This is a genomic window from Nonomuraea antimicrobica, from assembly GCF_039536965.1.
Taxonomy (GTDB): Bacteria; Actinomycetota; Actinomycetes; order Streptosporangiales; family Streptosporangiaceae; genus Nonomuraea; species Nonomuraea antimicrobica.
This window is the reverse complement of sequence record NZ_BAAAZP010000080.1, coordinates 1-57,671: the sequence shown is the minus strand read 5'-3', so window position 1 is coordinate 57,671 and position 57,671 is coordinate 1. Positions and strand designations below refer to the sequence as shown.

Sequence of the window (57,671 nt, the reverse complement as noted above, 5' to 3'; positions counted from 1 at the left end):
ACCCACCGACACACCCGCGCGTGTGGCCCCGTGCTGTACGTCGCCGGGCTCGTCGAAGGTGAACGCCTCACCTGCGACAGCGACAGTAACAGCGGCGAATTCGGCGAGTGCCAGCGGTACGCCGTCACCGTCGCGCGGCCTACGACGCCGACGAGGCGGCCGCCACTGCTGAGCACCTGGTCCTCGACAGCGAAGCGCCTACGACCGGTTGATCGCTACGAGGTCGTGGCCAGTATTGTTGAGCACTGTCCGTCCTGCGAGCGGCTCGTGAAGCTGGAGTGGCACTCGGCGCACATAGGCGACGCTGAGCGTGTCGCCCTCCCAGGGCCAAGGGCTCGAACAGGTGTCATGCACCTGCACCCCGATGATTACCTGGGAGGGAGACTCGCGCACCTCGGTATCCGTCACCCGCTCGCATTCCCTGGGCCTGGTCTCAGGCGTCCCAAAGCTCACTTCCACGGTCAATGTGCGCTCGTCCGGTGATAATGTCGCCACCTGAATCTGTTGCCATTGAGCCTGGCTGCAAGCGGTCATGGTGAGGAGCGCCGTTGCCACGACCAGTGCCTTGCTGCTTGTTGCGATAAGGGCTGAGGACATTGAGGTGATCTATTCCTATCGGCGCTTCATGACGTCGCCGCCGTACGCGCGTCGGACATCGTCGATGTCGGTGAAAATTGTTTCACACAGGGGACCGACCGACTTCCCGCCGGAGTAGATGCCTTTCGCGATCACGTAGCCGTCGGGTTCGATGGTGTAGACCGGCCCTCCGGAGTCGCCCCCCGTTGAGCATGAACCTAGCCTGGACCCCTTCTGGCCCTTGTTGATGGTGCCAGCGAATGATCCGTCCGGATTGTTCAGCGGCCAGCTTTGCTCGGTGATCCCGACTTCGTAATTGCATATCTGTCCCGATGTCGCACCTCCGACACAGTACAGATCTCCAGGCACGGCACGCCGCGTCCAGCTTCGCCTGACCGGGCGCTTGCTGGCGGACGTTGCGCTGCCAACGAATATGGACGCTGTTGGCTTCTTCGGGTTGAGCATCGAAACTAGCGCGCTATCTCCATGGGTGGTGGACTTTCCGGGAAGCTTGACTGATCCCGTGCCATCCTTCCAGGTGCTGACCAAGCGGAGCCCGTACGGGATGCTACCGAGAGTGCCATCGTCGGGCAGACAGTGTCCCGCCGTGATTATGCGCCTTTCGCCTCCCTGATTCCAGGCAAACCCCATGGTGCATTGGAATCCTGCGTTGCTGACGAACCGTCCCCCACCGTTGACGTAGTCGTCGTTATCGCTATTGCGTGTGTCGTGAGTCGCGAGCCTGGTGGCGTCCGGGTTCAGCCAGATGACGATGCTGTTCGTGCCGTACCGCTGGGCCAGGGCCTGCCGCATCTCGGATGACACAGCGTTAGCAGTGATGAGGACCTGGTTTCGTTCGGGCCATGCCCCCGCGGCGACAATGGCGTCGGCGCCCGGCAATTGCGTGGTGTCCAGGGTCACGACTTCTTGTGTAATGGTGGATAGCGTGGTGTAGCTGTTGGTCACGTCGGAGATGCGCGGGGTGAACGTGTAATCCTCTGACGGGCCAGCAATCCCTTCGGCGTCTTCGTCGGAATCATCTCCGGTGTATTCTCCGGGAAGAGTCCAGTCCACGCCTCCGAGGCCCAGGTAAGCCGTGCCGGCCAGTGGGGCAGAGCCGATAGCGTGGCCGTCGGCGGTGGCGGCCGGAACGATGATTTGACCGCTGACCATGTCCACGTACGGATCCGCGAGCGCACTGCCGTTGGTCTCAACGCGATCATAGGCGTTACTGAGTGCGTGCGCCTGGGCTTCGGCCATTTGCAGGTGGCCAGTGCGCCAGTTCGCTGGTGCGGAGATCACCTCGACGCCGTCTGGTCCTGCGGGATACAGCGTCGTGGGCTGCCCAACCGGATCGAAGCTGGCGATGATCTTGGGCGGATCGTTGAAGTCGGCGTCCTCAGAGGAGGGGAAGATTCGGTAGTTGGCGCTAGCCTGTTCAGTGGGCGACATGAGAACCACACCGTAGTTGCCAGCGTCTGTTGCCCACTGGCGGGCCATGGCGGTGATGTCCCAATTCATCGCGGCGGGCTCACATGACCCGCCGATACTGTTCCTGTTGGTGACCGCGTTCTCGGTGGTGTTGCCCGGCTGGTTGGACCATGTCACGGTCGATGGACTCCAGATGCCCGTGACCCGGCGAACCTGGATTCCGGCACCAACCGCAGTACCGCAAGAGGGTCCACCGATATTAAGCAAGGACAATGTCACGTTGCTGATCTGCTGCCCGACCAAGGGAGACATGTCGAACTTCAGGTAGGCGCGCGACTTGCTACCGTCGGACTCTGTGCCTGCCTTGAGGAACGCGCCGTCACCGTTTGAATCGTCGGGACCGACACTCCACACGTCTGCGTCGGCTGTTGGCGTGAGGCTGAACGCGGCTTGGATGGTGACGGGGTACGAGGTGGCGCGATCAGCGAGAAATGCCTGATCAGGCTTGAGCCGAACAATTTGTTGACCGTCTGCGGTGACTACGCTCGTATCCACCGACCCTGTCTTCTCGCTGTGGTTCTTGATGCTCCCATTTCCGCGAAGGAGCGGTTTGGCTGCAAGGGCCACATCGCGGTTGTCCTTGTCGGCCACCCGAAGTCTTCCGTCGGTGGATTTGCGTACTTTGACACCCTCGCCCCGAACGGGGATCTCGAGTTCCAGTTCCTTGCTCGGCCGATCTCGTAAAACCACGTCGTAGCGGAATCCGGTCGCTAGAGCGGTGACCACCAGGTCTGCTCCCCGGCCGGCTGCGTCAGGGTAAGTGGCTCGATTGCCTTCCAGACGGGGAGCAGGCAGAGGCGTGGGCCACGACAGTTCGATGGACTGGCCGGGCGCGGGCGTAAAGGTGGTGGCTGCGTCCGCGCGGTCTCCGGGCAGAGACAGCTCCCCCTTGATGACCCTGGGCTTGACGACACCGTCCTGCTTCACCAGGGTGGTGTCTATCCATGCCCAGGTGCCGCTTTTCTTCACGCGTACGGGACGTGGCCAGATTTCTGTGCTTACGCGTCCGTCAGGGTATTTCCAGTAGCGGACGGTTTCGGTCGCCGCACCAAGTAACTCAACGGGACCCATCTGTGAGTCGGACTGGGAGTTTATCTGCTGGGTGGAGTCGTTGGTCGTGGCGCCTGCCGACGAGGGGAGGGTGAGAGATGTTGCGAGGAGGGGTACGGTCGCAAGGCCAATGATGATGCCACGTAAGCGAGTTCTGCTTCGGAAGGTGGGCGAATGGGCCACGTGTCTCCGATCTTTGACGAAGATCATCAATTACGCAGACATTAGCTGTGGGAGTGGCTCACGGTCAAGATGTTACTTTTGAGGTGATATGCGATATTTGGCTACTTTGGGTTGCCGTGTGCAGGAGTAGGCACTGGGTGCTGGAGTTCCGCTCCAACAAGCCGGCCGATGAGGACGACGAGAGCGGTGAGGACCTGCCGCAGGCAGCCTGATCCGACGCGCTGGCCCGAGTGCCGACCGCCCCACGCGCCGGCACTCGCTCACGTTCGAGCCCAGACACCAACCCGCCCCACCCGAAACCCGCTCTCCTCGACCGCTGGGCCATCGAGGGCCTGGACCGCGAACGAGGAGTTGCGGAGGCTCATGCCTGCACTGGTCCTGCCGGACGATATGCGCGGGTGAGAGCAGGGCCAATCTGCGCGCTCCGGCCGGGGCTCCCGAGTGCGCCTATTGCGGGTCCGACGCCGCGGCGAGCAGGCGGTGGGCGAAGGCGGCGCACGAGGCCCGGAAGTCCGCGGACTCGACGATGGTGAAGTCGGCGTCCAGGAACGCGAGATTGAGCACGAGCCACTCCCAGGAGTCGAGCCAGAGATCGACCCGGGTCTCCCGGTCGCCGACGCCCTCGATCTCGGCGTCCTGGTACTTCAGCGCGTCGGCGACCTCGCGCGGCCCCGCCCGTACGGCGAGCCGGACCCGCCGGCGGTCCGCGTTCATGCCCTGGCGCAGGTACGACAGGGCGGTGTCGGCCGGCAGCCGCCGGGCGTCGTGACGTACGCCGGTGCGTACGAGGTCGCCGACGCGGTCGATGCGGAACACCCGCCAGTCGCCCCTGTCCAGATCCCAGCCCAGCAGGTACCAGCGCAGATGCAGGTGGACCTGCCGGTGCGGCTCCACCCGCCGCCGGCTCGCCGCCCCGTGCCGGTCCACGTAGTCGAACGACACGTTCTCCCGGTCGCCGATCGCCTCGGCGAGGGCGGCCACGACCTCGGCGTTCACACCGGGTGAGCGCTGCTGCCCGGTCTCCAGCCCGGCGCGCAGCGCGGCCGCGCGCGGGCGGAGCCTGGCCGGGAGGAACTGGTCGAGCTTGCCGTAGGCGCGGGTGGCCGCGTCGTCGAGCGAGCCGTCCTCGTCGGAGCGGACGGCGGCGAGCGTGGCGAGACCGAGCAGCACCGCGATCGCCTCGTCGTCGTCGAGGACGAGCGGCGGCATCGTCCGGCCCGCCACCAGCCGGTAGAACCCGCCGGGGCCGGGCTGCGTCTCCACGGGATACCCGTAGCCCCGCAGCCGCTCGACGTCGCGGCGGACGGTACGCGGGCTCACGGCCAGCCGGGAGGCCAGCTCCTCCCCGCTGAAAGGGCGGCCCGTCTGCAAGGTCGACAGCAGGGCCAGCATGCGTTCGGTCACATCGGCCATGACTCCATCATGCGCCGAATTACGGTCAACATCCGGCCACATCTGCCCCTACGGTCAGGGACATGGTGCAGCGCAGTATCTCCATCAAGGGAGCCCGTACGAACAACCTCCGCTCTTTGGACGTGGAGATCCCCCGCAGCCGCCTCGTCGTCTTCGCCGGCCTGTCGGGGTCGGGAAAGTCGTCGCTGGTCTTCGACACGATCGCGGCGGAGGCCGGTTACCAGCTCAACGACACCTTCCCGCCGTTCGTCAGGAACCGGCTGCCGAAGTGGACGCGTCCGGACGTCGAGCACATCGAGGGGCTCTCCCCGGTCGTGGTGATCGACCAGCGGCGCATCGGCGGCAACGCGCGCTCGACGGTCGGCACGATCACCGACACCTGGAGCTACCTGAGATTGGTGTACTCGCGGCTCAGCGAACCCCTCGTGGGCGAATCCAACCACTTCTCCTTCAACGACCCGGCCGGGATGTGCCCGACGTGCTCGGGACTGGGCGAGGTCGTCGCCTCGGCCGTGGACCGGTTCCTCGACCTGGACAAGTCGCTGAAGCAGGGCGCGATCACCCTTCCCGGCTTCGGCAACGGCGGCTACTGGTACGCGCAGTACGCCGACATCGGCGTCTTCGACCCGGACACCCCGCTGCGCGACTGGAGCCAGGACGAGCGCGAGGCCCTGCTCCACGGCGGCGAGGCGGCGGCCCGGCTGGGGCGCAGACCGGCCCAGGAGTACGAGGGAGTCGTCCAGCGGTTCGAGCGCATCTATCTCCACACCGCCGACAACCTGTCGGAACGCAAGATGGAGGCCGTCCGCCGGTTCACCCGCTCCGAGGTCTGCCCCGACTGCGGCGGCGACCGGCTCAACGAGCGGTCCCGCTCCGCCACGGTGCTGGGGCACACGATCGGCGAGCTGTCCCGCCTGGAGGTCACCGAGCTGGCCGAACTCGTCCGGCGGATCGACTCGCCGCACGTCGCCCCCGCCGTGGCCGCGCTCGGCTCCAGGCTCGACGCCATGGACGCCATCGGCCTGGGCTACCTCACCCTGGCCCGCGCGACCACGACGCTCTCGGGCGGGGAGTCCCAGCGCGTCAAGATCGTGAAACACCTCGGCTCCAGCCTCACCGAGATGATCTATGTGTTCGACGAGCCCACGGTCGGGCTCCATCCCACCGACATCGAGTCCGTGACCCGGCTGCTCGGACGGCTGCGCGACAGCGGGAACAGCGTTCTCGTCGTCGAGCACGACCCCGCCGTGATGGCGGTCGCCGACCAGATCATCGAGATCGGCCCCGGCGCCGGATCCGACGGGGGCAGCCTCGTCTTCCAGGGCACCTTCGGGGACCTCGAACAGGCCGGCACCCACACCGGCCGCGCGCTCTCCCCGCGTCGGGCGGGCGTACGGACCCCGCGCCCGGCCAAGGGGGCGCTGCGGATCGAGGACGCGACCCGCAACAACCTGCGGGGCGTCACCGTGGACGTGCCCACCGGCGTGATGACCGTGCTCACCGGCGTCGCGGGCTCGGGGAAGTCCAGCCTCGCCGCCGAACTGGCCGAGCAGCACGACGTCACCGTGATCGACCAGCGGCCGGTCAGCACCAGCCGCCGGTCCACCCCCATCACCTACACGGGCATCGCACCGGCCATCCGCAAGCTGTTCGCCCGGCACAACGGCGTGCCCGCCGCCCTGTTCAGCGCGAACTCGGAGGGCGCCTGCCCCGAGTGCAAGGGCCTCGGGATCATCTACACCGACCTGGCCTTCATGGACGGCCAGGAGGTCGTCTGCGAGACCTGCCAGGGACGGCGCTTCACCCCCGCCGTGCTCGCCTACACCGTCGCGGGCCTGTCCATCGCCGACGTCGACGCCCTCTCCGTCGACCAGGCCATCGAGGTCCTGTCCGACCGGAGCATCGCCAAGGCACTGCGGCACCTGTCGCAGGTCGGCCTCGGATACCTCGGGCTGGGCCAGTCGCTCAGCACGCTCTCGGGAGGCGAGTGCCAGCGCGTGAAGATCGCCAAGGAGTTGCGCGACACCGAGCGGCCCACCACGTACCTGATGGACGAGCCCACGACCGGCCTGCACCCCAGCGACATCGGCACCCTGCTCCGCGTGCTGGACACGCTCTCCGAGCAGGGGCACACCGTGGTGGTGATCGAGCACAACCTGGACGTCATCCGGCACGCCGACTGGCTGATCGACCTGGGGCCCGGGCCCGGCAAGCACGGCGGGATCGTCCTGTACGAAGGCCACGTCCCCGGCTACGCGCCCGGCAGGGGCACGGCGACGGCGCGCGCCCTCGCCGCCGGCCCTGCCGGGCGGGTCTCGTAGCCGGGACCTACTCGGGGGAGGTGCGCGGGATTCCCGCGTCGGTCTGCGCCATGACGTACTGCATCGCGAGCGACACCGACCCGCCGGTCTCCAGCATGACGTTCATGAGCTTGGCCCGTTCCGGTGAGGTGACCACGGGCGTCCACTCGCTGATGAGGACCGACACGCTCACCGGGCGGGCGCCGGCCTGGATCATGCGGGTCTTCCCGTCCTCGTGGGCCTCGGGCGTGAGCCCGCCCGAGCACTCGCTGACGAAGAAGACCTCATATCCGTCCTTGAGCGCGCCCAGCACCGTCTGGGCGAGGCACACCTCGGTCGACAGACCCGCCATGACCAGCTTCCTGCGGCCGGTGGCTGCGACCGCGTCGCGCAGGTTCGGGTCGGACCACGCGGCCGTCGTCGTCCTGTCGATCGGGGTGATCTCTGGGAACACGTCGCTGATCTGCGTGAAGATGGGGTCTGCGAGCGGGCTGGTGCCCTTGGCCGCCACCGTGGTCAGGACGGTCGGCACGCCGACGGCCTTGGCGGCGCGGGCCAGGGTCGTGACGTTGTTGAGCATGAGGGTGTGGTCGATCTGCAGCATGAACGCGACCCACGGCTGATGGTCGATCAGCACGACGGCCGAGTTGTCGATCGAGATCTCGGTGGGATCGGCGGGCATTTCCGTCTCCTTTGCTGAGAGCAAGGTGTCTCGGTCGGACGAGACCGATCCTCACGTCGGCCGCAGGCGGTTCTCTAGCGTCAAATGACGCCGTACGCGCCGATGCATGCCGATCATCGGGCGGGGGGCGGCGGCTGGAGCCTGGCCAGGGCGCCGCTGAGCGCCGACCGGGTGGCGATGCCGAGCTTGGGGTAGAGCCGGTGCAGGTGCGAGCTGACCGTACGGTGCGACAGCTTGAGCCGCTCGCCGATCTGCTTGTTGGTCATCCCCTCGGCGGCCAGCGCGGCGATCTGGTGTTCCTGGGGGGTGAGCCGGGTCTGGGCGGACGTGGCGCCCCGGGCGAGGGTTCGCCCGGTGGCGCGCAGCTCGTTGCCCGCCCGCTGGGCCCACGGCTTCGCGCCGAGCCACTGGAACGCCTCCAGCGCCGCCGTGAGGTGCTCGCGCGCCCTGATCCTGGCGCGGGCCCGCCGCAGCCGGGCGCCGTAGGCGAGCCGTACGCGGGCCAGGTCGAACGGCCACCGGTCGACGCCGGGGAGCGCGAGCGCCGCCTCGAACAGCGCGCCGGCCTCGTCGTCCGGGGCGGCCATCGCGGCCGACGCCCCTGCCAGCAGCGCGAGCCGGGGTGACAGCGCGGCGATCCCGGTCTCGCGCATGGCGGCGACGTGCGCGGCGGCCTCGGCCCGGCGGTTGGTGTGCACGGCCGCCTCGACGAGGTCCATGGCCACCCAGAGCGCGTGCGGGACGCGGGGGGCGAACGTGCCGGGCGGGCTGACGGCGGTGGCGTGCAGGTAGGCGTCCTCGAAGTCGCCCTGCCCGAGTGCGGCGAGCGTACGGGCGTGGTGGGCGTACCAGCGGACCGCGTGCATCCCGCGCGGCTCGGCCCACCGGGACATCTCGCCGGTCAGCGCGGCGGCCGTGGCGAAATCACCGCGGGCGGCGGCCAGCAGGGCCTGCACGTGCTGGGCCGGCCACACCATTCCGTAGCCGAGCGTCCGGGAGAGCTGGAGCAGCTCGTCGAGGAGGACGTCGGCCTCCTCCCAGCGGCCCGTGAGGAAGTCGTCCATGGACAGCGCGATCAGGCCGGTGTGCGCGGAGGCGCTGCCGCCTCCCGCCCGGCCGTCGGCGACCACCCGGAGCAGGCTCTGCCGGCAGTCGCCCAGCCGGTCGAGGAAGAACGCCGACCCGGAGATCCGTACGAGGTCCGCAGGGACGGTCGCCTCGCCCAGGCCGGCGATGGCGGCGTCCAGCCGGGCCAGCTCGCGCGGCGTGACCCGCGCCGGATCGGCGTGGCAGGCGAGGGCCAGGGGCAGGGTCTCGGGCAGGCGCGGGCCGTGGCGGGCGACGGCAGCCTCAAGCGGTTTCCACAGCTCGGCCCGGCCCGCGAACCAGCACACCTGGAGGAGCATCTGGATCGCGTCCGCCACCTGCGCCTGGTCGCCGTGCCGCTCGACGGCCCCGGCCAGCAGGCGGTGGGCGGCGTCGATGTCACCGTCCTCGGTGAGCAGCAGGTAGGCCCTGGCGACCGCCGCCTCCAGCGTCGCGGCCGAGCCGGGATCGCTCCGTTCGGCCCCGGCCAGCAGCCGGCCGACCTCGCGCAGGTCGTCACGCTCCCGTCCGACGTAGGCGGCGCGTACCAGGCGGCGGGCCCGGTCGGCCGGACGGGGGCTCAGCTCGGCCGCCCGCAGCAGGGCCGCCGACGCGCCGAGCGCGTCCCCCTTCTCCGCCGTCGCGGCCGTCTCCAGGAGAGTCGCGACCTCCTCGTCCGGCCGCACGGCCGCCTTGGCGAGGTGCCAGGCCCGGCGCTGCGGCCGATCGGCCAGCGACCGCGCGAGCGCGAGGTGCGCCCGGCGGCGCTCGGGGGCGGTCGCCGTCGCGACCACCCCGGCCCTGATCAGCGGATGCCGGAACGCGATCCGCGCCGTCTGCTCGTCGACCCGCACCATGCCCGCCCGCTCCGCCGGGACGAGGCCGAGCAGCTCGGCGTCGCCGGACGCGGACCGCAGCACGGCAGGGTCGCCGGAACCGTCCAGCACGGCGAGCAGCAGCAGCTCCCTGGTCGCCGCCGGCAGCGCCGCCACCCCGGCCGCGAACGACGCCCGCACCCGCTCGGCCGACCGGGGCTGCCCGGGGACGGCCGTCACGGGACAGTCCGCCCGCCCGCCGACCTCGGCGGCCAGCTCCAGCAGGGCCAGCGGGTTCCCCTGCGCCTCGGCCAGCACGCGGGCCCGCGCCCTGGGGGCCAGCCTCGGGAACCGCGCTCGCAGCAGGTCGCTCGCCGCGGTGTCGTCCAGCCGCTCCAGCTCGTGCACGGGGAGCGAGCCGCGGTCGAAGACGTCCGCCGTGCCCGGCCGGGCGGCGGCCAGGAAGCCCGCCCCGGTGCCGGACAGGCGGCGGGCCACGAAGGCCAGCACCTCGGCGCTCGAACGGTCCAGCCGGTGCAGGTCGTCCACGAGCAGGAGGAGGGGACACGCCCGCGCGGCCCGCCGCAAGAGGGAGAGGGTCGCCGTGGCCACCTCCATCGGCCCCGCCGCCGGGGCCGGCCCGAGAGCCGGGAAGAGCGGCTCGGCGTCGGGAAGTTCGCCGAGCAGCGGCAGGAGGGTCTGGTTCAGGCCGGAGAAGGCGACGTCGGCCTCGAACTCGCCACCCGCCGACCGCAGCAGCCGGAACCCGGACGCCGTGGCGGCGTCGGCGGCCTCGTCCAGCAGCGTCGTCTTGCCGATCCCGGGCTCTCCGAGTAACAGCAGTGCGCCGCCGTCCGCCGCCGCCCGTTCGAGGAACGAGGCGATCAGCCGTGCCTCGTCCCCCCGCCCGAACACGTCCTTCGACACCGGCATCTCCGCCTCACCTGCAGTGGCTCGAAAACTCCGGACAAGGAAGCGGACCTTCCCCCGCCTGTATTCCCGCCTCAAAGTCAGAGCCGTGAACATGCATCCGCCGCCAGAGTTCCACTACGTCGGCTGAACCGGACAGGAGCCGGCTGGTCGGGCTTGGGAACCAACCTGCGAAGCCGATCATCACACCACGTATGAGGTCATTTCAGCGGGCAAGCGCGTGGCTGGCCGCGTTCGTCGCCGGACTGCCTGCGTTGGGCTTGGTCGCGGTGATCGTCGCGTTGCGGGGGCGGTCGTGGGGGTATTTCGCGGCGCCGTACCTGGTGCTGTTCGTGCTCGCCTTTCTCGTGGGCCTGGTCCTGCTCGCCCTGCTGCGCTTCCGGCCGGACTGGCTGCGCGCGCTGGTGGCGGCCGTGGCCGTGTACGCGATCGCGTTCGTCACGCCGGGGATAGGCACGATGACGCGCTATCCGTACCACGTGGTCAGGTGCGGCGCTCTGCCCGTCGTCGCCACCGGTCTGGCCGCCGCCATGAGCTACGACGTCCCCGGGGACGAGGGTTACGCGGTGACGCCGTTGCACGGGCCGTTCTTCTGCACGGAGAAGGAGGCCAGGGCCGCCGACTTCCACCATTTCGACTTCTGACCCGGATCCCGGCCTGCCGGGCGTCACATCTGGGGGCCGGATCTCGTCATAGAGGACAAACGGGACGCGTTCTCGAACCGGTGAGGTGAAAGCATGGCGACTTCCTTCTACACCGACCCCCGCTCGTGGCGGATCGCGCTGGACGCCACCGAGGTGACCCTGTCCGTGGACACCGGCAGGGGCCCGCGCGTCCTGTACGCGCCGCGCCGGATCAGCGGCGCCTTCTTCCTGCGTCCGAACGGCTCGCTGGCGGGATTCTCGCTGCGGCTGCCGCTGCCTTCGCGCGTAGCCAGGACACCGGTGCCCGTGTTGCGGTGGGAGTCGACGAGCCTGGAGACCGGCCCGACAGCGGCCCTGCGCCTCGGGCGGCAGGAGGTGCAGACCGCCGTGTCCGTCTTGTGCGCCGAGATCCCCGGCGATCCCGCGTACGTGAAGGTCGTGCTGGAGGGGACGTTCTGCTCCTGGGGCCTGCGCCTGCCCGCGCTGGCGTGGCGGCGGCCCCGCAGGGTGAGGCTCCGGCTGTTCACCGAAATACGCGTGGCGCATGCCGCCTGAGACAGGCCGTGCTCAGCCCTTGATCGCCCCCACCAGCCCGTTGACGAAGTACCGCTGCAGGAGCAGGAAGAGCGCGATCACCGGGAGCACGATGATCAGCGAGGCTGCCATCACCTCGTTGTAGTGCGGTACCTCGCTGGAGATGAGCGACTCCAGGCCCAGCGGCAACGTGAAGCGCGACCGGTCGGAGAGCGACACCCGCGTCAGCACGTACTCGTTCCACGTCGGCACCGCCGTCAGCACGGCGACGGTGACGTGCGCCGGTTTGGTGAGCGGCAGGTACACCGACCAGAAGATCCGCGCCTCGCCCGCGCCGTCCGACCTGGCGGCCTCCCGCAGCTCGCGCGGGATGGCGGCGTAGCTGCTGGTCAGCAGCAGCACCGTCAGCGGCGCGGTGCCGTTGACGAACGGCAGCACCAGGCCGAGATGGGTGCCCAGCAGCCCGAGGTTCTTCTCCAGGATCACCACCGGCAGCAGCATCGTGATGCCCGGCACGAACAGCAGCGCGACGAAGAACCAGTACAGGAACCTGCGGCCGGGGAAGTCCAGCATGGCGAAGGCGTAGGAGGCCAGGCTGTAGACCACCAGCACCCCGGCCACGGTCAGCGCCGTGACCTGGAGGCTGTTGAGGAAGTAGTCGAGGAAGTGCAGCCGGTTCCAGGTCGCGACGAGCGTGTCGAGGGTGGGCTCGCGCGGCAGCAGGTTGCCTTCGAGGATCTCGGCGGGGGTCTTGAAGGCCCCCGACACCATCCAGAGGAACGGGTACACGCTGATCAGCGCATAGGCGATCAGCCCCGCGTACGCGAAACGCCTCACTGGACCCTCCGGAGCAGGCGGGCGTTGGCCAGGGTCAGCAGGACGGCTCCGGCGAACAGCAGCCAGCCCAGCGCGCTCGCGTGCCCGAGCGACGGCGCCAGCCCCTTCATGAACGCCAGCCGGTACGCCATCAGCCCGAACACGTCGGTGTGCCCCCCGGGACCCCCGTTGGTGGCCACGAGGAAGATCTGGAACCCGTGCAGCGTGTCGCGGATCCCCAGCAGCACGATGGCCACCGTGATCGGCCGCAGCAGCGGCCAGATGATGTGCCGCAGCACGTGCCACGAACCGGCCCCGTCGATCCGCGCGGCCTCGATGAGGTTGCCGTTGATGGCCTGGAGCCCGCTGAGGTAGAGCAGAGTGGCGACCGGCACGCTCGACCACACCAGGACGACGATCAACGTCGGCAGCGCGGTGTCCGGATTGCCGAGGAACCCCTGGGGCTGCCGCAGGCTGCCCAGCCCCAGCGAGCCCAGCATCAGGTTGATCGCCCCGTCGGGCTCCAGCACGTAACGCCAGGCGTAGTAGACGGCGATGCCGGTGGTCACGTACGGCAGGAAGTACACCGAGCGCAGGACGGCGCGCAGACGCGTGACGGAGTTCAGCATCATCGCCAGCGGCAGCGACACCACCACGGTGAGCACCGGTACGGCGACCATGACCTGCACCGTGTTCCCCGCGGCCCGGCGCAGGTCGGCGGCGAGCGACGGGTCCGCGTAGAGCAGGTCGGCGTAGTTCCCGAGGCCGACCCAGCGCCAGTCGGGGGTGAAGCCGTTCCACTTGGCGAAGCTCAGCAGGAAACCGCTGGCGATCGTGTACCCGCCCATCAGCAGGAACAGCACGACCGCGGGCGCGACGAACGCCCATCCGATCCCCCAGCGCCGCCAGCGTTCCCCCCGCGCCCCGGCGGGCGGCCGCTCGCGCAGTCGCTCCGCGGGGCGTTCGACGGAGGTGGTGCTCACTGGGTGGCCTTCCACATCGAGGCCACCACCTTGTCCAGTTCCGTGCCCGCCTGCTGCGGGCTCAGCTCGTCCAGCGGCGTCAGGCGTACGGTCACGTCACCGGGCTTGACCTGGTCCCAGTCGGAGGGGAGGAAGGTGTCGTCGGCCGCCACGTACGCGCTCTCCGGCGGCCCGGTGAAATACTTCTGCAGCGCGGCCAGGTCCCTGCCGAGCAGCGACTCGGCCTGCGTGCCGAGGTCGGTGGACGGCAGGTCGAGCGACTCCTTGGCCACCAGGCCCGCGCCCTCGGCCGAGGTCACCCAGTCGATCCACTTGAGCGCGGCCTCGCGGTTCTTCGTCGTGGCCGTCACGCCGAGCCCGGTCAGCGCGAGCGGCGCCAGCGAGATCTGCTTGTGCGTGCCCTGCGCCGACGGCGGGACGGGGAAGGCGAGCACCTTGTCGGGGCTCAGCCCGTTCTGGGCGAGGAAGGCCAGCGTGAACGTGCCGCCCACGGCGAAGGCCGACTTGCCCTGCGCGAAGGCGATGTCGGCCTCGTCGATGCCGAGCGTCGTGGCGCCGGGCATCCAGTACGGCGTCAGCCCCGCGTACGCCTGCAGTGTCCTGACGCCGTCCGGCGACGCGAACCCCTGCGTGGTGCCCTTGCCGAACAGGGCGTGGTAGCGCTCCTCGCCGAGATGGGCGAAGGCGAGCGGCAGATAGACCCAGTTGAAGCCGGTCTGGGAGACCTTCAGCCCCAGCGACAGCCCGCCCTGGTTCTTGGCGGTCGTGGTCTCCAGCGCCTTCAGGAACTCCTCCCACGACGCGGGCGGGGTGTCGGGATCGAGCCCGGCGGCGCGGAGCTTGTCCTTGTTGGCGTAGACGATGCCGAAGGCGCCCGCCGTGAACGGCACGCTGAAGCGCTGCCCCGCCTTGCCGTTCTTGATCGGCGAGTCGATCGCCACCGAGTCGATCTTCCGCTGGGTCAGGACGCCGCTCTCCCGCGTGGTGGGCAGCAGGCGCTGTTTCCAGGGGTCGGTGACGTCCGCGGCGAGGTCCTGCAGCAGGCCCGACGTGCCCATCTCGAAGTCCTCGCCGGACGAGTGCACCTCCAGCACGTCCGGCAGCCCGCCGGTCTGCGCCGCGCTCTGCACCTTGCTGACGAACACGTCGTCGGGGGTGATCGCCTCGACCGTGACGGTGATGCCCGTCTTGGCGGTGAACTGCGCCGCCGCCTTGTTCAGCGCGTCGGCGTGCGACTTCTTGAACGTCCACATGCGTAACGACTGCCCGGACTGCTCCTGGCCGCCTCCGCCGCCCCCGCCACCTCCGCCGTCCGCGCCCGAGCAGGCGGCCAGTCCCAGCACCAGCGCCACGGCCAGGCCGAGCGCGCGCTTGCGCGTCGTTGTCATCGGACCTTCCCTTCCGTACGCCTAGCGCACGCTCTAGCGCACGCTCTCGAACTTCTGGACCCAGTGCCGCGTCCGGTCCAGGTAGGCCGTCTCGGCGGCCTTGCCCCGCTTGCCGTAGGCGCCCTGGAAGGTCTGGTAGCCGTGGCCCGCGGGCGGGGTGCCGTCGGCCGGCTCGATGACCGAGCCCTCGTGCCACTCGTTGAACGAGGTGACGGAGATCCAGGTCGGCGAGCCGCCGATGGCCGGGTCGAGGGCGTTGTTCCACTGCCGGTCGTAGGCGGCGCCGCCGTCGCGGGTGACCGTCGGGGTGGTGTTCCCCGGCACGGCGCGGTCGTCGATGTAGCCGGGGGCGACCGACGGCGCCCAGATCAGCCCGTTCGCCTTGGCGTACTCGCCGGCCTGCCGCCAGCCGGGAGCGGTGGCCCCGGCGATGCCGTCGTAGGTGTACATGCCGCCGAAGTGGGCGATCTTCGTGGTGTCGGTGGTCTGGGCGAGGATGACGTTGTCCTGGTTGACCGCGTCGAGCGCGGACCAGTCGGCGATCTGCAGGCTCCAGAACACGTAGAAGATGTTGGCGAAGGCCGGGTGGGAGCCGTACTCGCGGTGCAGGTAGCGGATGTCGTCGACGGTGGAGGCGGCGGTGCGGCCCGCGTACGGCTCCAGGTGCCAGGCGACCTTGACGCCTCTCGCGGCGGCGGCGTCCATGACCCGCCTGGCCAGGCCGTCCTCGAAACCGCCCTGGCCCCACCAGCTGTAGACGATCACTCCTGCGCCGGTTCGCGCGACCCACTTCATGTGCTGGGCCAGGACGCGGGCGTCGCCGGAGTCGTACGCGCCGAGGGCGGGGTGGAGGTCGGCGCCGATGTCGTCGGGCGGGGTGTGGCCGCCCTGCTGCCAATGGCGCCACTCGCCGGTGCCGGCGGGCGTGCCGTACCAGGGGTAGTAGAACAGGTGCACGTTGCCGGACAGCTTCGCGGCGGCGGCCGGGGTCGCCTGCGGCAGCCAGGCCAGGGCCACCAGGACGAGGATGAGGGCGAGATTCCGACGTTTTGCGATCATGGCGTCCTTCCGGGGCTCCATGGGGGGACGGCCCCACGCACTCCGCGGCTGGTTGGGGCCGATGCGCAAATCGTTAAGATGATTCCGAAATCTACACGCAACGTAAGCCGTGTCAAGGGTCCCGTCTCAGGCGGGCTCGCGACGCACGAAGCGCCTCAGGCGGACTCGCGGCGTACCAGGCGCGCGGGGACGATCAGCTCGGTCGACGGCTCGTCGATGGCGCCGCGCAGCCGTTCGAGCAGCCGCATGGCCGTGGCCTGGCCGATCTCGCGGGCCGGGTTGGCCATCGTGGTCAGGCCGGGGGAGACCAGACCGGCCGCGTCGATGTCGTCGAAGCCCATCACGGCCAGGTCCTCCGGGACGCGCAGGCCCAGCCGCGCCGCCACGTCGAGGGCGCCGATCGCCATGACGTCGTTCGCGCACAGCACCGCGTCGGGCGGCCGCGCGAGTTGCAGCAGCCGGGCCACGCCCTCCGCGCCGCCCGTACGGCTGAAGCCGGTGTGCGCCACGAGCGCCTCGCCGCCGGGCACGCCCGCGTCGGCGAGGGCCGCGCGGTAACCGGTGACGCGCTCGGCCGCGGGACCCTCGGCCTCCGGGCCGCACACGAACGCGATCCTGCGGTAGCCGCAGCCGAGCAGATAGCGGGTGGCCTCGGCCGCGCCGCCCTCGTCGTCGCTGTGGACCAGGTCGACGCCCTGCTGGACCAGCCTGCCGCCGAGCCGCACCACCGGGATGCCGGCCTCGATGACCGGCAGCAGGTCCTCGGCGTGGGTGTGGAACACGGCGAAGGCCAGCCCGTCGACCTGGCGGGCGATCATCTGCTCGATCGCGGTCTGCTCGATGCCGTGCACGCCGTCGGTGTTGCTGATGATCTGGTCGTAGCCGGCAGGGGCGAGCACGTCCTGAAGGCCGCGGGCGAGCGCCGGGTAGAACGGGTTGGTGATGTCGGGGATGATCAGCCCGACGGTCTGGCTGCGGCTGGTGCGCAGGCCGCGGGCGAGCACGTTGGGACGGTAGCCCAGCTCCTCGATGGCCCGCAGCACGCGCCGCCGCGTCTGCTCGGCCACGGGGCGGCGGCCGTTGAGCGTGTGGGAGACGGTCGTCGCGCTCACCCCGGCCAGGTCGGCGACCCGCCTGATGCTCGGCCGCTCGCCCCTGGCCGCGCGCGGCGGCTCGTCGAAGATCGGCGCCCCGCCGGGCCGGGCCGCGGCCCAGCACCCCTGGAGGAAACCGTCGAACGCGCCGCTCAGCACGGCGTACGCCTCCTCCAGCGTGCGCACCCCCCGCGCGACGGCCTCGGCGGGCGGCACCCGCTCGGCCGACTCCAGCAGGATCGACTCCCACACCTGCCGCAGCGGCCCGAGCGCCGCCGCGGCCAGGATGCGCGGACGCAGGCCGTCGGCTTCCTCCGCCTCCTCCGCCAGCGTCTCGGCCAGCGCGCGCTCGCGCGCCGCGAACAACTCGCGGCCGTGGGCGCGCAGGGTCTGGCTGCCGCGGTAGATCCGGCCGAAGAGCGCCAGGTCCCCGACGGGGTCGGCGCGCAGCAGGCGGCCCAGCGCGAGGGCCACCTGCCCGCCCGGCCTGCCCCGCACCGCCTCGGCGGGGTCGCCCGCCAGCAGCGGCTCGTGCTTGTAGAAGAGCTGCTCCTTGGCGGGGAAGTGGTTGAACACGGTCTTGGCCGACACGTCGGCCGCCTCGGCGACCTCGTTCACCGTCACCGCGTCGAACCCGCGCAACGCGAACAGGCGCAGCGCGGCGTCCGCGATGGCCCGCCGGGTCTCGGCCTTCTTCCGCTCGCGCCTGGCCGGTTGTTGTTCCGGCTGCTGGGCCGGTCGCTGTTCTGGTTGCTGGGCCGACTGGTGGGCGGGCTGGTGGGCCGACGGCTGGGCTGGCGGCTGAGCGGCCGGTGGCTGCGGGGTCGGCATGCCGAGATATTACATCGGCATAATCCTTTCAGTCGCTGAACTTTGATCTCAGGGCGCCTCCAGCCCTCCGTCCGGCCTGCGGACCCGGGCGGCCCACCGTTCGTGCAGGTGGGTGGCCGGTGGGTGCTTGGCCGCCGCCTTCTCGTCCAGGTCGACGCCCCAGCCGGGCGCGTCGTGGGGGTAGAGGTAGCCCTGCCTCGGGTTGATCGTCCCGGGGAACGTCTCCAGCACCGCGTCCGGGTAGACGTGCCCCTCCTGGATCTGGAACGCCGGCGTCGTCACGTCGAGCGCGAGGTTGGCCGCCGCGCCGACGGGGGAGACGTCCGCGGGCGCGTGCCATGCCGTGCCGACCCCCGTCAGCTCGCACAGCGCCACCAGTTTGCGCGCCGGGGTGAGGCCGCCGATCGAGGAGACGTGCAGCCGCAGCAGGTCGACCCCGCCCCGCAGGACCACCCGGGCCGCCTCGGCGACGGAGCCGATCTGCTCACCGGCCGCGATCGGCATCGGCGCGGCCTGCCGCACCTCGGGGAGCCGGTCGTAGAACTCGGGCGCGATCGGGTCCTCCAGGAAGAACAGCCGGTACGGCTCCAGCGCCCGCGCCAGCCCGATCGCCTGCTTGACGGTGAGCCTGGAGTGCACGTCGTGCAGGAGACCGGGCTCGTCCCCCAGCTCCTCGCGGGCGCGCTCGAACAACCGGGGGGTCTCGCGCAGGTAGCGCTGGACGTCCCAGCCGTCGGGATAGGGGTGGCCGGGGTAGCCGTTCGCACTGCCGGGAGCGCCGTAGTGCCCGAGGCCGGGCGCCCCGGTCTGGAGCCTGACGTGGCGGTGACCCGCGGCCAGGATCGCGCGGGCCTGCTCGATGGTGTCCTCCACCGTGGCGCCGCCCGCGTGCAGGTAGGTGTCGGCCGCGGCGCGTACCCGGCCGCCGAGCAGCTCGTAGACCGGCATGTTCGCGCGCTTGCCCGCGAGGTCCCAGAGGGCCATGTCCACGCCGGACAGCGCGTTGTTCAGCACCGGCCCGTCACGCCAGTACGACGACAGGTGGATCATCCGGATGATGTCCTCGATGTCGGCGGGGTGGCGGCCGACCAGCATGGGCGCCACGTGCCGCTCGACGGCGGCGGCCACGGCGTGGAAACGCTGCGTGAACGTGGCGCAGCCCAGGCCGTACAGGCCCGGCTCGCTGGTCTCGATCTTCACCACGACCAGGGGCGGGCCCTCTGGCGCGGTGACGATGGGCCGGACCCGCGTGATGCGCAAGCCGTCGCGGGCGGGCCAGGGCGCCTGCGTCTCCGCCATCGGGCCGGTCACGGGGCCGTCCGCCCTCTGGCCGATCAGAGGCTCGTGCGTCGCGGGGACGTCCGCGTTCCGGCTCGTCATGGCAGCACGTATTCGGCGGTGAAGCCGAGCACCCGCTCGGCGGCGCGCAGGTCGACGGGCACGGCGCGGTCGGGCAGCGGGGCCCGTCGCTCGCTGTCGGGATGGAACACGGCCAGCAACTCCTCGGTCGGTTCGGACATCAGCGTGTTGGGGGCGGTGACGGCCACCACGTGGTGACCCTCGATCGGGCGCGTGACGGCCAGCCACGCCGCCCGCGCGGCGTCGCGGACGTCGAGGTAGCACCACAGCTCCCTGGCCCCCGCGCCCGGGTCGACGGCCCACGCCTCCGCCGTCTGCTGGAGCTTGTCCTCCGTGCCGCCCAGCCGGGGGTAGCGCAGCGCGACGGTCGTCATGCCGTGCCTGCGGCTCATCATCGCCGCGGTCAGCTCGTCGGCCTGCTTGGACAGCGCGTACGGGTCCTCGACCTGCAGCGGGATCTCCTCGTCGATGGGCACGTAGGCCGGGTGCAGCACCCTGTCCGCCCAGGCCAGCCCGAGGGCCGACATGCTGCTGGCGAGGGCGGCGCGCCGCACGCCCGCCCGCGCGGCCTCCTCCAGCACCACGAACGTGGCCCGCGTGTTGCCGCAGAACACCTCCTCGGGCGTCCCCAGTGAGGGAGCGGGGATCGCGGCGAGATGGATCACGGCCGTCACGCCCTCCATCGCCCGGCGCACGGTCTCCGGATCGCCCGCGCTGCCCACCACCATGCGGTCGAGCGGCAGGCCGCCGGGGTCGCGCAGGTCCAGCCCGGTCGCCGCCACCTGATGGCGCGCGAGGAGGTCGAGGGTGGCCCGGCCGAGGCTGCCGGCCGCCCCCGTCACCAGCACCCGCTGCGGATAGTCGGTCATGTACTCCCCAACGATGACGCAAATCGATTTGTATAGGCAGCATGCCGGGTGAGAGGCAAAGGTGTCAAGCTGAGTACAGCGACTGTAAGTTCGGCGCGGTAAGTCCGGCGCGCCAAGGTTCGTCACGGAAAGCCACGTGCCGAGCAGCGGCGCAGCGGACGCGCGGCAGGATGGCGCAGTGGATGGGCGCGGTGGGGAGGTGCGGTGGGTTCCGCCCGCCTGGCCGATGGGACGGCACCCACTGCGGCGGCTCCGTTGTCGGCGGCAGAGACCGCCGCGCGTTTCTCCGTCGGTGCCAGGCGGGCGTGAGTCTGGATTAAATGCCGGGAGCCCCGACCGTGCAAGGGCTTGGAGCGATCCAACCAGAGAATTACATAGAACGATCGAGATTTTGCGGATCTTCGTCGTTTCCTGACTCTTCATCCGCTGAAGACACGCGTCTTGACAGCCACATTACAGCGCGGTAAGCATCTCCTTGAGCGCGGTTACATCTCGGAAACGTCCACCCAAATCGTCAAGCGCAACCTGGAGCAAGCACCCTCCAGCCCTCCACAGCAAAGCGCGGTCGGCGCGCGCCTTGCCTGACGTCCCCCCGGTCAGGAAAGGAAGCCCATGTCTGTGTGGTCGAGGCTGCTCGTCGCGGCGTCGCTGGTATTAACCGGTGCCGCGGCGATGGACATCCCACCCGGTGACTATCAGCAGGTCCAGCTCGCCCTCGGGCCGTCCGAGCTGGGCGAGCCCATGTCGCTCGCGGTCCTGCCGGACAGGTCGGTGCTGCACACCGCCCGCGACGGCACCGTCCGCCACACCGACGCCTCCGGCGCGACGAAGGTGGCGGGCAAGCTCGACGTCTACACCCACGACGAGGAGGGGCTGCAGGGCATCGCCGCGGATCCCGGCTTCGCCGCCAACCGCTTCGTCTACCTGTACTACTCGCCCAAGCTGAGCACCCCTGCCGGAGACGCCCCCGCGACCGGCACCGAGGCCGACTTCGCGCCCTGGAAGGGCCACCTCAACCTGTCGCGCTTCACGCTCAAGGCCGACAACACCCTCGACCTGGCCAGCGAGAAGGTCGTGCTGGAGGTGCCCAACGACCGGGGCCAGTGCTGCCACGTGGGCGGCGACATCGACTTCGACGCCGCGGGCAACCTGTACCTGACCACCGGCGACGACACCAACCCGTTCGAGTCCAGCGGCTTCACCCCGATCGACGAGCGCACCAACCGCAACCCGCAGTTCGACGCCCAGCGCTCCTCGGGCAACACCAACGACCTGCGCGGCAAGCTGCTGCGCATCAAGCCGCAGGCCGACGGGACCTACACCGTCCCGGCGGGCAACCTCTTCCCGCCCGGCACGGCCGGGACCCGGCCCGAGATCTACGCCATGGGCTTCCGCAACCCCTTCCGCCTGGCGGTCGACAAGCCGACGGGCACGGTCTACCTGGGCGACTACGGCCCCGACGCGGGCGGCGCCGACGCCGGCCGGGGCCCCGGCGGCCAGGTGGAGTTCGACCGCATCACCGCCCCGGGCAACTACGGCTGGCCGTACTGCACCGGCACGAACACGGTCGCCGAGACGTACGTCGAGTACACCTTCCCCAGCGGCCCCTCCGGCGCGAAGTACGACTGCGCGGGCGGCCCGACGAACAACTCCTTCCGCAACACCGGGCTCGCCAAGCTGCCCGCCGCCAAGCCGAGCTGGATCAAGTACGGCGACGCCGGCTCACCCCCGGAGTTCGGCGGCGGCTCGGAGTCGCCCATGGGCGGCGACGTCTACCGTTACGACGCGAACTCGTCCTCGACGGTCAAGTTCCCGCAGTCGCTCGACGGCCGCTACTTCGCCATGGAGTTCGGCCGCCGGTGGATCAAGGCGATCGAGGTCAAGAGCGACGGCACCCCTGGCGTGATCGAGAGCTTCCCGTGGACCGGCACGCAGGTCATCGACGGGGAGTTCGGCCCCGACGGCGCCCTCTACGTGCTGGACTACGGCACGGGCGGCGGCAACCAGGCGCTGTACCGGATCGAGTACCTCGGCGGCGCCAACCGCAACCCCGTCGCCAAGGCCACCGCCGACAAGACCTCCGGGCAGGCGCCGCTGACCGTGGCCTTCTCCGCCGCGGGCAGCTCCGACCCCGAGGGCGGCGCGCTCACCTACGCGTGGAACTTCGGCGACGGCGGCACCTCCACGCAGGCCAACCCGACCCACACCTACACCGCGAACGGCACCTTCCGGCCGACCCTGACCGTACGCGACCCGCAGGGCCTGACCGGCACCGCCAGCCTGGTCGTCACCGTAGGCAACACCGCGCCCACCGTGACGCTCACCGCGCCGATCGACGGCCGGCTCTTCTCCTACGGGCAGGCCGTGCCCTTCACCGTCACGGTCACCGACCCCGAGGACGGGACCGTCGACTGCGCTCGCGTCAAGGTGACGTACCTGGTGGGCCACGACAGCCACACCCACGCGATCACCTCGCAGAACGGCTGCTCGGGCTCGATCACCATCCCGCCCGACGGCGAGCACGACGCGGCGGCCAACCTCTACGGCGTGTACGACGCCGAGTACACCGACAACGGCGGGCTGACCAGCCACAGCCTCCGCGTCCTGCAGCCGGCGCACCGCCAGGCCGAGCACTTCGGCGCGCAGCAGGGCATCCAGATCGCCAACCACGGCGGGGCGGAGGGCGGCGCGACCGTCGGCTTCACCGACAACGGCGACTGGATCTCCTTCGAGCCCTACGCACTGGCCGGAGCCACCCGGCTGGCCGCGCGGGTCTCGTCCGGCGGCCCCGGCGGGACGATCGAGGTGCGGGCCGGGTCGGCGACCGGGACGCTGCTGGGCACGCTCGCGGTGGCCAACACCGGAGGCTGGGACACCTTCACCGACGTCTCCGCCGGCCTGAGCAACGTCCCCGCCGGGACGACCAAGCTGTTCCTGGTCTTCAAGGGCGTGTCGGGACAGGGCAACCTGTTCGACGTGGACGCCTTCACCTTCACCACCGGGACCCCGCAGGGCACGACGACCGAGGGCGAGTCGTACACCTCGAACTCCGGGGTGCAGATCGCCACCCACGCGCCCGCCAGCGGGGGCCGCACGCTCGGCTACGTCGACAACGGCGACTGGGCGGGCTACTCCCAGGTCAGCACGGCGGGCGCGAAGACGTTCGCCGCCCGCGTCTCCTCGGGCGGGGCGGGCGGCACGATCCAGGTGCGTTCTGGGTCGGCCACCGGCACCCTGCTCGGCTCGGTCACCGTGCCGGTCACGGGCGGCTGGGAGAGCTTCCAGGACGTCTCCACCACGCTGACCGGCTCCGGCACCGGACCGCTCTTCCTCGTCTTCACCGGCGGCAGCGGCAACCTCTTCGACATCGACACCTTCACGATCACCAGGTAGGCGGCGATGCTTCACAAACTCCTGAGCCTCGTGCTCGTGGCGGCCGGACTGACCGCCCCATCCGTGAACCTGGCCTACGAGGTCCTGGTGTTCTCCAAGACCGCCGGGTTCCGTCACGACTCGATCCCGGCCGGCCTCCAGGCCATCCGCGATCTGGGCGCGGCCAACGCCTTCACCGTGACCGCGACCGAGGACGCCGGCGCCTTCACCGCCGCGAACCTGTCCGGCTACGAGGCCGTCGTCTTTCTCAACACGACCGGCGACGTGCTCAACGACGCCCAGCAGACGGCCTTCCAGGCGTACGTGGACGGGGGCGGCGGGTACGTGGGCGTGCACGCCGCCGCCGACACCGAGTACGGCTGGCCGTACTACGAGAAGCTGGCCGGGGCGTACTTCAAGAGCCACCCGGCCATCCAGCAGGCCACCGTGCGCACCGAGGACCGCGCCCACCCGGCGACCGCCCATCTCGGGTCGTCGTGGACGCGTACCGACGAGTGGTACAACTACCGCACCAACCCCCGCCCGTCCGTGCGCGTGCTGCAGAGTCTCGACGAGGGCAGCTACAGCGGCGGCGACATGGGCGACCACCCCATCACCTGGTGCCACCCCCAGGTCCAGGGGCGGGCCTTCTACACCGGGCTCGGCCACACCGCCGAGTCGTACGCCGACCCCGCCTTCCGCAACCTGCTGCTCGGCGGCATCAGGTACGCCGCGGGGACGGCCAAGGCCGACTGCCGGCCGGAGACCGGCTACACCGCCCTGTACAACGGCTCCACCAGCGGGTGGTCACAGGCCGGGCCGGGCAGCTTCACCAACGCCGACGCCACCCTGACCTCGCAGGGCGGGATGGGCCTGCTGTGGTACTCCGCGCGGGAGCTGGGGGCGTACTCGCTGAAGCTGGACTTCAGGGTGACCGGCGACAGCAACTCCGGCGTCTTCGTCGGCTTCCCCGCCTCCACCGACCCGCAGTCGGCCGTGGACAACGGCTACGAGGTGCAGATCGACGCCACCGACACCCCCGACCGCACGACCGGCTCGATCTACGGCTTCAAGGCCGCCGACCAGGCCGCCCGCGACGCCGCGCTCAACCCGCCCGGCGCCTGGAACACCTACGAGCTGCTGGTCGAGGGCGAACGGCTGCAGGTCCTGCTGAACGGCGTGAAGGTCAACGACTTCACCAACACCGACCCGAGGCGCTCACTGCGCCAGGGCCACGTCGGCATCCAGAACCACGGGGCCTCCGACCAGGTCGCCTTCCGAAACATCCGGCTCAAGCAGTTGGGCGCGGGCACCGTCACCGTCGAGGGCGAGTCGTACACCTCGAACTCCGGGGTGCAGATCGCCACCCACGCGCCCGCCAGCGGCGGCCGCACGCTCGGCTACGTCGACAACGGCGACTGGGCGGGCTACTCCCAGGTCAGCACGGCGGGCGCGACGCGCTTCGGCGCCCGCGTCTCGTCCGGGGGAGCGGGCGGCACGATCCAGGTGCGTTCGGGGTCGGCCACCGGCACACTGCTGGGCTCGGTCACCGTGCCGGTCACCGGCGGCTGGGAGAACTTCCAGAACGTCTCCACCGCGCTGACCGGCTCCGCCACCGGACCGCTCTTCCTCGTCTTCACCGGCGGCGCCGGCAACCTCTTCGACGTCGACACCATCACCCTGGAGAGCGGGACGACCGGCGGCCCGCCGCTGTCGGACAAGGTGCACGTCTTCTACTACCCCTGGTACGGCGCGCCGCAGGTCAACGGGGCCTGGCGGCACTGGCAGCAGGGCGGGCGCACCCCTCCCGACGACATCGGCGCCGACCTCTACCCGGTGCTCGGCGCGTACGACTCCGGCGACTTCGCCGGCGCCGTGACCCAGCACATGAAGTGGATCAGGCAGTCGGGCGCCGGGGTGCTGGTGCTGAGCTGGTGGGGCCGCGGCAGCTACGAGGACGGCCTGGCCCGCGGCGTGCTGGACGCGGCGGCGAAGGAGGGGCTCAAGGTCGCCTGGCACCTGGAGCCCTACTCCGGCCGCAGCGCCGCCTCCACCGTGGAGGACGTCCGCTACATCAACCAGACGTACGGGACGCACCCCGCCTTCAGCGATGCCTTCTACGTCTTCGAGAGCCTGCGCATCACCGACTGGTCGGCCCTGAGCCAGGTGAACCAGGACAACGTCATCCTGGCCCAGACCACCGACACCACGAAGATCGCGAACTTCAACGGCATGTACACCTACGACGCGATCGCCGGTGCCACCGCGCCGGGCTGGCAGCAGGCCGCGGACTACGCGCGCCAGCACGGGCTGGTGTGGGCCCCGTCCGTGGGGCCCGGCTACATCGACGACCGGGCGGTGCCCGGCAACACCACGCCCACCCTCGCCAGGGACAACGGGGCCACCTACGACAGGGAGTGGTCCAACGCCCTGCAGACGCGGCCGACGTGGGTGTCGATCACGTCGTTCAACGAGTGGCACGAGGGCAGCGTGATCGAGCCGGCGGTCGCGCGGACCGGCTACCAGAGTTACGAAGGCGCGTACGGGCGTACCGGCGCCTCGGCCCAGACCGCGTATCTGGACCGGACGGCGTACTGGGTGGGCCAGTTCGCGGCGGCCGGCTGACGCCGAGCGAGGCGGCCGGCGGCCGGCCGGGCCGATCCCGGCGTCGGATCACGACGCCGGGATCGGCGCTTCCCGCGGGTCAGCGGGTCTGTGGGGAGGCGGGTAGCGGGGACTGCGGGGGAGCGGGGGTCAGGAGGAGCCGAGTTCGAGCGCGGCGTCGGGGTCCAGCGGGAAGATGGGCCGCTTCAGATTCTGGTAGGGCAGGCGGTGCAGGTCCTGGTCGACGCCTCCGGGCGTGAGCGCCAGCATCCAGTCGGCGGCGGCCTCGAACAGCTCGGGCTCCAGGTAACCGATCTTGACCGTGACCACGTCGGCCCCGGCCACGTCCACCCCCAGCAGCCGGTACGACTCCAGCAGCCGGTACTGCATCCGGCGCGAGGTCAGGAAGACGCTCAGCCCGCCGACGCGCACACTGGCCACGCGCCCGCCGTCGGGGTCGTCCGCCAGGGCCTCCAGGGTGCCCTCCAGCAGCAGCGGCCCGGGCGCGCGGGAGTCGACGCGGCCACCGGCGCGCACGCTGACCGGCGAGCCGATCGGCAGGTGCCCGATGCGCGCCACCGCCTCGGGGTCGAACAGGGAGGCGTAGACGGCGCGGACCGAGCCGTCGCGGATCCCGGGCCTGGCCAGCAGCCGCTCCAGGGCGTAGGTGACGTCGTCGGCGCCGCCCGCGCCCGGGTTGTCGCCGGAGTCGCTGATGAAGTACGGCCGGGGCGAGCCCGGCTCCAGCGCCGCGTCCAGGCACTCGTCCATGGAGCCCGTGGGCGCGACGAAGGCGAATTCGTCGCGCGCGTCCCAGAACGCCTGCCCCAGCTCGCGCGCCGCCTCCTCGGTGGCCGCGGCGTCGGTGCCGATGGCGACGACCGCGCCGGTGCAGCGCGGCTCGTCGGCCCAGGCGAAGCCGATCCAGATCGCCGCGTCGATCACGCCCGGCCTGGCCTCGACGGCGGGGATGCGGGCGTAGAGGCTCTTGGCGGGTTCGAGGCGGGTGCTGGTCATCTCGCCGGGCAGCAGGATCGGCACGTGGACCAGCGCCTTGTGCGGCCGGCCGCCGCGGCGCAGCGCCTCGACCAGGTTGCGGGCGGCGCGCTCGCGGGTCTCCCAGACGTCCACGTGGGGCGCGGTGCGGTAGCAGGTCAGCAGGTCGCAGCCGTCGAACAGGGTGGGGGAGACGTTGCCGTGCAGGTCCATCGCGGTCGACACCAGCGGCTCGGGGCCGATCACGGAGCGGATGGCGGTGATCAGGTCGCCTTCTGCGTCCTGGCGGCCGACGACGCTCATCGCGCCGTGGATGTCCAGCAGCACGCCGTCGAACCGGCCGTCGCCCAGGCCCCGGACGATCTCCTCCCGCCAGGCGTCGTACGCGGCGGGCTCGACCGCTCCGCCCGGCAGCGCGCGGGCGTGCACGAGCGGCACCCATTCCACCTCGGCCGCCCACGGGTCGCCGAGCCAGTCGTACCTGTCGAGCAGGGCCTGGCCGCGGGTGACCGCGAAGTCGGCGGTGCCGCTCAGGTGCGGTGAGAACGTGCTGGACTCGATGTGGATGCCGCAGACGGCGATGCGCAGGGACACGACGGTGCTTTCTAGGAGGGCTTTCCAGGAGGGCTTACAGGAGGCTTTTCTAGGAGGGACGGATGTCGGCCGTCTCTCGGAGGAGATGGCCGAGGCCGATGAGCGCCGCGTCGGGGCCGGCGATGCTCGGCTCGATGGACAGCGACTGGGTCAGGGGTGGCAGGCAGCGCTCGTAGAGCATGCCTTTGACGGCGGCCACGTAGACGTCCAGGCTCGACAGCGCGCCGCCGATGATGACGCTGTCGGGGTTGAGGAAGTTGACCAGGCCCGACAGGGCGATGCCGAGCTGCCGGCCGGCCTGGCGCACCAGGGTCACCACGGCCGGATCGGCGTTGATGACGGCGGCGACGACGTCGCGCGTGTCGGTCACGGGCAGGCCGCGCCCGGCCAGTTCGCGGGCGAGCGCCGCGCCGCTGGCGACGGTCTCCAGGCAGCCGCGGCTGCCGCAGGAGCATTCGCGCTCGCCGCTGTCGGCCACGCGTACGTGGGTGACGTCGCCGCTCAGGCCGCGCCCGCCGCGGTAGACCTGGGCGCCCGAGATATGGGCGCCGGTGACCAGGCAGCCGCCGATGCCGGTGCCCGCCTTGACGTAGATCATGTCACCGGCCTCGGGGCGGGTGAGGTGTTCGCCGACCGCGGCGGCCTTGGCGTCGTTGTCGGCGAGCGCGGTCACCCCGAACCGGTCGCGCAGGTCGCTCTGGACGTCGTAGCCGCTCCAGCCCGGCATGCGGGCCGGGCCGATGACCCGTCCGTGCGGGAACTCCACCGGCCCCGGCAGTGCCACGCCGACGGCCAGCAGCGGCCGGCCGGGCGCGTGGGCCGTCCTGACTCCGGTGAAGGCCGCGGTGATCTGGTCGAAGATCGCCTTGGGGCCTGCTCCTATGTCGACGGCGAACTCCTGGGCCGCCAGCAGGGCTCCCGACGGTGAGCACAGGCCGACGCGGGCGTGCTGCCCGCCCAGCTCGGCCACGGCGAAGACGCCTCCCGCCTCGCGCAGCCGCAGGATCCTGGGACGCCGCCCGCCGGTGGAGGCGCCGACGCCCTCCTCGAGGATCTCGCCCTCCTCCAGCAGCCTGCGCACCACGCTGGAGACCGTCGAGGGCGCCACCTGCAGTGTCTCCACCAGATCCGCGCGGGAGGTGGCCTTACCGCTGGCCAGCAGGTTCAGTGCCTGCTCACGCAGATTGGCGGGCTCCGACATGCCTCTCCTCCCTGATGGACACTCCTTGACGCACACGGCGGACGCTCGTCTCCGCGAACGGGACGAGCACGGAGTCGATCACCGAAAGACGCGTCGCCGGGACTCTATACCGAAATAAGTGTGGTGAACAAAGTAGATTTTTCGCATTGACTTCCTACTTGTACCGCAATACATTCTCCGGACTGAACGGCCCCTGGAGGGCAGCCCACGTCCTGACGAGGAGAATCATGGGGACGAGAACCCGCATCGTGTGCGGCGTGGTGGCCATCGGGCTCGGCCTGACCGCCTGCAGCGCGGGCGCCGGCAGCAGCCCGCAGCAGGGCGGCGCCCAGGGCAAGGACACCGCGACCGTGGCCTTGCGCACGCCCAACTGGATCCTGCCGATCTCCGCCCCCGGCTTCACCCAGGGCGAGAACGAGATCTTCTCCACCGCCCTGTACCGCAAGCTCTTCAGCTACAAGCTCGACGGCTCCAACCCCGACAACGTCGACCCCCAGCGCTCGCTGGCCGACCCGCCCGTCGTCAGCGACGAGGGCAAGACGCTGACCATCACGCTCAAGGACAACACCTGGTCCGACGGCAAGCCGATCACCACCAAGGACATCCAGTTCTGGTGGGACCTCGTCACCACCAACAAGGACAAGTGGGCTTCCTACAAGCCCGGTGGCTTCCCGGACAACATCTCCGCCTTCAAGGTCAAGGACGACAAGACCTTCTCCGTGACCACCACGAAGGCGTACAACGCGGCCTGGTTCGTCGGCAACCAGCTCAACCGGATCGTCCCGCTGCCCCAGCACGCCTGGGACAAGAGCGGCGACCCCAAGCAGACCTTCGAGGAGCTGACCGCCGCCTCCAAGGACCCCAAGTCGTACGCGACCAACCCCCTGTGGAAGACCAACAGCGGCCCGTGGAAGCTGGAGAGCTACGTGCCCAGCGGCGAGGTCGTCCTGGCCAAGCAGGACACCTACTCGGGCCCAGACAAGCCGAAGCTGAACAAGATCGTGCTGCGGCCGTTCACCGGCGACGACGCCGAGTTCAACGTGCTGCGCGCCGGGCAGATCGACTACGGCTACATCCCGCCGGCCAACCTGTCGCAGAAGTCGTACCTGGAGTCGAAGGGCTACACGATCTCCCCCTGGTACGGGTGGTCGATCACCTACCTGCAGCTCAACTTCAACAACCCCAAGACCGGGACGCTGTTCAAGCAGCCGTACCTGCGCCAGGCGCTGCAGATGCTCATCGACCAGCCGACCATCAGCAAGGTCATCTGGTCCGACATGGCCGCGCCCACCTGTGGCCCGGTGCCCGCCAAGCCGGGCACGCCCGGCGGCCAGGGCTGCGTCTACCCGTTCGACCCGGCCAAGGCCCAGCAACTGCTGGAGAGCCACGGCTGGAAGGTCACGCCCGACGGGCAGACCACCTGCGCCGACCCCGCCCTGTGCGGTGAGGGCATCGCCAAGGACACCCCGCTGAGCTTCACCGTCACCAGCCAGTCCGGATTCTCGGCCACCACCAAGATGTTCGCCGAGATCAAGTCGGCCATGGCCAAGGTCGGCGCGCAGCTCACCATCAAGGAGGTGCCCGACTCCGTCGCGGTCACCCCGGCCTGCAAGCCGGAGGACGCGAAGTGCGACTGGGACATGTCCTTCTTCGGCTCGCAGGGTAGCTGGTACTACCCGGCCTTCGCCTCCGGCGAGCGCCTGTTCCAGACCGACGCCCCGGTCAACCTCGGCAGCTACAGCAGCCCCGAGGCCGACCAGCTCATCGAGAAGGCGCAGTTCTCCGACGACGCCGGCGCGCTGCAGGAGTACAACGACTTCCTGGCCAAGGACCTGCCGGTGCTCTGGATGCCCAACCCCGTCTACCAGGTCTCGGCGTACAAGTCGGGGCTGCAGGGCGTCGACCCGCAGGACCCGATGAACCTGATGTACTTCCAAGACTGGTCCTGGAAGAGCTGACCGTTGACCCGGTACCTCCTCACGCGCCTGGGACAGGCCCTGGTCATCGTGATCCTGGTGACGCTGATCACGTTCGTGATCCTGCATCTGCTGCCAGGAGGAGCGGCGCGGGCCATCCTGGGCAAGGAGGCGACGCTGGAGCAGATCGCTTCCTTCAACCACGAAATGGGGTACGACCGGCCGCTGTGGGAACAGTACGCGCTGTACCTGCAGCGGCTGGTCCGCGGCGACCTCGGCTACTCCTTCCAGCTCAACCAGTCGGTGGCCGAGGCCATCGGCCAGCGGCTGCCCAAGACCATGCTGCTGTCGCTGGCCTCGACGGTCATCGCGGTCGTGGTGGCCGTCCCGCTGGGCGTGGTGCAGGCCGTACGGCGTAACCGCTGGCCCGACTACACGATCAACGGGCTGTCGCTGCTGGCGTACGCCACGCCGATCTTCTTCATGGGTCTCATGATGATCATTCTGTTCTCCCAGGTGTGGCCGGTCCTGCCGCCCGAGGCTCCGCAGGGCTTCACCATGGCGGAGGTGCTGGCCGAGCCCGCCGGGCTGGTGCTGCCCACGCTCACGCTGGCGATCCTCACCGTCGCGGTCTACTCCCGCTACATCCGCTCGTCCATGGTCGACAACCTGAACGAGAACTACGTCCGCACGGCCCGCAGCAAGGGCCTGTCGGAGGGCCGCGTGATCGTCGGGCACACGCTGCGCAACGGCCTGTTCCCCGTCATCACCCTGCTCGGCATGTACCTGCCCGCGCTGTTCAGCGGCGCCCTGGTGGTCGAGCGGCTGTTCAACTACCCGGGCATGGGCCTGCTGTTCTGGCAGGCGGCGCTCAAGCGGGACTACCCGATCCTGCTCGGCGTCACGCTGCTCATCTCGGTGGCCACCGTGCTCGGCGCGCTGGTCGCCGACGTGCTCTACGCCGCGGTCGACCCGCGCGTGCGACTGAAGGCAGGCCGGTCATGACCGCCGTCCCGCACGAGGAGGAGGCGCCCGTCCGCGGGATGTGGCGCCAGGGCGTCGAAGTCTTCTGCGAGAACCGGCTCGCCCTGCTCGGGGTGGCCCTCTTCGTCCTGCTGACGCTCTTCTCCTTCCTCGGGCCGCTCTTCTACCAGACCGACCAGGTGCACACCGACCTGACCAAGGTCTACCTGGCCCCCGGCACGGAGGGGCACCCGCTCGGCACCGACGGCGTCGGCTACGACCAGCTCGGCCGCCTGATGCTCGGCGGGCAGACCTCCATCGTGGTCGGCCTGGCCGCCGGACTGCTGGCCACGGTCGTCGGCACGGTGTGGGGCGCCGTGGCCGGGTTCGCCGGCAGTTGGGTCGACGCGGTCATGATGCGGGTGGTCGACGCGATGATGTCGATCCCCGCGCTCTTCCTGTTCATGCTCATGGCCTCGATCGTCACGCCCACCGTGCCGATGCTCATCGTCATCATCGGCGCCTTCGCCTGGCTAGGCCCCGCCCGGCTGGTACGCGGCGAGGCGCTCTCCCTGCGCACCCGCGAGTACGTCCTGGCGATGCGCGGCATGGGCGGCGGCGGCGGGCGCGCGGTGCGCCGGCACATCATCCCCAACGCCATCGGCACCGTGATCGTCAACGCCACCTTCCAGGTCGCCGACGCGATCCTGTACGTGGCCTACCTGTCCTTCCTCGGCCTGGGGGTGCCGCCACCCGCGGCCAACTGGGGCGGCATGCTGTCCGACGGCCTGTCGGACACCTTCAGCGGTCACTGGTGGCTGCTCTACCCCCCGGGAATCGCCATCATCCTCATCGTCCTCGCCTTCAACTTCATCGGCGACGGGCTGAGGGACGTCTTCGAGGTCCGCCTCCGGCGGCGGTAGCAGGAGGTTTCGTACATGGAGGCACTCGACCGGCCGCTGCTGCGGCTCCGCGACCTCAGCACCGACATCCCGTTGCGGCGTGGCGTCGTGCACGCGCTCGACCACGTCGACCTCGAGGTCAGGCAGGGCGAGACGCTCGGCATCGTGGGCGAGTCGGGCAGCGGCAAGACCATGACCGTCCTGTCGATCATGGGGCTGCTGCCCTCGGGCGGCCAGGTCGTCGGCGGGGAGATCCTCTTCGACGGCCGCGACCTGCGCGGCCTGGAGGCCCAGGAGCTGCGCCGGGTGCGCGGCGTCGAGATGGGCATGGTCTTCCAGGACCCGCTCACCTCGCTCAACCCCACCATGCGCATTGGCGCCCAGGTCGCCGAGCCCCTGCGCGTCCACCTGGGCGTCGGCAAGGCCGAGGCGCGCGAGCGGGCCATCGAGATCCTGCGCCGGGTCGGCATGCCGCGCCCCGACAAGATCGTCGACGACTATCCGCACCAGCTCTCTGGCGGCATGCGCCAGCGCGTGGTCATCGCCATGGCGCTCGTCCGCTCCCCGCGCCTGCTCATCGCCGACGAGCCCACCACGGCGCTCGACGTCACCACCCAGCGCCAGATCCTCGAACTCATCGACGACCTGCGCGAGGAGTTCAAGATGGCGGTCATCCTGGTCACCCACGACCTCGGGGTGATCGCCGGCCGCGCCGACAGGGTCGCCGTCATGTACGCCGGGCGGGTGGTGGAGACCGGCACGACCGCCGACCTGTTCCGCTCGCCGCGCCACCGCTACACCGAGGCGCTCATGCGCGCCCTGCCCGAGTCGGCCGCCGACGGCCGCCTCTACAGCATCCCCGGCCTGCCGCCCGACCTGTCGCTGCCGCTGACCGGCTGCCGGTTCGCGCCGCGCTGCCGGTTCGCCACCGACGAGTGCCGCGCCGGCGACGTCCTCCTCACCCCGGACGCCGCCGGCAACGGGCACGAGTTCGCCTGCCTGCACCCGGTCACCGAGCCCGTCGCGATCGCGGCGTCGTCCGCCCCGGCCGACACCGTGTCCGGCGACTCCGAGCCGCTCCTGACCGTGCGCGACCTGGTCAAGGAGTACGACGCGGGCGGCGCGGGGATGCGCAGGGTCTCCGGGCGGGTCAGCGCCGTGGCCGGGGTGTCGTTCGACGTCAAGCCCGGCGAGACGCTCGGCATCGTGGGCGAGTCGGGGTGCGGCAAGTCCACCGTCGGCCGTCTCGTCGCCGGGCTCGAAGCGCCCACCGGCGGCCGGATCGTCGTCGACGGCACCGACATCGCCACCCTCGACCGGCGCGCCCGCCACCGCATGCACCGGCAGGTGCAACTGATGTTCCAGGACAGCTACGCGGCCATGAACCCGCGCATGCGCATCGACTCCATCCTCACGGAGCCGCTGGAGATCCAGCAGGTGGGCGACGCCGCCTCCCGGCGCGCCCGGGTGAGCGAGCTGCTCGACCAGGTCGGACTGCCGCGGCGGGCGCTGGAGCGCTACCCGCACGAGTTCTCCGGCGGGCAACTGCAGCGCATCGGGCTGGCCAGGTCGCTGGCGCTGAGCCCACGGCTGATCGTGGCCGACGAGCCGGTCAGCGCGCTGGACGTGTCCGTCCAGGCGCAGGTGCTCAACCTCATGCGCGACCTGCAGGGCCGGCTCGGTCTGTCGTACGTGTTCATCAGCCACGACCTGTCCGTGGTCGACTACATGGCCGACCGGATCGGCGTGATGTACCTGGGCAAGCTGGTGGAGGTGGGCCCCGCTCACCAGGTGGTGCGCAGCCCGCGGCACCCGTACACGCAGGCGCTGCTCGACGCCGTCCCCTCGCCCCACCCCGGCCACGCGCCCAGCCCGGACACGACCATCAGGGGCGAGCTGCCGAGCGCGCTCAACCCGCCGACGGGCTGCCGCTTCCGCACCCGCTGCCCCCTGGCGACGGACGCCTGCGCCGTCGAGCCGGTCCTGCAAGGCGGTACGCACCAGGTCGCCTGCCACTTCCCCCTCCGCCAGGAGGCGCCGGCGGCCTGACGGCGGCGCGGGCGGTCGGGCGGCGGGGCCGGTGTCCGGTCGACTACCAGCGGACCCAAGGGCTTTCCGCCCCGCCGCTGAAGGCCGTGGTGCCCGCCTTCCGCCACCGCTGGCGGACGTCGATCTTGGCCCCGGTGCGCGGGATCGAGATCTTGAACGGGCCGCAGGTCGCGACCTCCTGCGCCGTCACGGGGGTGACGCCGGTGCAGAGGAAGGGCTGGGAGACGTTCCGGTCGGCGTCGGTGTCGTACAACTGGACGTGAATGTCGGAGCTGACGGAGCCGCGGATCTGCCCACGCAGGTAGAAGACGTCGCCCACCACGGCCACGCAGGGCGCCATCTGCGTGGTGCCGGCCGCGTCGGCGGCGATCCAGGCGCGGCAGCGCCAGGACGGCGCCTGGTCCTGGTCGGCGGGTTCGTCGGTGGGCCTGTCCGTGGGCTTGTCCGTGGGCCGGTCGGTGGGGGCGTCCTCCGCCGGAACGGTCCCCTTGGGCGTCGATCGCCTGGGCTTGGGGGTCTGGGCGGTGGGCGTCCGGGGTTCGGTCGATTTCGGCGCGGTCGGCGGGGCGGAGATGGGGTCGTCCTGGGCCTTGGGAGAGCTGAGCGCGCGCCCGGCGTCCTTCGGCGGGGTGGAGATCGAGGTCACGGACGTCTCCGCCGGCCCGTGCGTCCCGGGCGCGGAGGCGGCGGCGTTCACGGGGGTCACGCCCGTGTCCCGTTCCCGCCAGGGAGCCACCACGCCCACCGCCACGGCGGTGACGGTCAGCGCCACCACGGTGGTGGCGACGATGACCAGCCGCTGCCGGGATCGTCCGCGCCGGGACGACGCCATGGTCCACTCGGACGCCGGGATTCCCGCGTCGGCGCTGCCTGGAGAGGTGCCGCCGGTCCCGGCAGGCGGGGCGTCCTGGCCCGCCGGAACGGGACGCGCCAGCGGCTCGGAGGTCGCGGACGCCGCCTCGCCCCTGGGCACCGGCGGCAGGGCGGTCCACCCGGCCAGCGACGCCGCCGCCTCGTCCAGCGCCACCGCCACGGCACGGGTCGCGGGCCGGGCCGCCGGATCCTTGGCCAGGCAGGCCCACACGACCGACCACAGCGCGTCGGGCATCCCGGGAAGGCGGCGGGGCACGGCCGTCGCGTGCTGCCTGAGCAGGGCCATCGGGTGCTCGCCCGCGAAGGGCGGGCGGCCGGCGAGCAGCTCGTACGCGATCAGGCCGAGGGCGTACACGTCCACCGCCGCGGTGGGGGCGTCGCCGTCGGCCACCTCGGGCGCCAGGTAGGCGGGGGTGCCGAGGACGGAGCTGGTCTGGGTGAGCCCCGGGCCGTGGACGATGCGGGCCACGCCGAAGTCGGTGAGCCGTACCTGTCCCGTGGCCCCCTCGATCAGCACGTTGCCGGGCTTGACGTCGCGGTGCACGATGCCCACGGCGTGCGCGGCGGCCAGCGCGTCGGCGATCCTGGCGGTCAGCCTGGCCGCCTCGGCGGGCGGCAGCGTGCCGCGCTGCCGGAGCAGGGTACGCAGGTCCGCCCCCTCGATGAGGTCCATCACCAGGGCGAGCCGGTCGCCCTCGATGACGAAGTCGCGCACCGTGACGATGTTGGGATGGCGCAGGGCGCGCATCACATTGCGTTCCTGGACGAACCGCAGGACGAGGTCGGGGTCGCCGGCCAGGCCGTCGCGCAGCAGCTTCACCGCCACGATCTCCCCGGTGTCGCGCTGCCGTGCGCGCCAGACCGTGCCCATCGCACCGGCGCCGATCTCGTCCAGCAGCACGTACCGGCTCCCCAGAGACGCCTCGGAACCGCCCTGAGCCATGAGCTGTGTTTCCCCCTTCGACGGAGATCAACAATAGTCAGGTTGGCCGGGAAAGGGGGAAGAACACCTTCTGTCCCGGCAAAAACGGCAGGGCGGCGGCTCGGTCACCGTGGGCGTTCGTCGCCCGCTCGGCCGATTTCCGGGTGGCATCGGGGGCAGGTTCGGCTTGATGTTCCTGGCCAGGCCACCGATCCTCGCCTTTTTCCTGTTCCCGCAAGGGTCTCAACGGGGGAGCCGTCAAGTGATGTCCAACACCACCGACACCCACGCCAACCTGCGCGGGCACCTCGGCGTGCCGTTGCACCGGCCGCTCACCCTCGCCGTCGTCGGCGCGGGCGCCCGCGGAGCCGCCTACGCCGAGCTCGTCGCGCGCAGGCCCGGCCGGGCCCGGATCGTGGCCGTGGCCGAGCCGCGCGACCACGTGCGGGAACGCTTCGCCGTACGGCATGCCCTGCCCGCCGGCCGGGTCTTCGCGGGCTGGCGGGAGATGGCCGCGTACGGCCGGATCGCGGACGCGGTGATCGTCGCCACCCTCGACGCCGACCACCTGGCGCCCACCACCGCGTTCGCCGAGCAGGGCTACGACATCCTGCTGGAGAAGCCCATCGCGCCCACCGAGGCCGAGTCGCTGGCCGTCGGCGAGGTCGCGGCGCGTACCGGCGCGACCGTCGCGGTCTGCCACGTCATGCGCTACACCCCCTACACCCGGCGGGTGAAGGAGTCGCTGCCCGAGCTGGGGGAGATCGTCAGCGTCGAGCACCTGGAGCCGATCGGGTCCTACCACTTCGCCCACTCCTACGTCCGCGGCAACTGGCGGCGCGGCGACGAGACGGCGTTCGCGCTCCTGGCCAAGTCGTGTCACGACATCGACTGGCTGGCCCACATCGTGGGCAGGCCCGTCCTGCGCACGTCGTCCTTCGGCGGGCTTCACCACTTCCGCCCGGACAACCGGCCCGCCGAGGCGGCCGGCCGCTGCCTCGACTGCCCGCTCCAGGACACCTGCGCCTACTCGGCGACCACGCTCTACCGGGACGGGCTGCGCGATGGCGGCACCAAGCGGCACTTCACCCGCGTGATGGCCGACGGGGTGCTCACCGAGGAGGCGGTCACCCGGGCGCTGGCCGAAGGCCCCTACGGCCGATGAGTCTACGCCTGCGACAACGACGTCGCCGACCACCAGGTGGTCATGCTGGAGTTCGAGGGCGGGGCGACGGCGTCGTTCACGATGACCGCGTTCACCCCGCTGGAGAACCGGCACACCAAGATCTTCGGCACGGCGGGTCAACTGACCGGCGACGGCAGGTTCGTCCACCTGTACGACTTCAGGTCAGAGAAGACCACGACCGTGGACACCTCGCCCGGCGGCTCTCCCGCCGCCGAGGGGCACGCGGGCGGCGACGAGGGCCTGATCAGGTCGTTCGTGGACGCCCTGCACCAGGGCCGCCCCGAGCTGATCCACTCCGGCATCCAGGAGAGCGTGGCCGGCCACCGCGTCGTCTTCGCCGCCGAACGAGCCCGCCTGTCCGGCACGGTGGTCACTCTCTGACCCGCACACCCCGGCTCCGCCGCGACGCATGATGGAGGTGCGGCGGCGGTCTCGTACGGGACCGGGCCGTACGTACCCGTACGCATGTCACAAATCTCCATATTTGTCCGGTCATCCTGCGCGGAATCGCTTTCGTCTGCGCTCGAAGGAGCACCATGCATGCGCCAAAGAACCGGCCAGAGCACCGGCCGGAACACCGTATCGCCACCTCGGTCCTCGTCATCGGCACCGGAGGAGCCGGGCTGCGGGCCGCGATCGAACTGGCCGAACGCGGCGTCAGCGTCCTCGCCGTGGGAAAGCGTCCGAAGGCGGACGCGCACACCGCGCTCGCGGCGGGCGGCATCAACGCGGCCCTGGCCACGATGGACCCCGAGGACACCTGGCAACAGCACGCCGCCGACACCCTCAAGGAGAGCTACCTGCTCGCCGACCCCCGGACGGTGCAGATCATCACAGAAGGGGCCGAGCGCGGCATCGAGGACCTCGTGCGCTACGGGATGCCGTTCGCGCGCGAGGAGGACGGGCGGATCTCGCAGCGCTTCTTCGGCGCCCACACCCACCGGCGCACCGCGTACGCGGGCGACTACACCGGGCTGGAGATCCAGCGCACGCTGATCAACCGGGCGGCCCAGCTCGCCGTCCCCGTCCTCGACACCGTGTACGTCACCCGCATCCTCGTCCGCGACAACGCGGTCTTCGGCGCGTACGGCTTCGACCTGGACGACGGCACCCGCTACGTCATCCACGCCGACGCGGTGATCCTGGCCGCCGGTGGCCACACCCGGATCTGGCGGCGCACCTCCTCCCGGCGCGACGAGAACACCGGCGACTCGTTCCGCCTGGCGGTCCTGGCCGGTGGCCGCATCCGTGACGCCGAGCTGGTGCAGTTCCACCCCTCGGGTCTCATCGCGCCCGAGAACGCGGCGGGCACCCTCGTCTCCGAGGCGGCACGGGGCGAGGGCGGAATCCTGCGCAACGGGCACGGAGAGCGGTTCATGTCCCGATACGACCCGGAGCGCATGGAGCTGTCCACCCGTGACCGCGTCGCGCTGGCGGCGTACACGGAGATCAAGCAGGGCCGCGGGACGGAGCACGGCGGCGTCTGGCTGGACGTGTCGCACCTGCCCCGTGAGACGATCATGACAAGGCTGCCCCGCGTCTACCAGACGCTGCTGGAACTGCAGATGCTCGACATCACCAGGGAGCCGATCGAGATCGCCCCGACCGCGCACTACTCGATGGGCGGGGTCTGGGTGCGTCCCGAGGACCACGGCACGGGCGTCGACGGCCTGTACGCGATCGGGGAGGCGGCCAGCGGCCTGCACGGGGCCAACCGCCTCGGCGGCAACTCGCTCATCGAACTGCTCGTCTTCGGCCGCATCGTCGGGCAGGCGGCGGCCGAGTACTCCGCGGGGCTCGACGCCCAGCGCCGTTCTGCCGAGGCGCTCGGCGAGGCCCGCGCGGAGGTGGACCGGCTCCTCGCGGCCGACGGCCCCGAGAACGTGCGCTCGCTGCAACGGGCCCTGCGCGACCTCATGACCGAGCACGCCGGAGTGGTGCGCGACGAGAGCGGCCTGCTGCAGGGCCTGGCCGAGCTGGCCGCCGTGGAGGCGCGGATGGCCGACGTCGGCGTGCACCCCGACCTGGCCGGGTTCCAGGACCTGGCGCACGCCTTCGACCTCGAGTCGGCCGCGCTCGCCGCCCGCGCCACGATCGAGACCGCCCTCGAACGCCGTGAGACCCGCGGCTGCCACAACCGCTCCGACCATCCGGACCTCGATCCCGCCCTGCAGGTCAACCTCGTGTGGTCGGGCCCGGGATCGGTCGAGCGGCAGAGCATCCCGCCGGTTCCCGCCGAGATCGCGGCGCTCATGCGCGAGGTGTCGACGGCGGGCAAGCTCGTGGAGTGACCGGCCGCTGCGAGCGATCTTCTTCGGGTCCGCATCATCGCAGGTCAGTGGGTAGATCTGGACGTGGCGCCGGAAAAGTTTTCCGGCGCCTGTCACAGGCCAGGGGGCTGCCCTGTCTTAGCTGGCGACCGGAGGCCGTACGAGGCCCCGGGAGACGGAGAGGACTTGCCATGAAGATCGTCGTAGTCGGTGGGACCGGTCTGATCGGTTCGAAGGTGGTGGCCAGGCTGGCCGGGCAGGGCCACGAGGCGGTGGCGGCGGCGCCGAGCACCGGGGTCGACACGCTGACCGGTGAAGGGCTGGCGGAGGCGCTGGCGGGCGCGCAGGCGGTGGTGGACGTGTCGAACTCGCCGTCGTTCGAGCGGGCGGCGGTGCTGGAGTTCTTCGAGACCTCCACGGGCAACCTGCTGGCCGCGGAGGCGGCGGCGGGTGTCGGTCACCACGTCGCGCTGTCGGTGGTGGGCACGGAGCGGATGCCGGACAACGGCTATTTCGCGGCGAAGATCGCTCAGGAGCGGCTGATCGAGAAGTCGGGGATCCCGTTCTCGCTGGTGCACGCGACGCAGTTCTTCGAGTTCGTCCGTGGCATCGCCGACGACGCCACCGACGGCGACACCGTACGGATCGCGCCGGTGCTGTTCCAGCCCATCGCGGGCGAGGAGGTCGCGCAGGCCGTCGCCCGGGTCGCGGCCGGGCAGCCGCTGAACGGCCGGACCGAGGTGGCCGGGCCGGAGCAGACGCGGATGGACGCGTTCTTCCGCGACGCCCTGGCCGCCTGGGGTGACCCCCGCACGGTGGTCGCCGACCCGCAGGCGACCTACTTCGGCAGCGTGCCAGGCGAGCGGACGCTGGTGCCCGGCGAGGATGCGACCCTCGGCCGGATCCGCTACCGCGACTGGCTCGACCAGAGCGACGCGGGCCGGTAAGGCAGCCCACAACCCTGACGTACGAGAGGTCGTTCCGATGTCCGAGCACAACCCGGCGGCCACCGGCCCCGCGACGAGATCGACCGCGTGGCAGACGGCGCTGACCGTGCTGCAGGAGGCCAGGCCGCCGTTCGTCCCGCAGGGCGCGCACGCGATGACCGTGCTGATCGAGTACCCGCCCGGCGACCCCGGCACGCCGCCGCACCGCCACTCCGGGCCCGCGTTCGGGCTCGTGCTGGAAGGGGAGATGCTGCTGGAGGTGGAGGGCGAGCCAGAGCGCGTCGTACGCGCGGGGGAGGCGTTCTGGGAGCCGGGCGGCGACGTCATCCACTACCAGGACGGCAACCACCGCGACGACGTCCCGCTGCGGTTCACGGTCACGATGCTGTGCGCGCCGGGCACGCCCATGCTCACCCTCGTCGAGGAGGAGGAACTGGCCCGGCGCAGGGACCGCCGCGCCCCGCGCCCGTCCTGATCGCACGCCCCGGGAGGGAACGCCGGAGGCGCCCTGTCGCGTCGGAACTCACATGGAATCCGTCCCGCGAAGGATCAGGACCGCGATCGTCCTGATCCTTTCCCCCGCCGCGACCGGAACCGCGGCCATATTGATCACGCTGTTCGCCTACGCGCAGAGCGAACTCGTCCTGCCGTCCTACCAGGACGCTCGGGAGATTTCGGCGGAGATGTGGCGTTCTGCGGCGAGCCAGGCCGGCGAGGAGTTCCGTGGCCACCTCCGCTGGCTGGGCACGTTCTTCGCGGTGGCCACCGTCGCGTTCGGCGTGACCGCGTGGAAGGTGCGGTTCGGCACCCGCAGGCCCGCGCTCCTGCTCACGGTGGCCACCGGGCTGACCGCCGTCTTCGTGGCCATGCTCTGGCCGCTGTTCCACGGTCGGCCGAACACGTTCTTCATCGTGCGAGAAAGCGCGGAGCGGACGGGCGTCATCGATCTGGACCGGCCCGGTTGGTACGCCCCCGCCCTCGGCGTCCTGCTCGTGGCCGGGGCCGCCGCTCTCGTGCGCGGCCTCGTCCTGCTGACCGGCGGCGACGGGGTGTCATGGCTGACCCGTGACCGGCATCCACCCTTCGAGCCGGACTCCCCGCCCCTGTGGGTGAGCCCGTCCCGGCAGGCGGGCGTGCTGATGTCGCTGACCCCGGCCCTGCTCCTGCTCTACGCCGCCGTGAACTACGCCGGCAGCCTGGCCGGTGATCTCAGCGAGCGCCGCGAACCGGTGCTCCTTTCCCCGTCCCTCCTTTCCGACATGCAGGTCCACCTCCAGTATCTCGCGATCCCGGCCGTTCCGGTCGTCGTGGGCGGCCTGATCCTGCTGCTCGGCAAGGGACGCGGACGGCGGATGGCCGGCGCGTTGGCCGGGATCCTCGGATTGCCGTACGCGGCGGCCCTGCTTCAGTCAGCCCTGCACTTCAGCGACACCAGTCTGTTCCACAACTACGTGGCTACCGAGGGCACGACAGCCTGGTGGACCGCCCCCGCCGTGGCGGCCACCGGCCTCGTCATCTTCCTCCTGCACGCGGCCGGCCTGGCACTCCTCTTCCGCCCTCCCGTTCTCCAGCACGTCCGGCCCGGCTCCGCTGCCACGTGACGCCTGGCGGCGGAACCACGTGCGGCCGCCGTGGACGGGCCGCGACCCCTGACCGATCGGGCTAGCGGCTCTCCTCGCCGATCGGGCGCAGGTGCCGCAGCAGCGTCAGGGCGACCACGGCCAGGCCGAGTACGAGCACCGCACCGGTGGCCATGACCGCCAGCAGCCCCTGGGCGAACGCGGCCCGCGCCTCCGCCACGAGCGCCTCGGCCGGGCCGGGCGGCAGCGCGGCGGCGGCGTCCAGCGCCTCCCCCAGTGAGCCGCCCGCCTGGGGTGAGCCGACCGTGCCGTCGTACACGGCGGCGCCGAGGCTGCCGAGCAGCGCGATGCCGAGCGCGATCCCCAGCTCGCCGCCGCTCTCGGCCAGCGCGGACGCCGACCCGGCCCGCTCGGGCGGCGCCGCCCCGACGATGAGGCCGAGGCCCAGCGCGCCCACCGGAGCCATGCCGAGGAACGCCACCGTGACCCCCGCCATGAGCATGCCCAGCCCGTCGCCGACCAGCACCATGGCGAACCCGGCCGCCGACACCACCAGCCCCAGCCCGACCACCAGCCCGGGACGCAGCACCCCGGCGAGCACCGGCGACGCGAGCGACCCCGCCACCAGTCCCACCGCCGGGACCGCCATCCACAGCCCGGCCACCAGCGGCGAGAGCCCTTCGACGAGCTGCAGGTGCTGGCTCACGAACAGGTACATGCCGCCCTGTACGACCATGGCGACCGCCAGGATCAGCAGCGCCACCGTGAACGAGCGCCCCCGGAACAGCCGCAGGTCGAGGAACGGCTCGGCCAGCCGCCTCTGCCGCCGTACGAACGCCGCGCAGAACGCCAGGCCGACGGCGAGCGCCACGTACGCGGCGGCCTGCGCGGGGTCGTCGGCCAGCTCCTTCAGCCCGTACACGATCGGCAGCAAGGCCGCCAGCGACATCGCCACGCTGCCCGGGTCGAGCCGTCCCGAACCCGTGCCCGTCTCGGTCTCGGGCAGCAGGAACAGGCCGCCGGCCACGACCAGGGCCATGATCGGCACCCCCATCAGGAACACTGACCCCCACCAGAAGCTCTCCAGCAGGATCCCGCCGATCACCGGCCCGGCCGCCGCCCCGCCCATGAAGCAGGCCGTGAACACGCCGATGGCCATCGCGCGCCGCCGCGCGTCCGGGAACAGCCCGGCCACCAGCGCGAGCGCGGACGGCCCCAGCGCCGCCCCGGAGACGCCCAGCAGGGCGCGCGCCGCGATCAGCATCGTGGTCGTGGTCGAGTACGCGGCCACCACCGAGGCCGCGGCGAACGCCACCGCGCCGATCAGCAGCAGCCTGCGCCGGCCGATGCGGTCGCCGAGCGAGCCCATGGTGATCATGAATCCGGCGATCATGAAGCCGTACACGTCGGTGATCCACAGCAGTTCGGTGCCGCTGGGGTGCAGGGCGGCGGACAGGTGCGGGAGCGCCAGCATCAGCACCGTGTTGTCCACCGAGAGCAGGAGCGTGGCCAGGCACAGCACGGACAGTCCCAGCCACCCGCGCACTCCGGCGCCGGTTGCGAAAGTCGTCATGTGATCAGGCTGCGGGCCGGGCGTTCGGGTCTGGTTCGGAACTGCTTAGGGTGAGGTTCATGCGCTTCGCCGTACTGGGCCCGCTGGAGGTGACCACGGACGACGGCCGGGCCGTACGCGTGCCCGAGCTGAAGGTCCGTGCGCTCCTGGCCTGCCTGCTCGCCCACCCCGGCCAGGTCGTCGCGGACGAACGCCTGATCAGGGCCCTGTGGGGGCCGCAGCCGCCGGGCAACCCGCTGGGCGCGTTGCGGGCCAGGGTGTCGCAACTGCGCCGGGCGCTCGACGAGGCGGAGCCGGGGGCCAGGGAGCTGGTCGTCACCCGGCCGCCCGGCTACCTCGTCGCCGCCGGCACCGACGCGCGCCGCTTCCAGGAGGCGCTCGAACGTTCGCGGGCCGCGGCCGAGCCGGGCGAGCGGGCCGCGCTGCTGGCCGAGGCCCTGTCGTGGTGGCGCGGACCGGCGTTCGCCGACTTCGCCGACCTCGCGGCCGGGACGCTGACGCGGGGCGCGGCGCTGCGACTGGAGGAGCAGCGGCTGACGGCCCTGGAGGACTACGCCGACGTACGGCTCGACCTCGGCCAGGACGCCTCCCAGCTCGGCGAGCTGGCCGAGCTGGCAGCGCGGCACCCCGCGAGGGAACGCTTCCACGCGCTGCTCATGCGCGCGCTCTACCGGTCAGGACGCCAGGCGGAGGCGCTGGAGGTCTACCACGCCCTGCGCGAACGCCTGCGTGACGAGCTGGGCCTCGACCCCGGCCCCGAGATCGTGGCGCTGCACCGGGCGATCCTGGAGCAAAGCCCCAGCCTGCGCCGCCCGCCGGGCATCGCGCCGCCGCCGCCCGCCCGGCTGCCTGAGCCGCTCACCCAGCTCGTCGGCCGGGACGACGTACTGGCCGAGCTGGTCGACCTGCCCGGCACCGCCCGGCTCGTGACGCTCACCGGCACCGGCGGCGTGGGCAAGAGCCGGCTCGCGCTGGAGGCCGCCCGGCTGCTGTCCGGTTCGTTCCCGGGCGGAGCGCACCTGGTGGAGCTGGCGGCCGTGCCCGGCAGTTTGACCGGTGGAGTGGTTGATGCTGTCGCGGCGGCGCTCGGCCTGCGTGCCGACGACGGGGCGGCCGACCCGGCGGAGCGGATCGCCGCGGCCCTCGGCGCCCGCCGCACACTGTTGGTGCTCGACAACTGCGAGCACGTCGTCGAGCCGGTGGCCAAGCTCACCGAACTGCTGCTGCGCGCCGGTCCGCAGACCCGGGTCATCGCCACCAGCAGGGAACCGCTGGGCGTCACCGGCGAGGTCGTACGTCAGGTCCCGGCACTCGGCGCCGACGCCGCGATGCGGCTGTTCGCCGTGCGCGCCGCCGAGGCCGCGCCGGGCTTCGCCCTGACCGAGGCGGACGCCGGGGCCGTCGAGACCATCTGCCGCCGCCTCGACGGCATCCCGCTCGCGCTGGAGCTGGCCGCGGCACGGGTGCGGGCGCTGGGCGTACGCGTCGTGGCGGAGCGGCTCGACGACCGCTTCCGGCTGCTGTCGGCGGGCCGCCGGGCCGGTCCCACGCACCAGCGGACGCTGCGGGCGGCGATCGACTGGAGCTGGGACCTGCTGACCGAGCCGGAACGCATCGTGCTGCGCCGTCTGGCCGTACAGGCGGGCGGCTGCACGCTGGAGGCCGCCGAGCGGGTCTGCGCCGTGCCCATGCCGATCCCGGGCGGCCCGCCGGGCGACGCCGAACTCGCCGCGGAGGAGCCGGCCGCCGGGCCGCCCGACCTCGACCCTGCCGACGTGGTGGACCTGCTCGGCCGCCTGGTGGACCGGTCGCTGGTCGTGCGGGCGGGGGAGCGGTACCGGCTGCTGGAGTCGGTGGCGGCGTACGCGCTGGAACGGCTGCGCGAGGCCGGCGAGCACGAGCGCGTCCTGCGCCGGTACGCGACCTACTACACCCAGCTCGCCGAGTGCGCCGAGGCGTACAAGAGCGGGCCCGCCCGGCACCACTGGGTCCGGCGGCTGGACGCCGAGGCCGCCAACCTGCGCGAGGCCCTGGAGGCGGCCCTGAGCCTGGGCGACCCGCGGCTGGCCGGGCGGCTCACCGGCTCACTCGGCTGGTACCACGTCCAGTCCGGCCGCCCAGAAGCGCCGGACGGCCGCCTGGACGGCGGTCAGCCCTCGTCCGTCTCGCGCAGCCTGGCCAGGTACACCTGACGGGCCCGCTCGTGCAGCTCCCGGTGGGTGGCGCGCTGCTCGGGCGAGGCCCACTTGCCGTCGGTGTCCAGCACCCGCTCCAGCAGGTCCAGCCAGCGCAGGCACCACTCGACGTCGGCCCGCCTGACCACGTGGTCCCCGAGGTAGACGGGGCTGGTGTGCGCGTAGACGCCCGCGGGGTGCATCGACCGGGGGTGCGGCCCGCCGCCCGCCACGGCCACCACGTACGTCGGCGCGCGCACGGTCAGCTCGGCGGCGAGCACCCCGGGCCCGCCCTCCGCGAGGACGCCGTCGGCGGTCCTGAGCTGGAGCCACTCCACCTCGGGGCCGACCGTCCTGGCGGTGATCGTGACGGTGTCGCCGGGGGTCGCCCGGATCGTGTCGCCCGGCCCGTGGCCGTCGACGTCGAGTTCGAGCCAGGGGCCCGTGGTGGCGAACGTCCGTCCGCGCCGTACCGCCTCGGCGAAGGACGAGACGCTCAGCGGCCCGTCGACCCGGGCGTAGACGCGTTCCCAGCCGGGCGGGCTCGACGCGGTGCCGCGCCGCGAGATGGACAGCACCGCGTCGGTCCCGGCGGTCACCGCGAGCCGGTTGCCGGCCCCGATGAGCCGCCGGTAGACCACGGCGGTCGCCTGGACGGAGGAGTGGTTGAGCACGTCCAGGCTGTCGACCAGGCCGAGCGCCGCGTCGACCACGATCTCTCTGGCCGAGCAGTTGCGCCCGGCGGCGACGGCGAGGTCGGGCGGGTCGGTGTCGTTCAGGTCGGCGTGGAACGGATGGCCGTACCCGGTGACCGCGCCGAGTGCGCGCGCCTCGGCCAGTGGATCGCTGTTGGGATGCCGGTCGTGGTCGTCGCCGAAACCGCTGTGGAAGCGTGTGGGCACGCCGGTGAGGCCGAAGGCGCTGAAGTGCCCGAGCAGGTCGTTGCGGTACTCGACGCCGAACCGGGCGACGTGGCCCTCGTCCGACCACGGCAGGTCGCGCCCGGCCCACTCCTCCAGCAGCTCCCGGTCGTAGACGCGCTCGCCCGCCACGTTGCCGGCGACCAGGTTGAGCACGTGCAGGTCCTCGCCCGACTGCGCGGCGGCGGCCCGGTCGGGAGCCGCCGGGACGTCGCCCATCCAGTTGAGGTGGACGTGCAGGTCGCCGCCGTACCAGCCGCGGGCGGCCGCGTCGTACAGGCGGCCGGGGGTCAGCTCGACGGTCAGCTCCTCGCCCGGCGCGGGGGACACCGCGACCGTGGCCGAGTCGTACTCCATGCCGCGCGTCACCGACACCGTGAGCCGCTCCGCCGGCACGTCGGCCACCAGGTCGTCGCCGTGGAAGTATGGCCGCAGATGCGCGTCCAGCGCGGGGACCGCGCCCGGCGGGTACCAGCCCTGCCCGTCCGCGCCGGTGACCGTCCACCGGCACGGGAACCCGGCGCGCAGCCGTAACCGGGCCGCGGGCGCCCACCTGGTGAGCGGTCCGAGGTCGATCCGCCCGCCGGCGATCACCGTGGCGGCGCTGGTGATCGCCACCAGCCTCGCGCCGCCCGCCGGTACGACGTGTGCGACGCCGTCGACCGTCACGGTGGTCTCCTCCGCCAGCGCGGAGTCCAGCAGCAGCATGGTCATGAGCGGCGTGTCGTCCAGGACGGCCAGCGTGCGGGCCTCCAGCCGGTTCCCTTCTGGGGTGAGGCGCAGGGCCGGCAGGTTGTCCAGGACGGCGCCGCCCAGCGCGTCCCGCACCACCCGGTCCAGGTCCAGCTCGCCCATCCGCGCGTCCAGGTCGCGCCGCGCCCCGTCGAGCTGGCGGAAGCACGCGCTCCAGTAGTCGTGGCCGTTCATGAGGTAGGCGCTGGTGCGCACCTCCCCGACGTACGGGATCAGCTCCTCTCCCCACGTCACTCCATGGCGGTCGAGCAGCCGGAGGTATTCGTGCACACGGATCCCTCCTCCTCGTGGAGATCGTCCAGTCTAGGAAATCGCCGCCCGCCAGGGAGTGGCCGGTCATTGTCCTGCCGGTGACCTGGGCGGACCTGGGCGCGGAAGCCGAGACTCAGGGGCATGAGATCATCCCTGAAATCGCTTGTCGCAGGAGCGGCCACCGCCTGCGTGATGGTGGTGGGCACCGCCGGCACGGCGCAGGCCGCGGCCGGGCGGCTCACCCTGTTCAGCGGGAGCGTCGCACAGACCGTCACGTACGACTCCTGCCGGCCCGCCCAGCAGTACGCGCTGTCGGGGCAGGCGCTCGACACCTTCGTCAACCAGCCGGCCCCCGGGTGTCAGGCGCTGCTGGTCGATGCGGGCCGCAGCGTCGTGCTGTGCGCCGGCAGCGGGACCGTACCGATCGCCTTCCGGAACGCCAGATTCGTCAGGTTCCAGCCCGGCGCCGCCCCGGACTGCGGGCTCGGCGGCGAGCAGGCTCAGGAGAACGACGCCGTCGCGGCGTGACCGTCGCCGGACGGCGCTCGGACGGGAGAGCCGTCACTGAGGAGAGCTGTTTCTGAGGGGAGCTGTTTCTGAGGGGAACAGGCCGCCGGGAGCGAACCGGCGGCCGACGGGCTGCTGCCCCCGGCCGCCGGTCACGCCGGGCAGGAGTTCGGCGGGACCGTCCCTCGGCTCAGCCGTCGCCCTACCCGGCGAAGACCACCGGCCGCACCTCGATGCCGAGGCCCTCGACACCGGCGTCCGGGATGAGCGCGGCCAGCTCCAGAGCACGCTCCCTGCTGTCGCATTCGATCAGGTAGTAGCCGCCCAGGTACTCCTTGGCCTCAAGGTAGGGCCCGTCCGTCACCGCAGGCAGCCCGCCCCGCACCCGGACCACGGCGCTCTGCGACGGGTCGGCCAGCGCGACGGTGCCGACCATCTCCCCGGACTCGGTGATGGTCTCCATGAACGCGCCGTGGCCGCTCATCACCGCGTTGCGCTGCTCCTCGGGCAGCGCGTCCCAGACCTGCGGGTTGTTGTGCATGATCAACAGAAACTTCATGTCGTCTCCTTCGAGAGTCGGGCGGCGCGTCCCGACGCGCCGTTCAGCAGGGAGTCGGAGCCGATCCCGATTTCTTGCGCTGCCGGGCGCATGATTCTTCCCGCGACTTCCTGCCCCGCCCCGGAGGGCGTCTCACCTGGGGCTTCCCCGGCCCGAGGGCGGTCACCGGGAGACACTACCGTCGTGTGGTGCCCGGATGCCGCCCTGGCGAGCCGGAACCCCAGGTCGTCGGCTCGCCCGCCCCCTCGTGTCAGACTGCCGACATGACCCACATCCACGACGAAGGCCAGGCGTGCGCGGCCGCCCACGGCGCGGCTCCCGCCGGTGAGACCAGGCGTACGCTGATCGCCGTCTTCGCGTCGCCGGTGGCCGACTGCCTGCTGCGGTTCGGCGCGGAGCTGGACTTCCGTACGATCCTCTTCGAGCCCGACCCCGAGCGCCGGCTCGACGGGTTCACGGCGGTGACCCGGCTGGAGGACTGCGTCGACGCCACGTCCGACGTCGTGCTCACCGACCACCACCGCGAGGAGATCGGCCCCGTGCTCCGCGACCTGCTCAGGTCGCCCGCCCGCTGGATCGGCATCATGGGCAGCGCCCGTCACACGGGCCCGCACGTGCGGGCGCTGGCCGAGCTGGGCGTGACGCCGGAGGAGATCGCCCGGGTGCACCGGCCGATCGGGCTCGACATCGGCTCCCGCACCCCTCCCGAGATCGCCGTCGCCACCCTGGCCGGCCTGCTCGCCGACCGCAACGCCCGCCCGGGCGGCTTCACGTTCTAGACGTGCTCATGCGTTCCTTTGTAGACGATCAACTCCCGGCCGTCGCCTCCAGCACGAAGACGGGGATCACCCGATCGGTCTTCTCCTGATATTCGGCGTACGGCGGATATGCGGCGACCGCGCGCTCCCACCACTCGGCCTTCTCGTCCCCGGTGATCTCACGGGCCGTCATGTCCTGGCGTACGGGCCCGTCCTGGAGTTCCACGTGCGGGTCGGCCTTGAGGTTGAAGCACCAGACCGGGTGACTCGGGAAACCGCCCTTCGAGGCCACGGCCGCGTACCGTCCCTCGTGCTCCACGCGCATCAGCGGAATCTTGCGGATCTTGCCGCTCTTCGCGCCGCGCGTCGTGAGAATCACGACGGGCAATCCCGTGTCCCAGAGCGTCGTCCCCTGCGTGCCGTCCGAGCCTTCGTACAGCGCGACCTGTTCGCGCACCCACTGCGCCGGACTCGGCTCGTACTCGCCCTCAAGAGGCATCGCGTTCATCCCATCGTCCCCTGCGGATGATGTTGCGCTGCCCGGACCTTCCACTCCTGTGGATCGCGTTCAGCAGCTTGACGCCAGGAGCGGTAGTTGGTGGTACGAAGTCGTCCAGCACCGCGCCGTCCTGCCACGAAGCCAGCCCTCGCCCTCAGTCCTCGGCGCTCTTGATGGAGTGGCCGGCCACCATCAGCCGGAAGGCCAGCATCGCCGACTCCACCCACGCGGGCCCCCCTTGCACGCCCACGCCCACGCCCAGTCCGCCAGAACGGCGCGCTCGCCAGCTCACCCTTCCCGAGGTACAGGCCATCTTGCGGCGCGACCAGACAGAAGGCTGGATCGGTGAGATCGAAGGCATCGACCTCACCCTCACCTGCCTCCGCGCCAAACGAGACGAATCCGAACGCCTCACCAGACGGCCGACCGTCGACCTCGGAATCCCGAGTCGTCGATCAACCACGGAGCCGGTGACATGATCGCGCCCTGGACCAGGTCACCGCTCGGCCTACCGTTCGGACAAGCGGCGATGCCACCACGCACCTCGATGCCACTCGCTCAGCAGCCAGGCGTTCGGATCGGGCAGCGTCCTACGCCAGAACTCAGCATCCAGCCTCCTCACGACTCTGCGGAGACCCGCCGAATCGATCACTGGCATGGACCGCAGGATGAACTGAAGGACATCTCGTGCGTCTGTGGGGTCGCACCACGGGCAGTCCGGCCACGGCAAGTGAAGCCAACGGCCCGGCCGGCTCAGGAACGCTTCATACCGTTGCAGCGCGGAGGTCGTACTCTCCAGCCTCGCGTGTCTGACTTCCAACTCGGCCACAGACGCCCGCGACCGATGGGAACGACCAGGAACTCCACCAGGTCTCCGACCTCGGAGCCGGACCTGTTGATCAGCGCGCACAGCGCCGGGCGGCCTACGCGGCATCGCCCTTTCGGATCGAGATCACCCAGCCATACTGCCACAGCCAGGACCGCCAGGCGAGAACAGACCCCGCAACCCCCGACCCACCTTCAAGCCAGGCTTGCCCGTGATCGCCAAGTGCGGACAAGCGGGGGCGGGCTGAAACGTCAGCGAGCCGGGGGGAATCAGCTCCACCATCGAGCAGGAAGTGGCTGGACGCAGGACGCCCCGACATCCTCGAAACCACGTCACGGGTCGGCCCAGACCCGGCGCGTGACGGCTTCGTGCTCAGGGGGACGGGTCGCTCGCCAGAATGCGGTCGAGGGTGCTGCGGCCCAGCCGGGCCATCGGCGGGTTGCTTTCGACGTAGTACCAGACCATGCCCAGCGCCTGGACGAAGGCCCATGCCTTGCCCCGCTCCCATTCGGCGTCGTCGCACCCCAGGCGCTCGCGCAGCAGCCGCCGTGGCCCGGCCGCGAGCAGGTGCCACCCGCTGACGAGGTCGAGGGCGGGGTCCGCCGGGCCGAATCCGCCGACGTCGAGGATCCCGCCCAGCCGGTCGCCCGACACCAGCACATTGCCCGGGATCAGGTCACCGTGGGACATCACGTCTTCCGCGGCGGTGCGCGGCAGGGTGCGCAGGACGGCCCAGATCCGGCGCAGCCGGGGAACGTCGAGGAGGCCCTCGCTGCGCTCGAAGCAGGTCTCCACCCACTCCTCGTGAGCGCGCAGCTCGCCTCCCCTGCCCCCGCCGGTGAACGTACGGCCGCCCGTGCCGACGGCCCGCAGGTCGGTGATGAGGTCGGCCAGGTCGTGCGCGAACGCGTCCGAGCCACTCGGGTGCACCTCGGTGGCGACCTCGCCGGGCAGCCACGTCTGCACCGACCACGGCAGCGGGTAGCCCGCCCCCGGCTCACCGATCGCGACCGGTCGCGGCGTGCGGAACCGGGTGCGGCCCGCCAGCTCGCGAGTCGCCCGCGCCTCCGACTCGATCAGGCGCCGCGCCGCGCCGGAGTCACCGCCCCCGAGGGGGAAGCGGGCCGCGAACTCGTCGCCGATGCGGAAGATGGCGTTGACCGTGCCCTGGGCGTCGACGCCCCTGACGGGCAGGTCGCGCCACTCGGGAAACTGGTCGTCCACCAGCGCGCGCACGGTCTCGACAGGCACCGTGAGCTGATCGGCGTGCATCTTCACACCGGGAGCCTCCTACGTACCGGCCGGCCGAGGCAACGCGTTTTCCCGGCCGGCCGTGATGTCCTCGGGCGGCCGGGACGCCGCGCGTGCGCTCAGGACTTGATCTCGTACACGCTGGTGGTGCCGCTCACCTCGTTGCCGACCACCAGCAGCGGGGTGCGCGTCGGGCTGTCGTGCGCGTCGATGAACAGCACACCCTCGGGGCCGACGTCCCCGGCCGTGCCGGCCTCGACGTCACCGGTGAAGTCGCGGGTGTTGACGTATCCGGCCTGGCGCGGCTTGCGGGGGTCGGAGACGTCGTAGGCGACGATGCCGCCGACCCGCTCCAGGCCGACGAACGCGTACGTGCGGCCGCGTACCTCGCCGACCGTCACGCCCTCGGGCTCGGGCCCCTTGTTGTCGCTGCGGGAGTCGAAGGAGTCGTTCTCCTCGTTGTCGGAGTTGAACTGGGCGGGCAGCTCACGCGCGACCAGTTGCTCCAGCTCGCTGCCGGAGTCCCAGACCAGCGAGCCGTCGGCGGCGCGGATCGTGATGGACCGGCCGCCGAACACGCGCAGCTCGGTGTACTTGCCGTCGGCGTCCTTCGGCGAGTCGGCCAGGACGGTCAGTCGGCCCAGCTCGGCGTCCTTCTTCAGCTCGGCCGCGTTCGGGAACGCGGTCGGCGACAGGTCGGCGTCCTTGACCCGCACCTCGTCGCTGTGGCACTCCCAGTCGCGGCTGTCGCCCTCGTTGGCGGTCACCAGGTAGGTCCGGCCGCCGTCGCGGAAGTGGCTGATCGCGTCGGGCATGTACACGCCCTTGACCGGGTGGGTACGGATGTTGATCTTGCCGTCGCGGTCGGAGGCGTCCAGCGCGTTGGCCGGTCGCGAGTGGTCCTTCAGCCCGAGCGGCACGATGTCACGCACCGTGGCCCGGTCGAGGTCCACGATGGCCAGGGCGTTGTTCTCCTGGAGGGTGACCCAGGCGGTGCCCTTCTCGGTGGTGATGTACTCCGGCTCCAGGTCCTGGGCCGCGCTCGCCCCTGGCCCGCTGATGCGTACGCCCTTGGCGCGCAGCGCGTCCTCCTTGCCGTTCCACGCCCGGAAGCCGGCGGTGCGTACCGTGCCCCGGCGCACGTCGATGACGCTGACCGATCCCTCGGGGTCGTCGACGGCCCCGGCGCAGTACGAGGTGGGCTCGCCCTCGTTCGCCACCACGACCTGCCGCCCGTCCTCGGTGAACGTCAGCATGTCGGGCAGGGCCCCCACGGTGACCTGGCGCTGCTTCTTGCCCGTCCGGGCGTCGAAGAACGCCACCGTGCCCGCGGCCGTCTTGTTCGTCGCCTGCTGCGCGACCGCCACCAGCCCGTCGTGCACGGCCACGCTGTTGGCGCCGGGGGTGGCGAGCGTGGTCACCTTGCGCGGGGAGCGCGGGTCGCGCAGGTCGAGCACGTCCACCGTGCCCTGCTGCGCGTTGACGACGAAGACGCGGCGGGTCTTCGCGTCGTACGCGGTGATCTCCGCCGCTCCGACCCCTACGGCACCGGCGGAGTAGCGGCCGAGCAGGGACAGCTCAAGGCCGGACGGCCTGGCTTGGGCGGCGGCTGTGGTGGGAGTCACCAGGGCGAGCACCGACAGGCTCGCCGCCGCCAGACAAATCGGGGTTTTGTTACGCATGTGGCGGAGTGTCACGAAATCCCGTGAACACTTTCCGCCGCCCGCATGACGACCGTCTGAACCACGGCTTTCAACTGCCCGCCGAGGCCGCCCCGCCGGAGCGCCGCAGCGTCACCGGCCCCGCCGCCGCCCTGCCGCCTCCTCGCGTTGTCAGCGGCGCAGGTCTCGGCAGGCCAGGGCCAGCCACACGTACGGCACGGGCAGCATGCCCAGCCAGAACGCGTGCGCCTGATCCCAGAAGCCGAACCCGCAGGTGGGCGGCCACAGCCTGAGCTGATCCGGCAGCAGGATGGTCGCCAGGACCAGGGCGAGCTGCACCACCACGGCGGCCATGGCGGCCTGCCGCCCGGTCGCGTACCGGACGGCCGTCGCGGCGGACGCCAGCCCGATGCCCAGGCAGACGCCCATCTCGACCATCAGGTCACCGACCGGGAAGAGCGCACCCTCGGGCAGCCGGGACAGTACGTGGGCGAACGCGACGAACCAGACGGCGACCGCGGCGCCACCGGCCAGCAGGCACCGCAGCGCCTGCCGGACCCAGCGTGGCACCGCCGCCGGCCCCAGGTCGGCCGACATGGCGTCGACCAGCGCGAACGCGGCGGCGGAGCCGAGCAGGGTGCCGGTGATCCGCATCAGCAGCAGCGCGTCCGCCCCGCCGAGCGGATCCCCGGCGTTCATCAGCGTCAGCAGGGCCGCCGCGAACGCCGTGACGACCGCGAGCGGGGCCCAGTCGACGGCCCTGGTCAGCGGGCGGACCAGCAGGACGGCCGTACGCCACCTCACGACGAACGCACCTCCCCGCGGGACGGCGAGACGCACGGCCTGCCCGGAGCCGCTCTCAGAGCCGCTCTCTGGGCCGCTCTCTGGGGCGTTTCCCGGGGAGCGGACGGTGTCCGGTGTCAGGCGCATGGCGTGGCTCCCGTCGGCGCGTCGAACTTCCGGTCCAGGCCGAGCAGCGGCAGGGCCTGGTCGATGGTCGTGGTGGGCTTCATGAGCGTGTCCCAGCGGGCGAGCACCTTCTCGCGGGCGCCCGGGGTGGACAGCAGCAGCTTGGCGTAAACGACCTCGGCAGGGCCCCAGGAGGCGAGCCAGGTGCTGCGATTGTCCGCGTCGACGTGGAGCGCGCGCGGCAGTTCGGGCGGCGAGACCTGACCGATGATCCAGAGCGCGACGACCGTGCGGGCCTGCCCGTGAGCGTCGCAGCCCGGGGTGTCGTCCGCGTCGCGCACGCCGGTCGCCCAGATCGCCACGTCCATGGCCAGCGCGGTGCGCTGGTCCGGATGGCCCCATGTCATCGTCGGCCTGATCACGGTGGCGCCGCCGTCCTCTCCGAGGTACCAGCGCAGGCTCGTCTGCTCGACCCGCGGCACCCGTGCCCGCAGCGCGGCGGGCAGCACGTCCACGGCTGCGCGCACGGGCTCCTCCCACAGCGGGATCCACGGCTCGTAGCCCGGATACGCGCAGTACGTGATCCCCCGCCGCACCGCGCACCGATGCGTGCCCGCCCCGTGATAGCGCTCGCGGACCCGCGGATCCACGTCCTCGATGGTGAGCTCGCCCGACGTGGGCTGCGTGACCGGCGGCTCGGCGGCCGCGACGGCCCCCGTCGGCACCGCGACCCCCAAGCCGGCCACCAGGGCCGCCGCGGGCGCGAGCCGTACCCGGTGCCGCAGTAGCGCCAGCCCGGCGAACAGCGCCGCGAGCGCCACCACGTAAACCAGGTGCACCCCGGACGGCCGGTCGGGCCAGTCCGGGCGGTACTTCTGCATGACCGGCAGCCACCACCCCGCCGCGCCGTTCGTCGTGTTCATGATGATGAGGACGCCGAGCGCGGCCACCACCATCGGCCCGGCGATCAGCCACCGCGCCCACCGCCCGACGGCCACTCCCAGCGCCGCGGCGAGCATCGCCGCAGCCACCGCCGTCAACGGCTCCCAGGGGTCGAGCCGTCCCGCGACCGGCCCGTTCAGCAGCCGGATCCCGAGATAGGCGAACACGGTCACCGCCGCGGCCACCCCCGCGACCAGCGGCGCGGCCAGCAGGATGGCCCGCGTCCGGTGCTCGGCCCGCCCCGGCAGCCCGGCCAGGCTCTCCGGCATTCCGTGCCGCCCGTCACGCGAGGCGGCCAGGCTCGCCACCATCAGCACCGCCCCGGCCAGGCACGCCGACAACCCCGTCGCATGGACCGGATCGACCCCCAGATCCGGCTGCTGATCCCGGCTCAGGTACGTCTGCACGGCCAGCACCAGCGCGGCCGCGCCCCACACCAGCGGATGCCGCAGCAGCCGCCGCGCCTCGAACAGTGCCAGCTCCCACGTCACGCCGCCGCCTCCTCGTCCCGGCCGAGCAGGGTGAGGTAGCCGTCCTCGACCCCTGGCACGGCCGCCTCGGCCGACGGCGGACGTTCGCCGAGCGTCCGGTAACGCCCGTCGGCCGTCCGCCAGAACATCCGGGACGCGACCGGCGCCTCCTCCGACAGCCACACCCGCCCGGCCGCGACCGAGGCCAGCTCCCGGGGCGTCCCGTCGAAGACGGCCCGCCCGGCCAGCATGATGACGACGCGTTCGCACAGGGCGGCGACGTCCTCCGTCTGGTGCGTGGACAGGACGACCGTCCGGCGCTCGCCCAGCCGCGACACCAGCGCCCGGAACAACATCCGCTGCTCCGGGTCCAGCCCCACGGTCGGCTCGTCGAGGATCAGCAAATCAGGCTCGCCCAGCAGGGCCTGCGCCAGCGCGAGCCGCTGCCGCATGCCGCCCGACAGCCTGCGTACCCTGGTCCTGGCCTGGTCGGTCAGGTCCACCTCTCCCAGCACCCGCCTCACCTCCGCGTGCCGGCGGCCGCGGTCGGTCATCTCCTTGAGGATCGCGACGTAGTCGACCAGGTCGAAGGTGGTGAAGTGCGGGTAGAAGCCGGGGTCCTGCGGCTGGTAGCCGAGCCTGCGCCGCAGCGCGGTCCGCTGGACGGGGTTCGCCGGGTCGAGGCCGTACGCCTCGATCGACCCGGACGACAGGGCCAGCGTGGTGGCCAGGCAGCGCAGGAGCGTGGTCTTACCGGCGCCGTTCGGGCCGAGCAGGCCGGTCACGCCGGTGCCGAGGGTCAGGTCGAGGCCGTCGAGGGCCCGCCTGCGGCCGTACACCTTGGTCAGGTTCCTGATCTGGATCATGTGGTTCCCATTCGGGTGTTCGTTCGGTGGATGCGGACGGACAGCAGCAGGGCGGCCAGGCCGTACCCGAGCTGCGCGAGCGGCCCGAAGACGGCCAGCCAGCTCCCGGCGAGCAGGCCGCCCGTGCCGACGATGGCCAGCCACCCCCCGCCGACGGCGAGCGCGGCGATCGGCACGGGCAGCCGGTTCGACAGGGCCAGGCACCCGGCGCAGGCCGCCAGCGAGGGCAGCAGCCAGGCGGCGCTCAGGCCCGGCGCGGCGGGCAGCAGCCGC

At 71.6% G+C, this 57,671-nt stretch carries 43 protein-coding genes and 1 pseudogene; 18 read left to right on the top strand and 26 right to left on the bottom strand.

The features are described from left to right. Positions 1–198: 198 nt before the first annotated feature. The 3 genes from ABD844_RS21055 to ABD844_RS21045 form a co-directional block, all read right to left on the bottom strand. Entirely contained in the window at positions 199–555 is a 357-nt protein-coding gene (locus ABD844_RS21055) for a hypothetical protein (protein WP_344880274.1), read from the bottom strand. Between the two features lie 57 nt (positions 556–612). Then, positions 613–3,327 (bottom strand): DNRLRE domain-containing protein, encoded by a 2,715-nt coding sequence (locus tag ABD844_RS21050; RefSeq protein ID WP_344880286.1) that lies wholly within the window; start codon positions 3,325–3,327, stop codon positions 613–615. 420 nt (positions 3,328–3,747) lie between these two features. Next, positions 3,748–4,713 (bottom strand): helix-turn-helix transcriptional regulator, encoded by a 966-nt coding sequence (locus tag ABD844_RS21045; protein ID WP_344880271.1) that lies wholly within the window; start codon positions 4,711–4,713, stop codon positions 3,748–3,750. Positions 4,714–4,775: 62 nt separating this feature from the next. On the opposite strand from ABD844_RS21045, the gene ABD844_RS21040 reads away from it, so the two are divergent. Beyond that, positions 4,776–7,034, top strand: coding sequence for an ATP-binding cassette domain-containing protein (locus ABD844_RS21040; RefSeq protein WP_344880268.1), 2,259 nt, complete (start codon positions 4,776–4,778; stop codon positions 7,032–7,034). A 7-nt stretch (positions 7,035–7,041) separates the two neighbouring features. On the opposite strand, the gene ABD844_RS21035 is transcribed toward ABD844_RS21040, so the two are convergent. Further along, positions 7,042–7,695, bottom strand: coding sequence for an isochorismatase family protein (locus ABD844_RS21035; protein ID WP_344880265.1), 654 nt, complete (start codon positions 7,693–7,695; stop codon positions 7,042–7,044). Between the two features lie 113 nt (positions 7,696–7,808). Further along, positions 7,809–10,529, bottom strand: coding sequence for a helix-turn-helix transcriptional regulator (locus tag ABD844_RS21030; RefSeq protein WP_344880261.1), 2,721 nt, complete (start codon positions 10,527–10,529; stop codon positions 7,809–7,811). A 191-nt stretch (positions 10,530–10,720) separates the two neighbouring features. On the opposite strand from ABD844_RS21030, the gene ABD844_RS21025 reads away from it, so the two are divergent. Both ABD844_RS21025 and ABD844_RS21020 read left to right on the top strand, forming a co-directional pair. Then, the gene (locus ABD844_RS21025; RefSeq protein WP_344880259.1) at positions 10,721–11,170 is read left to right on the top strand and encodes a hypothetical protein; all 450 of its coding nucleotides are present in this window, start codon (positions 10,721–10,723) and stop codon (positions 11,168–11,170) included. A 93-nt stretch (positions 11,171–11,263) separates the two neighbouring features. After that, the gene (locus tag ABD844_RS21020) at positions 11,264–11,725 is read left to right on the top strand and encodes a hypothetical protein (RefSeq protein WP_344880256.1); all 462 of its coding nucleotides are present in this window, start codon (positions 11,264–11,266) and stop codon (positions 11,723–11,725) included. Between the two features lie 12 nt (positions 11,726–11,737). Here the strand turns inward: ABD844_RS21020 and ABD844_RS21015 are convergent, their stop codons facing one another. The 7 genes from ABD844_RS21015 to ABD844_RS20985 all read right to left on the bottom strand — a co-directional run bounded on the left by ABD844_RS21015 (position 11,738) and on the right by ABD844_RS20985 (position 20,103). Further along, positions 11,738–12,541 (bottom strand): carbohydrate ABC transporter permease, encoded by an 804-nt coding sequence (locus ABD844_RS21015; protein ID WP_344880253.1) that lies wholly within the window; start codon positions 12,539–12,541, stop codon positions 11,738–11,740. Further along, entirely contained in the window at positions 12,538–13,503 is a 966-nt protein-coding gene (locus ABD844_RS21010; RefSeq protein WP_344880250.1) for a carbohydrate ABC transporter permease, read from the bottom strand. Before ABD844_RS21010 ends, ABD844_RS21015 begins: the two co-directional genes overlap by 4 nt. Continuing rightward, positions 13,500–14,891: an ABC transporter substrate-binding protein gene (locus ABD844_RS21005; RefSeq protein ID WP_344880247.1), complete on the bottom strand. Its 1,392-nt coding sequence runs from the start codon at positions 14,889–14,891 to the stop codon at positions 13,500–13,502. Before ABD844_RS21005 ends, ABD844_RS21010 begins: the two co-directional genes overlap by 4 nt. A 33-nt stretch (positions 14,892–14,924) precedes the next feature. After that, complete coding sequence (locus ABD844_RS21000; RefSeq protein WP_344880244.1) at positions 14,925–15,950, bottom strand: glycoside hydrolase family 99 protein; 1,026 nt, start codon at positions 15,948–15,950, stop codon at positions 14,925–14,927. Between the two features lie 155 nt (positions 15,951–16,105). After that, positions 16,106–17,875 carry a substrate-binding domain-containing protein gene (locus tag ABD844_RS20995; protein ID WP_344880240.1) on the bottom strand — a complete coding sequence of 590 codons (1,770 nt, stop codon included), beginning with the start codon at positions 17,873–17,875 and terminating at the stop codon, positions 16,106–16,108. 48 nt (positions 17,876–17,923) lie between these two features. Beyond that, positions 17,924–19,255, bottom strand: a complete 1,332-nt coding sequence (locus ABD844_RS20990; protein WP_344880237.1) for an enolase C-terminal domain-like protein — start codon at positions 19,253–19,255, stop codon at positions 17,924–17,926. Next, positions 19,252–20,103 (bottom strand): NAD-dependent epimerase/dehydratase family protein, encoded by an 852-nt coding sequence (locus ABD844_RS20985; protein WP_344880234.1) that lies wholly within the window; start codon positions 20,101–20,103, stop codon positions 19,252–19,254. The genes ABD844_RS20990 and ABD844_RS20985 overlap by 4 nt, the downstream gene beginning before the upstream one ends. A 612-nt stretch (positions 20,104–20,715) precedes the next feature. On the opposite strand from ABD844_RS20985, the gene ABD844_RS20980 reads away from it, so the two are divergent. Both ABD844_RS20980 and ABD844_RS20975 read left to right on the top strand, forming a co-directional pair. Then, positions 20,716–23,496, top strand: a complete 2,781-nt coding sequence (locus ABD844_RS20980; protein WP_344880231.1) for a carbohydrate-binding protein — start codon at positions 20,716–20,718, stop codon at positions 23,494–23,496. Between the two features lie 6 nt (positions 23,497–23,502). Beyond that, positions 23,503–26,100 (top strand): ThuA domain-containing protein, encoded by a 2,598-nt coding sequence (locus ABD844_RS20975; RefSeq protein ID WP_344880228.1) that lies wholly within the window; start codon positions 23,503–23,505, stop codon positions 26,098–26,100. A 129-nt stretch (positions 26,101–26,229) separates the two neighbouring features. On the opposite strand, the gene ABD844_RS20970 is transcribed toward ABD844_RS20975, so the two are convergent. Together ABD844_RS20970 and ABD844_RS20965 are read right to left on the bottom strand one after the other, a co-directional pair. Continuing rightward, entirely contained in the window at positions 26,230–27,669 is a 1,440-nt protein-coding gene (locus ABD844_RS20970) for a M81 family metallopeptidase (RefSeq protein ID WP_344880225.1), read from the bottom strand. Between the two features lie 49 nt (positions 27,670–27,718). After that, positions 27,719–28,870 (bottom strand): ROK family protein, encoded by a 1,152-nt coding sequence (locus ABD844_RS20965; protein ID WP_344880222.1) that lies wholly within the window; start codon positions 28,868–28,870, stop codon positions 27,719–27,721. A gap of 227 nt (positions 28,871–29,097) precedes the next feature. On the opposite strand from ABD844_RS20965, the gene ABD844_RS20960 reads away from it, so the two are divergent. Genes ABD844_RS20960 through ABD844_RS20945 form a run of 4 tightly spaced genes read left to right on the top strand, consistent with a single transcriptional unit; the run spans position 29,098 to position 34,700 of the window. After that, the gene (locus tag ABD844_RS20960) at positions 29,098–30,828 is read left to right on the top strand and encodes a peptide ABC transporter substrate-binding protein (RefSeq protein WP_344880219.1); all 1,731 of its coding nucleotides are present in this window, start codon (positions 29,098–29,100) and stop codon (positions 30,826–30,828) included. Positions 30,829–30,831: 3 nt separating this feature from the next. After that, entirely contained in the window at positions 30,832–31,791 is a 960-nt protein-coding gene (locus tag ABD844_RS20955) for an ABC transporter permease (protein WP_344880216.1), read from the top strand. Next, the gene (locus ABD844_RS20950; protein ID WP_344880213.1) at positions 31,788–32,672 is read left to right on the top strand and encodes an ABC transporter permease; all 885 of its coding nucleotides are present in this window, start codon (positions 31,788–31,790) and stop codon (positions 32,670–32,672) included. Before ABD844_RS20955 ends, ABD844_RS20950 begins: the two co-directional genes overlap by 4 nt. A 15-nt stretch (positions 32,673–32,687) precedes the next feature. Further along, the gene (locus ABD844_RS20945) at positions 32,688–34,700 is read left to right on the top strand and encodes an ABC transporter ATP-binding protein (RefSeq protein ID WP_344880210.1); all 2,013 of its coding nucleotides are present in this window, start codon (positions 32,688–32,690) and stop codon (positions 34,698–34,700) included. A gap of 43 nt (positions 34,701–34,743) precedes the next feature. Here ABD844_RS20945 and ABD844_RS20940 read toward each other — a convergent pair whose 3' ends face one another. After that, on the bottom strand, positions 34,744–36,516 hold the full coding sequence (locus ABD844_RS20940) for a serine/threonine-protein kinase (protein ID WP_344880207.1): 1,773 nt from the start codon (positions 36,514–36,516) through the stop codon (positions 34,744–34,746). Positions 36,517–36,760: 244 nt separating this feature from the next. On the opposite strand from ABD844_RS20940, the gene ABD844_RS20935 reads away from it, so the two are divergent. From ABD844_RS20935 to ABD844_RS20910, 6 genes are all read left to right on the top strand, one after another. Beyond that, positions 36,761–37,660: a Gfo/Idh/MocA family protein gene (locus ABD844_RS20935; protein WP_344880204.1), complete on the top strand. Its 900-nt coding sequence runs from the start codon at positions 36,761–36,763 to the stop codon at positions 37,658–37,660. Positions 37,661–37,702: 42 nt separating this feature from the next. Then, a complete protein-coding gene (locus ABD844_RS20930) occupies positions 37,703–38,062 on the top strand; it encodes a hypothetical protein (RefSeq protein ID WP_344880201.1) in 360 nt (119 codons plus the stop codon). Positions 38,063–38,217: 155 nt separating this feature from the next. Then, positions 38,218–39,972, top strand: coding sequence for an L-aspartate oxidase (locus ABD844_RS20925; protein WP_344880198.1), 1,755 nt, complete (start codon positions 38,218–38,220; stop codon positions 39,970–39,972). 170 nt (positions 39,973–40,142) lie between these two features. Further along, a complete protein-coding gene (locus ABD844_RS20920; RefSeq protein ID WP_344880195.1) occupies positions 40,143–40,898 on the top strand; it encodes an SDR family oxidoreductase in 756 nt (251 codons plus the stop codon). Between the two features lie 37 nt (positions 40,899–40,935). Next, positions 40,936–41,373 (top strand): cupin domain-containing protein, encoded by a 438-nt coding sequence (locus ABD844_RS20915; protein ID WP_344880192.1) that lies wholly within the window; start codon positions 40,936–40,938, stop codon positions 41,371–41,373. A gap of 52 nt (positions 41,374–41,425) precedes the next feature. Continuing rightward, complete coding sequence (locus ABD844_RS20910; RefSeq protein ID WP_344880189.1) at positions 41,426–42,499, top strand: hypothetical protein; 1,074 nt, start codon at positions 41,426–41,428, stop codon at positions 42,497–42,499. A 61-nt stretch (positions 42,500–42,560) separates the two neighbouring features. Here the strand turns inward: ABD844_RS20910 and ABD844_RS20905 are convergent, their stop codons facing one another. Further along, entirely contained in the window at positions 42,561–44,051 is a 1,491-nt protein-coding gene (locus ABD844_RS20905) for an MFS transporter (protein ID WP_344880186.1), read from the bottom strand. Between the two features lie 59 nt (positions 44,052–44,110). On the opposite strand from ABD844_RS20905, the gene ABD844_RS20900 reads away from it, so the two are divergent. Next, the gene (locus ABD844_RS20900; protein ID WP_344880183.1) at positions 44,111–46,243 is read left to right on the top strand and encodes an ATP-binding protein; all 2,133 of its coding nucleotides are present in this window, start codon (positions 44,111–44,113) and stop codon (positions 46,241–46,243) included. Here ABD844_RS20900 and ABD844_RS20895 read toward each other — a convergent pair. Continuing rightward, on the bottom strand, positions 46,201–48,168 hold the full coding sequence (locus ABD844_RS20895) for a CehA/McbA family metallohydrolase (protein ID WP_344880180.1): 1,968 nt from the start codon (positions 48,166–48,168) through the stop codon (positions 46,201–46,203). The two genes, ABD844_RS20900 and ABD844_RS20895, sit on opposite strands and share 43 nt — an antisense overlap. Before the next feature lie 123 nt (positions 48,169–48,291). Between ABD844_RS20895 and ABD844_RS20890 the strand changes: the two genes are divergently transcribed. Beyond that, positions 48,292–48,678, top strand: coding sequence for a hypothetical protein (locus ABD844_RS20890; protein ID WP_344880177.1), 387 nt, complete (start codon positions 48,292–48,294; stop codon positions 48,676–48,678). Between the two features lie 181 nt (positions 48,679–48,859). On the opposite strand, the gene ABD844_RS20885 is transcribed toward ABD844_RS20890, so the two are convergent. Further along, positions 48,860–49,216, bottom strand: coding sequence for a YciI family protein (locus ABD844_RS20885; protein WP_344880174.1), 357 nt, complete (start codon positions 49,214–49,216; stop codon positions 48,860–48,862). A gap of 263 nt (positions 49,217–49,479) precedes the next feature. On the opposite strand from ABD844_RS20885, the gene ABD844_RS20880 reads away from it, so the two are divergent. Then, the gene (locus tag ABD844_RS20880) at positions 49,480–49,995 is read left to right on the top strand and encodes an XdhC family protein (RefSeq protein WP_344880171.1); all 516 of its coding nucleotides are present in this window, start codon (positions 49,480–49,482) and stop codon (positions 49,993–49,995) included. A gap of 28 nt (positions 49,996–50,023) precedes the next feature. On the opposite strand, the gene ABD844_RS20875 is transcribed toward ABD844_RS20880, so the two are convergent. The 8 genes and pseudogenes from ABD844_RS20875 to ABD844_RS20840 all read right to left on the bottom strand — a co-directional run. Then, positions 50,024–50,473, bottom strand: a complete 450-nt coding sequence (locus tag ABD844_RS20875; protein WP_344880283.1) for a nitroreductase family deazaflavin-dependent oxidoreductase — start codon at positions 50,471–50,473, stop codon at positions 50,024–50,026. 154 nt (positions 50,474–50,627) lie between these two features. After that, positions 50,628–50,765, bottom strand: coding sequence for a hypothetical protein (locus ABD844_RS20870; RefSeq protein WP_344880168.1), 138 nt, complete (start codon positions 50,763–50,765; stop codon positions 50,628–50,630). Positions 50,766–51,671: 906 nt separating this feature from the next. Then, positions 51,672–52,571 carry an aminoglycoside phosphotransferase family protein gene (locus ABD844_RS20865; protein ID WP_344880280.1) on the bottom strand — a complete coding sequence of 300 codons (900 nt, stop codon included), beginning with the start codon at positions 52,569–52,571 and terminating at the stop codon, positions 51,672–51,674. A gap of 98 nt (positions 52,572–52,669) precedes the next feature. Then, entirely contained in the window at positions 52,670–54,232 is a 1,563-nt protein-coding gene (locus ABD844_RS20860) for a choice-of-anchor I family protein (protein ID WP_344880165.1), read from the bottom strand. 150 nt (positions 54,233–54,382) lie between these two features. Beyond that, on the bottom strand, positions 54,383–55,015 hold the full coding sequence (locus ABD844_RS20855) for a hypothetical protein (RefSeq protein WP_344880162.1): 633 nt from the start codon (positions 55,013–55,015) through the stop codon (positions 54,383–54,385). Between the two features lie 116 nt (positions 55,016–55,131). Then, entirely contained in the window at positions 55,132–56,553 is a 1,422-nt protein-coding gene (locus ABD844_RS20850; protein ID WP_344880160.1) for a hypothetical protein, read from the bottom strand. Beyond that, positions 56,550–57,398 carry an ABC transporter ATP-binding protein gene (locus tag ABD844_RS20845; protein ID WP_344880157.1) on the bottom strand — a complete coding sequence of 283 codons (849 nt, stop codon included), beginning with the start codon at positions 57,396–57,398 and terminating at the stop codon, positions 56,550–56,552. The genes ABD844_RS20850 and ABD844_RS20845 overlap by 4 nt, the downstream gene beginning before the upstream one ends. Further along, positions 57,395–57,671 (bottom strand): annotated as a pseudogene (locus ABD844_RS20840) (hypothetical protein); the annotation flags it as partial. The pseudogene ABD844_RS20840 and the gene ABD844_RS20845, both read right to left, overlap by 4 nt.

What these genes read in the sequence shown, in the direction of transcription:
- ABD844_RS21050 (WP_344880286.1), bottom strand. Translation starts at nt 3,327, where the DNA reads ATGATCTTCGTCAAAGATCGGAGACACGTGGCCCATTCGCCCACCTTC.
- ABD844_RS21045 (WP_344880271.1), bottom strand. Translation starts at nt 4,713, where the DNA reads ATGGCCGATGTGACCGAACGCATGCTGGCCCTGCTGTCGACCTTGCAG.
- ABD844_RS21040 (WP_344880268.1), top strand. Translation starts at nt 4,776, where the DNA reads ATGGTGCAGCGCAGTATCTCCATCAAGGGAGCCCGTACGAACAACCTC.
- ABD844_RS21035 (WP_344880265.1), bottom strand. Translation starts at nt 7,695, where the DNA reads ATGCCCGCCGATCCCACCGAGATCTCGATCGACAACTCGGCCGTCGTG.
- ABD844_RS21030 (WP_344880261.1), bottom strand. Translation starts at nt 10,529, where the DNA reads ATGCCGGTGTCGAAGGACGTGTTCGGGCGGGGGGACGAGGCACGGCTG.
- ABD844_RS21025 (WP_344880259.1), top strand. Translation starts at nt 10,721, where the DNA reads ATGAGGTCATTTCAGCGGGCAAGCGCGTGGCTGGCCGCGTTCGTCGCC.
- ABD844_RS21020 (WP_344880256.1), top strand. Translation starts at nt 11,264, where the DNA reads ATGGCGACTTCCTTCTACACCGACCCCCGCTCGTGGCGGATCGCGCTG.
- ABD844_RS21005 (WP_344880247.1), bottom strand. Translation starts at nt 14,891, where the DNA reads ATGACAACGACGCGCAAGCGCGCGCTCGGCCTGGCCGTGGCGCTGGTG.
- ABD844_RS21000 (WP_344880244.1), bottom strand. Translation starts at nt 15,950, where the DNA reads ATGATCGCAAAACGTCGGAATCTCGCCCTCATCCTCGTCCTGGTGGCC.
- ABD844_RS20995 (WP_344880240.1), bottom strand. Translation starts at nt 17,875, where the DNA reads ATGCCGACCCCGCAGCCACCGGCCGCTCAGCCGCCAGCCCAGCCGTCG.
- ABD844_RS20990 (WP_344880237.1), bottom strand. Translation starts at nt 19,255, where the DNA reads ATGACGAGCCGGAACGCGGACGTCCCCGCGACGCACGAGCCTCTGATC.
- ABD844_RS20985 (WP_344880234.1), bottom strand. Translation starts at nt 20,103, where the DNA reads ATGACCGACTATCCGCAGCGGGTGCTGGTGACGGGGGCGGCCGGCAGC.
- ABD844_RS20980 (WP_344880231.1), top strand. Translation starts at nt 20,716, where the DNA reads ATGTCTGTGTGGTCGAGGCTGCTCGTCGCGGCGTCGCTGGTATTAACC.
- ABD844_RS20975 (WP_344880228.1), top strand. Translation starts at nt 23,503, where the DNA reads ATGCTTCACAAACTCCTGAGCCTCGTGCTCGTGGCGGCCGGACTGACC.
- ABD844_RS20965 (WP_344880222.1), bottom strand. Translation starts at nt 28,870, where the DNA reads ATGTCGGAGCCCGCCAATCTGCGTGAGCAGGCACTGAACCTGCTGGCC.
- ABD844_RS20960 (WP_344880219.1), top strand. Translation starts at nt 29,098, where the DNA reads ATGGGGACGAGAACCCGCATCGTGTGCGGCGTGGTGGCCATCGGGCTC.
- ABD844_RS20950 (WP_344880213.1), top strand. Translation starts at nt 31,788, where the DNA reads ATGACCGCCGTCCCGCACGAGGAGGAGGCGCCCGTCCGCGGGATGTGG.
- ABD844_RS20945 (WP_344880210.1), top strand. Translation starts at nt 32,688, where the DNA reads ATGGAGGCACTCGACCGGCCGCTGCTGCGGCTCCGCGACCTCAGCACC.
- ABD844_RS20940 (WP_344880207.1), bottom strand. Translation starts at nt 36,516, where the DNA reads ATGGCTCAGGGCGGTTCCGAGGCGTCTCTGGGGAGCCGGTACGTGCTG.
- ABD844_RS20935 (WP_344880204.1), top strand. Translation starts at nt 36,761, where the DNA reads ATGTCCAACACCACCGACACCCACGCCAACCTGCGCGGGCACCTCGGC.
- ABD844_RS20930 (WP_344880201.1), top strand. Translation starts at nt 37,703, where the DNA reads ATGCTGGAGTTCGAGGGCGGGGCGACGGCGTCGTTCACGATGACCGCG.
- ABD844_RS20925 (WP_344880198.1), top strand. Translation starts at nt 38,218, where the DNA reads ATGCATGCGCCAAAGAACCGGCCAGAGCACCGGCCGGAACACCGTATC.
- ABD844_RS20920 (WP_344880195.1), top strand. Translation starts at nt 40,143, where the DNA reads ATGAAGATCGTCGTAGTCGGTGGGACCGGTCTGATCGGTTCGAAGGTG.
- ABD844_RS20915 (WP_344880192.1), top strand. Translation starts at nt 40,936, where the DNA reads ATGTCCGAGCACAACCCGGCGGCCACCGGCCCCGCGACGAGATCGACC.
- ABD844_RS20910 (WP_344880189.1), top strand. Translation starts at nt 41,426, where the DNA reads ATGGAATCCGTCCCGCGAAGGATCAGGACCGCGATCGTCCTGATCCTT.
- ABD844_RS20905 (WP_344880186.1), bottom strand. Translation starts at nt 44,051, where the DNA reads ATGACGACTTTCGCAACCGGCGCCGGAGTGCGCGGGTGGCTGGGACTG.
- ABD844_RS20900 (WP_344880183.1), top strand. Translation starts at nt 44,111, where the DNA reads ATGCGCTTCGCCGTACTGGGCCCGCTGGAGGTGACCACGGACGACGGC.
- ABD844_RS20890 (WP_344880177.1), top strand. Translation starts at nt 48,292, where the DNA reads ATGAGATCATCCCTGAAATCGCTTGTCGCAGGAGCGGCCACCGCCTGC.
- ABD844_RS20885 (WP_344880174.1), bottom strand. Translation starts at nt 49,216, where the DNA reads ATGAAGTTTCTGTTGATCATGCACAACAACCCGCAGGTCTGGGACGCG.
- ABD844_RS20880 (WP_344880171.1), top strand. Translation starts at nt 49,480, where the DNA reads ATGACCCACATCCACGACGAAGGCCAGGCGTGCGCGGCCGCCCACGGC.
- ABD844_RS20875 (WP_344880283.1), bottom strand. Translation starts at nt 50,473, where the DNA reads ATGCCTCTTGAGGGCGAGTACGAGCCGAGTCCGGCGCAGTGGGTGCGC.
- ABD844_RS20865 (WP_344880280.1), bottom strand. Translation starts at nt 52,571, where the DNA reads ATGCACGCCGATCAGCTCACGGTGCCTGTCGAGACCGTGCGCGCGCTG.
- ABD844_RS20860 (WP_344880165.1), bottom strand. Translation starts at nt 54,232, where the DNA reads ATGCGTAACAAAACCCCGATTTGTCTGGCGGCGGCGAGCCTGTCGGTG.
- ABD844_RS20845 (WP_344880157.1), bottom strand. Translation starts at nt 57,398, where the DNA reads ATGATCCAGATCAGGAACCTGACCAAGGTGTACGGCCGCAGGCGGGCC.